Here is a 53,977-nt window from a genome sequence, read left to right as displayed (position 1 = left end):
GTATGTTCCCCATCTGAAAAAATGGTATCTCCATCTCTTTGACGTGACCCAGGCAGATTTAAACTGGGAGAATTCCCAGGTGCGGGAAGAGTTGAAGCAGGTGATTCGGTTCTGGAAGGATAAGGGAGTTAAAGGTTTCCGGTTTGACGTGGTAAATTTAATCTCCAAGCCGGAGCTGTTCGAGGATGACGACAGAGGCGACGGACGTCGTTTCTACACCGACGGTCCCCACGTCCACGAGTACTTAAAGGAGCTGGTGAGAGACACGGGAATTGGGGAAATGGTGACGGTGGGGGAGATGTCCTCCACCTCCCTGGAAAACTGCATCCGCTACACCAGGCCGGAGGAACACGAGTTTTCCATGTGCTTTAATTTTCACCATCTGAAGGTGGATTACAAGGACGGCAATAAATGGGAGCCGAAGGAGCCGGACCACGAGGAACTGAAACGTCTTCTGATGCAGTGGCAGGAGGGAATGCAGGCGGAGCAGGGCTGGAATGCCATGTTCTGGTGCAACCACGACCAGCCAAGGGCGGTGTCACGGTTTGGGGACGATAAAAAGTACTGGAAGGAGTCGGCGAAGATGCTGGCCACCTCCATCCATCTGCTTCGCGGAACGCCCTACATTTTCCAGGGGGAAGAGCTGGGGATGACCAACGCCGGTTTTAAGGATATCAGTGAGTACCGGGATGTGGAGAGTATCAACTACTATGAAATCATGCAGTCGGAAGGCAAGACGCGAAAGGAAGCCCTCGATATTCTGGCCGCCCGCTCCCGTGATAACGGAAGAACGCCCATGCAGTGGGACGGCACGGAGCAGGCAGGATTTACGGACAGCGTTCCGTGGATTGGCATTCCGGCCAATCATGTGACGATCAATGCGGAGGCGGAGATGGCCGATGAGGATTCCATCTGGAACTATCACAGGAAGCTGATTGCCCTGCGAAAAGAATATGAGGTGATTGCGGACGGAGGGATTGAATTCCTGTTCCAGTCGGTGCCGGATTTGTTTGCATACAGCCGGTTTGGAGCGGGGGAGGAGATTCTGGTATTCAACAATTTAAGCGGCCGGGAACTGGTATTGCCGGAGGCTGTGAGTCTGCGGGGGTGCAGCAGGCTGATTGGGAATTATGAAGATGGGCACGGGGAGAGCCTTGTGGCTCTGTGGCCCTATGAGAGTGTGGCGTATAGAGTTATTAAACGGAAATAGAAAATGAATGACAAAAGGGAATGTTTGGTGCTGCTGCGGCACTAACATTCCTTTTTATAATGACTAAATAATGAAATTGACATGAATATACCCGTGTAGTAGACTGAAACCAATAACTAATGGGGAAATATCATGGGGGACTTATGAGACAGTTTATGAGGAAAATGCCAATTAACATGAAGATGATATTGGTCATTGGCACGCTGTTTGTGGTATCGACTATTTCCAGCGGTACGCTATATCAGAGAATACTAAAGGATTCTTATACGAAGGAGGCCGGCCAGCTTTCCGAACAGGTTTTAAATTCCATACACAAAGGAATTGATAATCAGCTGGGCTCCATAAAATCGTATGCAAAGCTTCGTATGCTGGATGAAAACACGCAAAAGATGCTGAATCAACAAAATGAAGCCTATACATTGGAGCGGGAGCTTGAGATCGAGCGGATACTGTATAGTTTCGTAGAATTGGCATCCCATGTGAGGACGGTATATTACTACGATGAAAATGGGCGCTTTTATGGGATAGACAGAACCGGGGCGGGAATTAGGAAAAAATATGAGATTCAGGAACAGTCATGGTACCGTGAGGCGGTTTTGGCAAACGGGCGGCATATCATCACCACAAATGTGATGGATAGAGAAGATGGGGAAATCGCCATGGTTTTCTGCATTAATGATATCATGACCCAGAAAAAAATCGGAATGCTGGTAATTAATATGAGTTCCGGGGAATTGCTTAAATCCATGCAGGAAACCCAGGAAAAATATCAAACTGATTTAGAGATTACGGATGCCGAGGGAGTACCAATCTATCGTTTTGTTTCAAAAGAAAATAAGAATTTAATGGAAGAGGCCAAAAAGAGTGGAAAGGGGATGCAGGTAAAAGAAAAAGAATTATATCTTGTATCCAGTTTGTCTATGGAAATGCCAGGAACTGTCTGGAATTATACCAGTGTAACCCCCATGACCACATTGACGCTGGAAAACAAACGGATGCAGAAATCCGCATTAATTGTACTGGCTGCAAATAGCGCTGTTCTTTTATTGGGAACTTTTTTTATTATGAGAGGATTTACAGCGCCGGTCAAGGAACTTGTCAGGGCGATGAAAGAGCATGAAAAGGGCAGCAAAAGTCATTTACAGCTCAACACGAACACAAAAGAGATGTTAATGCTCCAGGATGCATTTAACGATATGACAGAACGGATCAATGTCCTGTTTGACGGAATTGTGGAAAAACATAAAGTGGTGAGAAAAATGGAACTGAACATCTTACAGGCGCAGATCAAACCCCATTTTTTGTATAATACCTTAAATGATATCAGCGCCCTGGTACTTTCAGACAGAAAGCGGGAAGCCTATGAGGTGCTGAAAGCATTCAGCTCTTATTATAGAAAAGTTTTGGGGAAAGGGGAGGAATTTGTCACTTTGGCGGAGGAGATTGATTTGGTATCAAAATATCTGTTGATTCAAAATGTCAGGTTTTCAAATATATTTCACGTGCAGTATGAAATTGATGAGAGTCTGTGTTCTGTAAAGGTTCCAAAATTGGTTTTGCAGCCACTGGTGGAAAATGCTATTTATCATGGAATCAGACCTTTGAAACGGGAGGGAATGATTGTTTTGTCGGTACAGCGGGGAGAGGATGGGAATGTCCTGCTTGGTGTTAGAGACGATGGCGTTGGTATGACGGAGGAACAGATCGAGACACTGTTAGGTAACAGAACGATAAAAGAGTCAGAAAATGGTTTTGGTCTGGCCGGAACCATCGAGAGGATACGGCTTTATTATGATAATGAACAGGCGGTGTCCATTCAATCAGAGCCGGGGCAGGGAACCAGTATTATAATTTCGGTGCCTATCAGGGAGGTGCGGAATGAAGGATAAAATATTGAAAATGATCATTGTGGATGACGAGCCGTTGGCACGGGATATGGTGAAATATTGTTTGGATTGGGAGAAGTCCGGTATTGTGATTTCAGGGGAAGCAGACAGCGCGGATGAGGCAATGCGATTAATGGACTTAGAGCCTGCCGATATTGTGATTACAGATATTGAAATGCCGGACGTCAATGGCCTTGCGCTCAGTGAGCATCTGAAGGCCCGCTATCCGGAGACGGAAATTATAATTGTAACAGGTTATGATGAATTTGAATATGCAAGAAGAAGCATTAAACTGGGAATCGCCGATTTTTTGTTAAAACCCATTGATGATGTAGAGTTGAAGAAAATTGTAGAGAAAATCAAGGAAAAGATTTGTGAAAGAGGCAGAAAAGAAGCAGAGCTGGAACGCATTAAGCGGCATGTGGAAGAAACATTTCCATTTCTTTGGGAACAGTTTATAGGAGGCGGGGACGAAAAACAGGAGGGTGGGGAGAAAGAACTGTTTGCCCTTATGAAACTCTATATCAAAGAACATTATTACGAACAGGCTTTAAGCTTGTCGGTGATTGCGGAAGAATTTCACCTCAATGCCAGCTATTTGAGCCGAATATTTAAAAAGGGAATGGGAAAAAACTTCTCAGAGTATTTATTAGAGATTCGAATGAGAAAGGCGCTGCAGCTTTTGCAGGAAAAAGATTATTTAGCTTATGAGCTTTCTGAATTGGTTGGATTTTCCGACCCGGACTATTTCGGAAGGTGTTTTAAGAAATTTACGGGAGTTTCGTTCAGCGAATATAAAAAGTAAAAAAATTCAGGATACGGGTAATATTTCTCCGTTCCGTTCCGATCGCGGTTAGAGTATACTCAGTGTATCAAATTACGGAGGAGGAATCAGAATGAAACGCTTGATGGGGATGGTATTGATTGGTGCAATGGTGTGTTCACTGTTGGGGTGCAGTGGAGCCGGGACATCGGAAGGTACCAAGGTTTCCGGCACTGATGGGGCACAGGAGAAAACCGAACTTTCAGAAACAGGTGAGAAAGCGGCGGGAGAAACTTCAGGGGCCGGTGAGGAACAGATTACATTAAATATGTGGCACATTCAAACCAATGTGAATGATCCAACGGCCATCGCACTGTTTGATGCAATTGAGCAGTATGAAAAAGAGCATCCGAATGTAAAAATCAATCAGGATGCGACTCAGGGAGAGCAGTATAAAGTAAAAATAAGGACGGCTGTTGCCGCGGATGAGTTGCCTGATATTTTTATGGCATGGGGATATACCTTTGCCGAACCTTTTGTCGAGTCCGGTAAGGTACTGAATCTGGAACCATATCTGGGAGATGGAACAAAGGAGAAAATCAAACCGGGCGTGTTAAATGTACTCAGCTATGACGACCAGGTTTACGGTCTTCCGGTAGATTTCACAGGAATGCTGATGTTCTACAATAAGGAGTTGTTCGAGCAGAATGGATTGGAAATTCCGGAGACTTATCAGGAACTGGTAACGGTTATGGATGCATTTCAGAGCAAGGGCATCGAGCCGATGATTATAGGCGGTAAGGCAATGTGGCCGTTGACAGCTCTCTACGAGGCCATGGCAATCAGGACAGCAGGTGTGGACAGTAACAGAAAGGTAGTGGCAGGTGAGGAATCCATGAATCAGGAAGGATATCGGAAGGCCGCCGAATATTTTCAGAATCTGACAAACAGAGGGGGCTTCACCGCCGACAGTATGAATTTGATTCCACCCGATGCTAACACAAAATTTGCCGCGGGAGGAATTCCGATGACATTTAACGGAACATGGTCCGTGGGAGTATTTGATAAAGAGGATTCCGCGGTAAAAGGGAAATTGGTGGCAGCGCCCTTCCCGGTGATTGAGGGGGAAATGAATAAAGAAGGGGAGTATCTTGGGGCTTCCTTGTCAGGATACATGGTTTCCAACAATTCAAAACATAAAGAAGTGGCAGTTGATGCATTGAAATTCATTACAGAGCAGACGGCGAAGAACTTATATCAGTCCGGAGCGGGATTCCCGGCGTGGAATGTGTCCGTTGATGAATCTACGATGAGCCCATTCTTGATTGAATTGAATGAGATGTACGGAGGCTTATCGGAAGGAATACCAAACTGGGATACGACGTTAGCCGCGGACGTGGTGGAAGATTATAAAAATACTACAACCATGCTCAGCTTGGGAGAAATCACACCAGAACAATATATTGAGATGATGGAAGAATATTTGAAATAGCTGATTGTGAAGCTGCCTGGTGATAAATAAATATCAGGCAGCTTTTTAAATGGAGGATTAATATGAATAGAATGCTCAGTAATAAGAAATCCATCGCTATTTTTTTACTTCCGGCGCTGGTGGTGTTTACCGTAGTGGTTATCGTAACCGTGGGTGCATCCGTCTGGTTCAGTCTGCTCGACTGGGATGGCATTGGAGAGGCATCATTTATTGGACTTGATAATTATAAGAACATATTAACAGATAAAATATTCCTGAAATCAATCAGGAATTCTCTGGTATTGCTTGCAGCCAATATCGGTCTTCAGCTTCCTGTGGCTGTTTTTCTTGCATTGCTTATTTCAAGCGGCATGCGGGGAGAAAAAATATACAGAACCATTTACTTTATACCGGTGATTATCATGACTGCCGTTACGGGACAGCTTTGGATTAAATTGTATGACCCGGTAAATGGGCTGATTAATCAGCTTTTGGGAGTTCTCGGCATGGAAACGCTGCAGAGGAACTGGCTGGTAGATAAAAAGACGGTAATGATGGCGGTTGCAATTCCGGGGGTTTGGCAGTGGATGGGATACCATATGCTGATTGTCTATTCCGCGGTGAAATCTCTGCCAAGGGATATCTACGAATCGGCCCAGATAGACGGCGCCAATAAGTTCCGTATTGCGTGGAATATTACACTGCCCAATATTATTCCCATGATCAAGGTCAGCGTCACCTTCATGGTGGTGGGGTCTATGAAAGCATTTGATTTAATCTATATTCTGACGGAGGGCGGACCGGTTCACGCGTCGGAGGTGCCGACTATCACCATGTATAAGACAATATTTTCAAAGTATCGTTACGGGGAGGGCAGCGCTATGGCAATCGTAATTGTGGTGATCTGTCTGATCTATGCATTGTCGGTCGATAAACTGTTTCAAAAAGCAGAAGACAGAGTGGGGTAGAGGAGGAGCAGAACATGGATATAAAGAAACGTTTGATTTTAGCAGTGAGAAATGTGATACTTGCTTTTTTTGTAGTGATACAGATTGCCCCTTTGATCTGGCTGTTTCTGTTTGCTTTTAAGGACAACCATCAGATATTTAACAATCCTGCCTTTGCCCTGCCTTCGCCAGTGATATGGGAAAATTTTAAGATCGTGTTTCAGGGACTGAAAATCCAGACCTTTTTAATAAACAGTGTGCTTGTTACCGTGGCAACGGTGGCGGTAACCTTATTGTTTTCCTCAATGGCCGCATATGCCTGTGTCAGAATGCGCTGGAAATACGGAAAATGGATGATTATGCTGTTTCTGGCCGGGATTATGATTCCGGTTCATGCTTCACTGCTGCCACTTTTTATTTTGTTTAAGAAGATGGGGATATTAAACAGCCTCTGGTCTTTGATCATACCTTACACGGCCTTTGCTTTGCCAACAGCCATGTTTATTTTCACGGGATTTTTGAAAAATCTTCCGCTGGAACTGGAAGAGGCCGCATGTATGGATGGCTGTAATGTCTATCAGCTGTTTTTTAGGATTATTCTGCCGTTGATGAAAATCCCCATGTCGGTGGTTTCGATATTTACGTTTCTAAATGCCTGGAACGAATTGATGTTTGCGCTCACATTTACTACGGATATGACAAAAAAGACACTGCCTGTGGCAGTTATGTCCTTTCAGGGGATTTTTGTAACGGACTGGGGTCCTATTGGCGCGGCTATGCTGGTGGCCACGGCGCCTACTTTTATCATATATCTTTGCCTCAGTGAACAAATGCAAAAAAGTATGCTGCAGGGGGCGGTGAAGGGATAATGGAGAGAGGGCAGATTAAAAATATCATCAGTCGTATGAATTTAAAGGAAAAAATCAGCCAGTTATGTTCGATTCCATCGATTGAAGTCAGGATGGATGGAAGCAAGGTGGAGATAGAGAATCTGGAGGAGAAGATTGCCTGGGGAATTGGTTCCTTTCAGCTGCCTGCCAGGAATTTTCCTCCGGAAATAAGCGCCAGGATTAACAATGAAATCCAGCGCAGAGTCATGGAGAAAAGCCGGTTTCATATTCCGGCCCTGATTCAGGAAGAATGTTTAAGCGGGCAGGTGGCAAAGGGAGCTTCCATGTTTCCCAAGCCCATAGGACTGGCCTGCACCTTTCACACAGAGCTGGTGAAGCAGATTTATGAGGCGGTGGGAAGGGAGACAAGAGCAAGAGGGGGACATCAGGCTTTTACGCCTGTTCTGGATTTGGGGCGGGACCCCCGGTTTGGCAGATTGGAAGAAACCTTTGGGGAGGATACGTTTCTCACGTCCCAGATGGGTTGTGCCGCTGTGAAAGGGCTGCAAAAAAATGTGGTTTCCACGGTTAAACATTTTGCCGGTTATGGGCAATGCAGCGGTGGGAGAAATTTTGCTCCCTCTTTTGTGGGGAGAAGAGAATTGCTGGATGAAATCCTGCCTCCGTTCCGGGCAGCAGTCGTGGAAGGCGGGGCCATGGGGGTGATGCCTTCCCACTGTGATGTGGATGGGATACCCTGCCATCAGAACCGAGAGTTATTGGACGATATCTTGAGAAAACAGTGGGGATTTAAAGGGATTGTAGTGTCTGATTATTATGATATTGGAAGATTGGAGCATCTGCATGGAACCGCCGAAAGTCCTTTAGAGGCGGCTATGCTGGCCCTCAAGGCGGGGGTGGACATGGATATTCCGGACGGAAAAACCTATCAGTCCCTGGAAAACCAGCTGCTTTCACCGGATATGATGGATTGTATTGACCGCGCGGTGGAGAGGGTCCTGTGTATAAAAAATGAGCTGGGATTATTTGAACAGCCCTTTGTGGAACCGGCGCAGGCAAAGCTGACTGTCAGGTGTGAGAGTCATTGTGATTTGGCGCTGGAAGCGGCAGAGGAGAGTCTGGTATTATTGGAAAATGATGGCATTCTGCCGCTTGTAAGTGAGCGGAAATCCTTGTCCATAGCGGTGATTGGTCCCTGCGCTCATCCTGTTCATTTCAGCTATTACAGTTCGGCTCCCCATATTGGTGTTAGTATCTTGGAAGGGATAAGAGAAAGATGGGAAGGGAATCAGGAGATCTATTATGAAGAGGGCTGCGGACTGACCAAGGAAGCGTTTACCATGGAGACTGAGGTGGATGCCACTATGATGAGAGAGCCGGAGCTGTGTTCTCTAAAAGAGGACCGGAAGATGATTAGGAAGGCGGCTGACTGTGCAAAAACAGCTGATTTGGTAGTGTTATGCTTAGGCGGTTCTGCGGCTACCAGCAGAGAGGCGATCTATGCCAATAACAGTTCCGGGGACAATGACAATCTCAATCTGCCGGGACACCAGGAAGAACTGTTTAAGAAAATACGGAAGGTTAATCCCAATATTGTCACGGTGATTGTCAGTGGGAAGCCCTACTCAAACGAGAGGATATACCGGGAATCCAGAGCTGTCATCCAGTGCTTTTATGCCGGGCAGGAGACAGGAAGGGCCGTGGCTGCACTGCTTGGAGGAGATTACAATCCTTCAGGAAAGCTGTGTGTGTCTGTGGCGAGGAATGTGGGGCAGCTGCCGGTCTATTATAGCCAGAAGAGAACGGGACAGTTCAAGCATTACCTGTTTTCTGAATATGGGCCGCTCTATCCTTTCGGTTTTGGAAGAAGCTATACTACGTATACTTATGAAAATCTTGTCATAGAGAAGAGAGCGGGAACTGTTTTGGCCTCTGTGGATGTAAAAAATACCGGTCATATGGCAGGTGAGGAGATTGTCCAGCTATACGTATCTGATATTCATGCATCTGTGGTGAGACCGGCGAAGGAGTTGAAAGGATTTCGGAGAGTGCATTTGGAACCGGGAGAGAAAAAATGTGTTTCCTTTTCCTTGAGGGAAGAGGATGTGTCATTTACAGGAATGGATGGGAAGTTTGGATTTGAACCGGGGGAATTTGAGATTTTGATGGGGCCTGACAGCAGCAGAGGCTTAACGGACCGGTTTATCTGGGAAAAGGAAGTGGAGGAGACTTATGAACGATAACTATAATATTGTATTGATTATGGCTGACCAGTTGACACCTTTTATGATGGGGGCTTATGGGAATACGCAGGTCATCACTCCGAACCTTGACAGGCTGGCCAGTGAAGGCGTGCTTTTTGAAGCCGCGTATTCGCCCTGCCCTCTATGTACCCCGGCAAGAGCGGCGATGATGACAGGGAAGTATGTGGGCCGGCTGAACTGTTTTGACAATGTATCGGCATTTCCAAGCGAAGAACCCACGTTTGCCCATTATCTAACGAATGCAGGGTATGAAACGGTGCTTTGTGGGAAAATGCATTTTGTGGGAGCGGACCAGCTTCACGGGTTTACCACCCGGCTGACTACGGACATCTACCCGTCTGATTACAGCTGGCTGCCCCAATTTATTGACAAGGAAAAGCACATCATGCAGCCGGACAGCTGGGGCAATGCCATTCATTATAACCGTCAATCCGCCAAGCCGAAGGAATGGAACGACGGTCTTCAATATGATGAGGAGGTGCAGGTAAAAGCCAGGGAATACCTGTATAAAAAAGGGATGGAGAAGGAAAAAACTCCGTTTTGCCTTTGCGTTTCCTACCATCATCCCCACGACCCTTTTCAGCCGCCGGAGAAATATTGGAATATGTACGAGGGCAAAGACATTGCAATACCGGATTTGAGTCATGTAAAACTCAAAGGCGACACTCTGCTGGATTGCTGGCTGAACACGGGGTTTCATCGGACGGATGTCTTTGATGTGACGAAAGCTGAGGATTTATATGCGGTTCGCCGGGCATACAGCGGGCTGGTTACTTATATTGATGATAAGGTGGGGCAGCTTTTGGATGATCTGGAGCAATGTGGTCTCCGGGAAAATACGGTTGTTATATTTACCAGTGACCATGGAGATATGTTGGGAGAGCGTGGAATGGTGCAGAAACGCTGTTTTTATGAGTGGTCCTCCAGAATTCCATTGATCATTTCCACACCGGGTGGTAAGGTGAAGGGGAAAAAGGTGGCGGCTCCGGTGTCATTGGTGGATATTGCGCCGACTGTGATGAGTTTGGCCGGCTGTGAAGATACGCTCCGGGAGATGGATGGGGTGTCGCTGTTTTCAGTCATGGAACAGGGCAGAGAACCTGTTTTTTCGGAATCTCACGGAGAAGGTATTTTGTGGCCCTGCTATATGGTACGGGAGAATCATTGGAAGTATACTTTGATTTATGGCCGGGAAGCACAGCTGTTTCTTATGGACTCGGACCCTGATGAAAAAAATAATGTCAGTGGCCAGGAAGAATATGCAAAAGTGGAATCACATTTGAAAAATCTGATTTTGGAACGCTTTGAGCCGGAGGCTGTCATTTCCTATATGGAATCAGTGATACCCCAAAAAAGGGTGGTGAGAGAAGCGATGAAACGGACGGGGGCGTCCTGGGATTTCATTCCGTTTGTCGATGAAAGTAAACGGTATTCCAGAAATTAAAGATGGAGGAAAACTATGAAACAGCTGGTGGAAAGATATCCTCAATTGGAGTCATGCCAAAGGGATATGGAGATGGCATTTTCTATTATGAAGGACAGTTTTCAGAGCGGGGGAAAGCTGTTGGTGTGCGGGAATGGGGGAAGCGCGGCGGATTGCAGCCACATAGCAGGTGAATTGTTGAAGGGATTTTTGAAAAAGCGAAGGCTGGCAGAAGAGGTGAGAGACACGTGGACGCTGGCGGTTCCCGATGGCAGATTTCTTCATGAGAATCTGCAGGGGGCGCTTCCTGTGATCAGTCTTCCGGAGCAGCTTTCTTTTTCCACAGCATTTGCTAATGATGTGAGAGGTGATTTGAACTATGCCCAGTTGGTTTATGCTTATGGAAGAGAAGGGGATGTGCTGTTGGCTCTCAGCACATCCGGAAATTCAGAAAATATAAAGTATGCGCTGGAAACGGCAAAAGTATTGGGGTTGAAAAATATAGGACTTTCAGGTATGGGGAATGGAAAAATCAAAGAATTTTGTGATGTTTATGTCCAGGCGCCGTCTTTGTGCACGCCGGAGATTCAGGAATACCATTTGGCGGTCTATCACACACTCTGCCGGTGGCTGGAGGAGGAATTCTTTTTATGAAAATGATAGCGGGAATTGATATTGGCGGAACAAAATGTGCGGTATCCCTGGGATGCGCGGACGAAACGGGAACGATAACGGTATTGGAAAGAAGAGCATTTCCTACTATGGCGGAGCAGCCGTACATGGTTTTAAAGGATTTAGCCGGGATGTTGAAGGAGATGCTTTTAGAAAAATCGGATTCTGCAATATCTCTGGATGCAATAGGTATCAGCTGCGGCGGGCCTTTGGATACGAAAAAAGGGCTGGTATTAAGCCCTCCCAATCTGCCTGGATGGGATGAGATACCGGTGGTTTCTTATTTTGAAGAGGTGTTTGGCATACCGGTGAAACTTCAGAATGATGCCAATGCCTGTGCATTGGCAGAGTGGAGGTGGGGAGCTGGAAAGGGGTGCGAGCATATGATTTTTCTCACCTTTGGAACTGGCATGGGCGCCGGACTGATTTTAAATGGGAGACTATATTCCGGAGCCAATGATATGGCGGGCGAGGTGGGACATATCCGCATGGAAAGCAAGGGGCCTTCCGGCTATGGAAAAGAAGGTTCTTTTGAGGGCTTTTGCAGCGGGGGCGGTATTGCCCGCCTGGGTGTTAGGATGCATGAGATGTGGATAACGCAGGGAAAACAAACATCGATTCAGACGTTTGACGCCAAGGGGATTGCGGAGGCGGCAGAGAATATGGATGAACTGGCGTTATGTATCTATAGCAAAGTGGGAACTTATCTGGGAAGAGGAATTGCTGTGTTAATAGATATTTTAAATCCGGAATGTGTTGTGATAGGCAGCATTTATAGCAGGCAGGAAGCGCTTTTGAGAGATTATGTGCTGAAAGAGATAAAAAAGGAGGCGCTGGAATTAAATCAAAGTGTGTGCCGGATTGTTCCGGCTGGGCTGGGGGAATCCGTAGGTGATTTTGCTGCTTTGGCGGTAGGGATGGATGGGTTGAATATCTTTGGATATTGAAAGGGGAAGGGGCCTGGCTGCGGATGCAGCCAGGCCCCCCATGATGAAATACAGAAACAATCAGCAATCCCCGGCGTAGTATGACACAATGTTCATATAATCGGTTGAGTTTGGAATATCCAGTGAGAGATGCAGGGAGTTTTTGTTCTCTCTGTACTCGTTTAATAAGTCGTGCTGGATGGCGTACTGCTTGTTGATATCTTTTCTGCTTCCGTCACAGGATATCATGGTTACGCATCCATCGCAGGTGTTAACCACCTGCAAGAAGTTCTTCATATTAAGGATATTGAGTCGAATCACCGTATCACCTCCCAGTCATGAATGCCTCCTGTCTTTGTAATATCATTATAGTGCAAACATGGCTGGGAAAATATATTATTTCTGCCCTTTTATAGTATTATTCTGCCATAAATGGCGGTATTCTGATGGCGTACAGCCAAACTGGCTGTGGAAGACCTTTCCGAAGTAGCTGCTGCTTCCCAAACCGCAGGTCCGGCCGATGGCCGTGATGGATTCCGGGGAACCGGCCAGCATCTGGCAGGCCATCTGGAGGCGGTAGGTCTTGATGTATTCCACCGGTGTCATGTGAAGACTGTTCTGAAACGCCCGGTAGCATTCCCGCTCGCTGGTGAACGCGGCGGCGGCCACCTCCGAGATGGACAGTTTCTCCCCGTAATGCTCGTGAATATAGACCATCATGGATTTGATCTTGTCATTGGCCTTGTCGTAGCTTCCTTTCTCCTCCATGAGAGGGCGGGCCAGCTCAAAGATGCGAAGCCAGATATCGGACAGGGCGTTTCGCAGCCTGATTTCGTAGCCGAAGTCCTCCTCGGAGAGTTCAAAGGTTTTTCGAATGTCGGCCAGAATCCTGGCCTGCTCCGGCTCCTCCGGCGACAGGGAAATGACTTCCAGCTGGGGCGCCGCGATTAAGGGGGTGATATATCGCTGTTCAATCCGCCCGCCCTGCTGTCCCGCCAGAAAATCCGTGTCGAAGATGTGGTTCAGCTGGATATTTTCCTCCGTCTCACTCATGGGCCTTGTCATGTGAAGCACATGGGAATTGATGAGCCCGCCGGAGCCGGCCGGGAACAGCGTCTTCCCCTTGGGCGTGCTGTATTCCACCGCACCGCTTTCCATATAGAACAATTCCACCGATTTATGCCAGTGCCAGGGCACAAACCGCTCCATATACTTGTCCAGCTGGCAGCAGGAGGCGATGTAGGGGAATTCGGTGGTGTAGTTCGGCAGCAGTTCTTCCTTGGTTCCGGTGTGGAACTGGATGTTTGAGATATTTTTCAACGGTATGTTCATCCTCTCGGGCAAAGTCTTTCAGGTGGCATCAATGTTTGTCCAGACCCCGCAGAACCAGTTTGGGCTCCAGATTAATGGTTTTCACAAAATGATCGGCATGTTCATCCTGCCAGTCCCTGATGATGTCAATGGCGGAGCTGGCCATCTGCTCAAAGGGAAGCTGAATGCTGCTGATGGGAGGGGACAGCAGGGAAGAGTAGGTGTCATCGTGTCCCATAACCTCGACGTCATCCGGCACCCGGACCCCTTTGTCGTATAAATATTGCAGTATCCCGATGGCATATCCGTCATACCATGCCTGCACGCCCGTATAACCGGGAAGTTCCCGCTCGGCTTCCTCCATAGCCCGGTATGCTTCGTCCGGGATTGGCGTGGAGCAGATTTTCACCAGATATTCCGGCGGATTCTCGGCGGTGTGAATGGCCTGCATAAAGCCGTTAAAGCGCCGGCTTCCACTGTCGGTATCCAGATAACCGCGCCCGATATAGACAATCTTTTTATGTCCCCGGTCAATCAAATGCTTGGCGCCCAGATAACCTCCCAGGAAATTATCCACACATATCTGATTAAATCCCTGGCTGTCAGCCAGCCGCTCCACAAACACAACCGGCACCCCGCAGCCGAGAAGAAAGGCTCTCACTTCCGGCTCCAGCCGGCTCTCCTCGAAGCCGCTGATGATAATGCCGCAGACATTGCAGGCGAGAAGTTTTTCTGCCTGCTCGTTTACGACGGCATTGTTGACATGGTCACAAAACATGGTGATGGCCCTCATGTTTTCTTTTTCGGCGGCTTCCAGCAGTGAGCGGTTCAGCGACTCGAAAAACATGTTTACGGGGAGTTTCTTTAATATAATTCCCACCAGTTTTTCCTTGGAAGCGGGCTTTGGCTCATTCCGGAGTTCGTAGCCGGTCTCCTGTATCGCCTGATGAACGGTCTTTCTGATTTCATCGGATACGTAACCGCTGCTGTTGACCACTCTGGAAACGGTGGCAACCGATACACCGGCCTTCGCTGCAACGTCTGCTAATTTTACTTTTTTCTGTCTTTTTCATCTCTTTACCTCATGTTTCATGGTCTTGTCTTGTATTATACTTATTTTTTTCTTTCTTTTCCAGTGGCAAATGTGAAAAAATTACACACAATTATTTGTGAAAAAATTACACATTTTAGAAAAAGATTTTCATATAAAACCAAAAGAAAATAGGAGCGTGCACCTGTCATATTGTACATTTCAAATCATCGGTTTTTGTGACATTTGTATAAAATATGCATGAAAAATGTTTTTGAGTTGACACTTTATAGTACATGTGCTATGATTCACATACAATGATTTTTCTAAAGAATGGACGCCTCATCAATGTGATAAATTTTCACATCACAAGCTAAAAACCTTAGAAAAATGGAATAAAGTGGAAAAATTACATACAAAAAAGGAGAAAGAACTATGAAAATGAGAAAATTATTTGCAGTAATCCTTGCTGCTTCACTGACAACGGTCTGTGCGGCTGGCTGTGGTTCCAAAACGGCGGAGGGGTCAGCAGCCACGGCGGGTACGGAGACAACAGGAGCCGTGAAGGAATCCACGGTCAAAGAAAGCGAAATGACAACCTCGAAGGAAGCTGATGGGGAAGCTGCCACAGAGGGGAAGACTACCACGGATTATTCTCATATTGAAAAAGTAAAGATTGCGTTGATTGGCGGCGCTTCCGGCGGCAATTTCTGGGGGAATATTGAAACCGGATTTAATACGGAGATAGCTTCCCGGGGATGGGAAGGCGTGTATTGGGCTCCATCAACCACGGGCGGCGGCGATGCGGCGGTCCTGGACCTGGCCGAGACCGCTCTGATTCAGGGCTACAATGTAATCTGCCCGGTGATCAATGACGTATCGATTTTTGAGGATTTCCTGACTCGGGCTTCCGAGGATGGGGTGCTGGTGATTGCGTTTAACTCCAACCCCGGTGAGGACAGCGTCATAGCCCAGGTTGGAATAGATTCCGCAGAATCCGGAAAACAGCAGGGTGGCCAGATTGCAGATTTTGCCAAGAAACTGGGAATTGAGGAAATTAAGTACATTAATATGTGTTCTGCCTTGAGCAACACGAACCAGCAGGCCACCAAGGGCGGAGTGCTGGAAGGTCTTGCGGAGAACTTTGGCGGTACGGTAACAGAACTTGGGGAAGGGGAATCCGAGGATAATGCGGCAACGGCGCAGGATGCGATTGGTTCTCTGTTTATAGCAAACCCGGATATCAATACGATTTTCTGTATTGACCAGTACAGTGCGGTGGGAGCTGCTTCCTACATAGAGGAAAATGGACTTCAGGGCAAGGTTATCGCATGTGGACTTTCCCTTGATTCAGATGCATTGCAGCGTGTCAAAGACGGCGCTCTCAACGCCACATCTTCCGTGGACTCTGTCTATATGGGCGGCGAGCAGCTTTGCTCGGTTGCGGAAGCGATTATCTCAGGTGCGGAATTTGAGTACAAGAATTTCCCGCCGAAAATCTGGGTATTGCCGGAGGATGTGGATGCTTACGCGGCCGAGCACGGCATTACCTTAAATTAAACTCCAATTACACTTTAGCGAAAAGGAAGATGTGAACATGAAGAACGCAAAATTTTCTTTAAAAGATATGATGAAAGTCAAAGAACTGGGCGCCCTGCTGCCGTTGATTCTTCTGGTGGTCATTGCGTCGGCGGTGAACCCGGCTTTCTTAAGCACGAATAACCTGTTTGATATTTTGAGAACGACAAGCTACACCACCATTCTTGCGGTTCCGCTGACCATGTTGATGTCTTCCGGACGTATGGACATGTCAATTGCGGCCACAACGGCTCTGGGCGGCATCATCGCCGCCATGGCCGAGACGAGCGGTGTTCCGCTGCCATTTGCGATTCTGCTGGGCGTGCTGGCAGGGGCGCTGATCGGTCTGTGCAACGCGGTGCTGGTGGATTATTTCGGGCTTCCCGGATTTATTGCCACGCTGGCTGTCTCCAATGTGGTGGAGGGAATCTCTGCCGTGATTACCAACAATAACCCGATTCCCGGCATTTCCAGCTCCTTTAAGGCCATCGCCCAGACAAGACTGGGCGGCCGGCTGACGATTACGGTGATCTATGCGCTGATTCTGGCGGCGATTGGATATGTTGTGATGAACCGCATGAAAATCGGGCGTATGATTCTGGCGGTTGGCGGCAACTCGGAGGCGGCCAACCTGGCAGGAATTGATGTCAAGAAGATCCATACGGGACTTTTCGTTCTGGTTGGCATTTTTGGAGCGCTGTCAGGAGTGCTTTACTGCTCCCGTTTCTCAAGCGCCCAGCTGACCGCAGGCGCGGGGACGTCTCTCACCATCATGTCATCGGTTATCATCGGAGGTACCGCCATGCGCGGCGGTTCCGGCACCATTGTCGGCTCCGTGCTTGGATGTATGCTGTTTGCGGTCATTACCAATGCACTGGTGGTAATGGGGATTTCTACGAACTGGCAGAATGTGGTGTACGGTCTGATTCTCGTGGCAGCACTGTTGATTGACTATTTCCGTCAAAAGAGCGCCCGCAGAGCATAAGGAGGAGATGGATATGAACGATGTTCTTCTGGAAATGCGGCATGTCACCAAAAAGTTTCCGGGTGTGATTGCATTAAATGATGTGTCCATTGATCTTCGAAAAGGGGAAATCCTGGGAATCGTCGGGGAAAATGGAGCCGGCAAGTCGACGTTAATGAAGGTGCTCAGTGGAACTTATACAAGCAGGGAGTACGAGGGCGAGGTCTGGCTGGACGGGAAAAAACAGGAATTCAATTCCGTGGCCGACGGTCGGGAAACCGGAATCGCCATGATTTACCAGGAGGTCAATGCCTTCATGGATTCCTCGATTGCGGAAAATATTTACGTGGGAAACCAGCCGGGAAAGCTGTTTGTGGATTACCGGACCATGTATGAGGAGACGCAGCGGCTGCTGGATATGGTGGGCATTGAGGCGACTCCCAAGACCATTGTGCGCAAGTTAAACAGCGGGCAGATGCAGATGCTGGCTATTTTACGGGGGCTGGCCACCAATCCCAAGATTCTGGTGTTGGATGAGCCGACCACCGCCCTTACGGACAAAGAAGTGGATGTTCTCATGGATTTCCTGACCAATCTGAAAAAACAGGGAGTTTCCTGCATTTATATCTCCCATAAAATGGAGGAAATCTATCGGATATGTGACCGCGTTACAGTGATTCGGGATGGAAATGTGATTGAAACCAGAGATACCTTGGACTGGAGCAATCAGAACGAATTAATCCAGGCCATGATTGGGCGTAACATTGAAAATATGTATGCCAAGACTCCCCGCACGCCGGGGGAACCGGTGCTGGAGGTGAGAGATCTTACGGTCCCGCATCCCACGATTAAGAACCGGAATATTGTCAACCATGTCAGCTTTACGCTGCGAAAAGGGGAAATTCTTGGCATCGGCGGACTGGTAGGAGCCGGAAGAAGTGAGATTCTGGAAGCCATATTTGGGAGGCTGACGGAGGGAGTCAGCAAGACGGTTCTCATCAATGGAAAAGAAGTCAACATCAACTCCCCGAAGGCGGCGATAGCAAACGGTCTTGGATTTGTGACGGAGGAGCGGAAGCTGACCGGTTTCGTGGATACGATGTCCATTCTTCATAATACGAGTCTGCCCTCTCTGGCTTATCTGCCCGGTAAGCTGTTTATCAACACGAAGGCGGAAAAAGAGCAGGCGATGAAGCAGTTTGACGATATGCGCATCAAAGCGCCGTCCATCAATTCCATGGTCAGCAATTTATCCGGCGGCAACCAGCAGAAAGTGATTCTGGGGAAATGGCTGATGAAAAATCCAAGTATCTTGTTTGTGGATGAGCCGACGAAGGGAATTGACGTGGGAACAAAGGCGGATTTTTACAAAATACTCGATAATCTGGCAAATGCCGGTATTTCTATTATTATGGTATCTTCCGACATGCCGGAGCTGGTGTCGGTCAGCGACCGTGTTCTGGTGATGAGCAACGGAAACCTGACAGGAGAACTGAGCGGCGAGGAAATCAGCCAGGCGAATGTTATGCAGCTCGCAATTGCAGGAGAATAAGGAAAATGAAATCCTATTATACACAGAAACGAATTTCACCGACTATGATACGGATTGATTCCCAAAATGAATCTTCTTATCTGGTGGAAGGAAAGGAGCAGGCGGCCCTCATAGACTCCTGCGCGGGGGCCGGGAATCTTGGGGATTATGTGAGGAGCCTCACTTCGCTGCCGGTATCGCTTATTCTGACTCACGGTCATGTGGACCATATCGGCGGGGCCATGAATTATGACAGAAGGTATTTAAGTCCTGAAGATTTTGCGCTTGCCGGGGAGCATGGAAGCTATGAGGCCCGCAGGAACTATCTATTATCCAGGTCGGAGGACGGAGTGGGGGAAGAGGACATTATGCGGGCGCAGGTGGAAGGTTTTTCGCCGTTGGTGGACGGGCAGGAGTTTGACCTTGGCGGGGTACATCTGAAGGCGATTGCATTTCCAGGGCATACACGGGGGAGCATGGCCGTGTTACATATGGAAGAGCGGAGAGTGATTCTGGGAGATGCGTGCAATCCCCTTACGTTTCTGTTTTTTCCGGGGATGCCGGGCGTTGGAGAATATTACCGGACACTTCGCGGCTTTATCAATCGCTGGTATTCCAGCTTTGATGAGGTTCTGTTCTCCCACTTTGAGCGGGCGGAGAAGGAGTTCCTCTTTGAAATGCTCCGGGTCTGCGAGGATATTCTGAATGGGAAGGCGGATAACCAGCCTTTTCTGGTTCCAAGATTTACCCGGAACGGGGAGAAACCTCTGATTGCCAGGAAGGTAACCGGACATCCCCGTGAGAGAAGGCGGGCGGATGGTCTGGTTGGCAACATTGTGTATTCGGCGGACAATATTTTGTGATTGTCTGGAAAGGAGGAAGCGCGTGAGCCGTAAGAGACCTCATATTATCATTTTTAATCCTGACCAGATGCGTGGTGACGCACTGGGGCATCTGGGGAATCCGGCTGCGGTCACACCGAATCTGGATGGCTTTGTGATGGAGGATGCGGTTTCGTTTTCCAACGCCTTTTGCCAGAATCCGGTGTGTGTGCCGTCCAGGTGCAGTTTTTTTACCGGCTTGTATCCTCATGTTTTAGGGCATCGGACCATGTCTTATCTACTGCATCCGGGGGAGGAAAGTCTGTTCAGTGAGCTGAGGCGGTCCGGGTATTATGTCTGGATGAATGACAGAAATGATTTGACAGCCGGGCAGATTCCTGGCTGGACGGAATCCCATGCGGATGAAATCTATTACAGCGGTCAGGCAAAACGGGCGCCGGGGCCGGTTTTGAATCTCCGGGGGGAACCGGGCGGTAAATACTATTATTCCCACTATGAAGGGGAACTGGGGCTGGATGAGTCCGGGAAAAACTACAATGGGGATGATGAAATTGTGGATGCGGCCATCGAGCGGCTGAAAAATCCGGTGGACGAGCGGCCGATGTGCGTGTTTCTGGGACTCTTTTACCCTCATACGCCGTATCAGATCGAGGAACCCTATTTCTCTTCTGTCAATCGTGAGAAGCTGTCTCCCCGTATTTCTTCTAAGGAATGCAGTGGAAAATCAAAAATATTGGATAAAATCAGAGCGTACCAATCCATGGATTCGTTTACGGAAGAAGACTGGAGGGAACTGCGGGCCGTCTATCTCGGGATGTGCGGGAAGGTGGACGACTTGTTTGGCCGTCTGCTCCGAGCGTTGAAAGAGATGGGTATCTATGACGACTGCGCCATTTTTTTCCTCAGTGACCACGGCGATTATACGGGGGATTATGATATGGTGGAGAAATGTCAGAACAGTTTTGAGGACTGTCTGACAAGGGTTCCGCTGCTGGTGAAACCTCCAAAAGGGATTCCCTGCCGGCCGGGTATCTCTCCGGCGTTGACGGAATTGATTGATTTCTATGCGACGGTCATGGATTTTGCGGATACGAAACCGAGTCACACCCATTTTGGGAAAAGCCTGCGTCCTCTGCTTGCCAATCCGGACCTTTCTCACAGAAGTTATGTGTTTTGTGAGGGCGGGCGGATGCCTGGGGAGCGCCACTGTGATGAGTTTCACGAATATGGGGAGTCGGGGGCGGCCCCTTCCTCTGTGTACTGGCCCAAAATGATGGCCCAGACGGATGATGAAGCCCATGGCAAGGGAATTATGATTCGAAATGAACACTATAAATACATCAGCCGGACTCACGGGGATGATGAGTTTTATCATCTGGATTTGGACCCCATGGAAACGAAGAACTGCATGGGCGATAGCCGGTATGAACCTGTGATAACGGAGCTGAGACTCCGGATGCTCAAATGGCTTCAGGCGACGGATGACATTGTTCCACTGCAATATGATAAGCGGTTTACACCGGAAATGATATGGGCCAGAGTGCGCAATCAGGTGACGGAGGAGATGGAGCCCTTGATCAGAGAAATGATTGCGGAAGGAAAAAGTCTTCCTGAAATCATGCAGTTTTGCAGAGAGTATCATGAGAATAGAAAAGCTAAAGGAGAATAAACATGAAATCTGTTGCCTGTAACCCTTATTTACCGCTATATGAATATGTTCCGGACGGCGAGCCGCGTGTGTTTGACGGGCGTCTCTATATCTACGGTTCCCATGACACCTCTGGCGGGGACTGGTTCTGCCTGGAGGATTATGTGGTATGGTCCGCGCCGGTTGACGATTTGAGCCAGTGGCGCTGCGAGGGCATTTCCTATCGGAGGGAGCAGGACCCCCACAATGTGGACGGGAAATGGGAGTTGTTTGCGCCGGATGTGGTAAAGGGGCCGGATGGAAGGTATTATCTCTTTTACTGTCTGCGCATGCAGCAGGAGTTTGGAGTGGCGGTCAGCGAAAACCCGGCGGGGCCGTTTGCATTTTACGGACATATTCATTATCCGGACGGAAGCATTTTCCGGGAAAATATGCCCTATGACCCGGCGGTGCTGGTGGATGATGACGGGAGAATTTATCTGTATTACGGGTATACGTCGGAGGTGATTGCCGCGAAACTGGGAGCCACGGTGAGTCCCGGTTGTATGGTGGTGGAATTGAAACCGGATATGGTGACGGTGGCGGGGGCTTCGAATATCTGTCTGCCGAGGGATATTCATACGGAGGGAACCGGGTTTGAGAATCATGGTTACTATGAGGGGCCTTCGATTCGGAAAATGAATGGGCGCTATTATCTGGTGTTTTCCAGTGAAGTTTGTCATGAATTGTGTTATGCTGTCAGTGACAGGCCGAGGGATGGGTTTGTGTATGGGGGCGTGATTGTCTCCAACGGGGATATTGGGATGCATGGGCGGCAGTATCCGGTCTGTCTGCCGGGGAATAACCATGGGGGGCTGGTGTGTATCAAGGGGCAGTATTATATGTTCTATCAGCGTCATACCCAGTGTACCCAGTTTTCCAGGCAGGGGTGTGCGGAGCTGGTTTCCATACTTCCCGACGGAAGCATTCCACAGGTGGAAATGACCTCCAGCGGGTTAAACGGCGGGCCGCTGCCGGCGAAGGGAGTGTGGCCGGCGGCTTATGCCTGTCATCTGACTCATGCGGACGGAGAGAAAATGCTGCGTTACCGGGAGGCGGACCCGGCGGTTCTTCCTTTTATAAGGGAGGAGGCCGCGGCGGCGGGGGAGGAAGCTGGGAATTCTTATATTCACAATATTACGGATGGGACGACGATTGGATTTAAGTATTTTCAGGCGGATTCGGTCGGCAGGATTGCACTGGTGCTGCGGGGGACGTGTTCGGGACGCTTTGTGTTATATTCGGATGAGGTGGCGGAGGAGCGGATACTCGCTGCGGTTTCTGTGGAAGCGGAGTCAATGGAGTGGCAGAAGGTGAGTGTACCGGTAACGTGGGATGGGGTGCATGCGCTTTACCTCCGGTATCAGGGGGAGGGCAGTGTGGATTTGAAGGAATTGGAGTTTGGTGAGCAGGAAAAATAAGGAAGTCAGCCTGCAGATAGAAAGCCAGGATTATATTTTGGAGATGGAGGAGACAATGTGATGTTGAAAGAGCGGCCATTTACCTTTCCGCTGGACAAGCAGATTCGTGTGATTTGTGATACGGATGCCTGTAATGAAGCGGATGACCAGTATTGTATCGCGCACATGCTTATGACACCGCGGTTTGATGTGAGGGCGCTGGTTGCGGCCCACTATGGCACGGCGAAAGATGTGTGTTCGGAGCAGCGCAGCTACGAGGAGATTCACCGGGTGGTGGAACTGATGGGACTGGGCGGGGAGGTGACGGTCCTGCACGGAGCGCCATCCTGCATGAAGGAACCCAATGTTCTCATTGAGAACGAAGGGGCGCGTTTTATCGTGGAGGAGGCGATGAAGGAGGATTCGCGGCCGCTGTTTGTCTGCTGCATTGGAGCCATCACCAACCTGGCCTGTGCTTATCTGATGAATCCGGAGATTGCAGAGAAGCTGACGGTGATATGGATTGGAGGGGATGCTTACCCGGAGGGCGGGTTTGAATATAATCTGCACAATGATGTTCTGGCGGCAAATGTTGTGTTTCAGTCCGAACTGGAACTGTGGCAGGTTCCAAAACCGGTTTACATCACTATGAAGGTCAGTTTCTTCGAACTTCTCAACCATGTCTATCCCTGCGGCGATATTGGCAGGTACCTGGTTGAAAATACGATGCGGGTTGCCAAATATGAGGCGGAGATGATGAAGGACACTTCCACGCCGCTTGGCAGCCGCTATCTGACCATGTCGCGTGCGGCCGCCGCAACCAGCTTCGCCGGAGAACTCTGGTCCCTTGGCGATTCCCCAGTCGTCGGCCTGATGCTCAACCACACAGTCGGCCATTTCCACATGATCGACGCGCCATGCGGCATCCGTGATGATTACACCTACGATTTTTCCAAACCTGGGAACCGGAAGATTCGCGTTTATGATGATATTGATAACCACTTTATTATAAAGGACTTTTTTGAGAAGATGGAGTTTTATTTTGGAGGGAGTGGTAGGTAGCGGGTGGCGAAGTGAAGGGAGAAGATGTATTGCTCAGTTACAACTCCTTGCAGGAGCAGGCTGCATAGTGTAAAATAATTATGCAGTCTGCTCTTGTGGTAGCTGTATAGGGGGAAGTGGCGTAATAACTTTGCCAGTGAACGCCACCTCCCTTACTTTTTTGCTATTTCATGCTGTCTTTTCTTCATTGTCAAGAAATAGGTCACTGGCGCCGGTGAATACCTCAATCATCATCAGAACGCCTACTTTATATCCACGGATAAATCTATCCATTTCGTAGATACGGCTTTCATCTGACTGCGCATCGCAGTACTGCTCAAATAGTTTTTTTTCCTCGTCATCCAGTTTCTCGTTGAGGGTTTCTGCACTATTGTACTTAACCTTTAATGCTTTTCTGTATTCGGAATTTCCACGGTATGTTGCGGGATCGTTAGACAGGTTGTCTTCTGCAAATGCTTCTAAAATTTTGCTCATGATTGCTCCGTCCTTTCCATATGATTTCCTGGTTTTACACAATTTCTTGCAAGAACGGACTGCACAGTGTATAATATTTATGCGGTGTGCCCTTGCGGTAACCGTGTAGAGGAAGTGGTGGAATACGTTTGCCAACAACGCACCACTTCCTTTTAATTTTTCGTGAGAGCTTTTATCCCATCGCGCAATCCCTGCGGCCGGGTAACGCCTTTTTGCTGGCAGTAGTCGTCCAGCATTTTCAATTCTTCCGCTGTTAAACGGACATCTACACGCAGACTCTTGGGATTGTCAGAAACAGGACGCCCTCGGTGTTTTTGCGGCATATTCACCTCCTTGCCTGCCAACAATTATATTATAATTTAATACCGCCAGAAAATCAAGCATTAAAATACCGCCAAAAAATATTAAAAATGAACAGAATTAAAAAAGCCCGCTGGTAACGTTAAAATGTCGTTGCCGGGGGCTTTTGTTTTTTCGCTGTTTAGCGGGAATGAAGTGTTCTGATAATCGGTTTGCTCCGTCGGGAAGACGGCGGCTGGGATTGCTGCTGGTGATTTGGAGCCGCTTCTTTTGGTGGAGCTGTTTTGGAAACCGGTACTGTCTTTATGAGTGACGTGGCTTTTTTGGGAGCCGATGATTTTTTTTGATTCGAAGCATTTGGGGAAGAAGCTGCCTTCTGCGGGGAAGCGTTCTTCCGGGGGAACGTATTCTTCTGAGAGGAATTAGTCTTCTGTGGGGAAGCACTTTTCTGTGTGGAATTGCTCTTCTGTGTGGAAGCGCTTTTCTTGGTGGAAGTATCCTTTCGGGAGGAAGCAGCCTTCTGTGAGGAAGATGCTTTTTTTGAGTTTCCTGCTTTGGGGGATGATGCGTCCTTTTTTGCATTGCCGGCTCTTCGGGAGGAAGAGGTTCTTCCGGAGGAAGTTTCCTCCTTGGGAGCAATCTCAAAAACGCTCATGGGGTAAGGGTGATCCTCAATTACGGGGATGGTCTTACCAATCAGCTTTTCAATATCTCTCACGTAGTCTTTTTCTTCAATAGCGCAAAATGACAGCGCCCGTCCACCCAGTCCGGCCCGGCCGGTACGGCCGATACGGTGGACATAGGTTTCGGAAATATTGGGCAGGTCAAAGTTAATCACGCAGGATAGTTCCTCGATGTCAATGCCTCTGGCGGCGATATCAGTGGCAACCAGAACACGGAGTTTGCCGGACTTGAAGTTGTTTAGCGCGGTCTGTCTGGCCCCCTGGGATTTGTCACCATGGATGGCCGCCGCGTTGATGCCGGCTTTTGTCAGATATTTGGACACCTGGTCGGCGCCGTGCTTGGTACGGGTAAAGACCAGTGTGGAGGTAATGTCCTCATGTTTCAGTAAATACTCCAGAAGCTTCCGTTTATTCGCCTTGTCCACATAATACAAGGAGGTCTCAATCATATCAACGGTGGAGGAGACCGGTGTCACTTCCACTTTCACAGGATTATGCAGAAGCTTTGAGGCAAGCGACTGGATTTCACCCGGCATGGTTGCAGAGAACAGCAGAGTCTGCCGCTTTTTCGGTAGCAGGGCAATCACTTTCTTTACATCATGGATGAAACCCATGTCCAGCATTCTGTCCGCCTCGTCCAGCACAAAGATTTCTACATAACTTAAGTCAATTTCCCGCTGACCAATCAGGTCGTTCAAACGTCCCGGGGTCGCCACCAGGATGTCCACGCCTTTTCTCAAGTCCTGAATCTGGGGAACAGCGGACACTCCGCCGAAGATGACGGTCCCTTTGACCGGAGTATATTCACCATATTCTTTGATATTATCCGCAATCTGTAACGCAAGTTCCCTGGTCGGTGTCAGAATTAATGCACGGATTGGTTTTTTCTGCTGGCGTTTCCTGGGACACTCCATTAAATTCTGGATGATTGGCAGAGCGAAAGCGGCCGTTTTTCCGGTACCTGTCTGGGCACAGCCTAATAAATCGCGTTTCTCCAGTACATAGGGAATCGCCTGCTCCTGGATGGGGGATGGCTGTGAATATCCCTTTTTCTCCAACGCTTTTAATAATAATGGTGATAAATTTAATTCTTTAAATTCCATATATGATATATTCTTTCTTTGAAATAATGATATGGTGACCCCTAATCATAACATATATTCATGTGGAATGAAATAAAAACTTTTCGGATTTTCAGAAAGAGTATCTTAATAGTTGATTTTAATAACTAAAAGTTAACAAATGCTCCGTTGCGGCAATCCCATGCCTCCTTTATAATGGAGAAAAGACCAAGGAGGTAACGGAATGAGAGAGATTCCGATTGATAGAATCATTGTAAATCTGAGGAAGGCGCGGGGGATTACGCAGGGGGAACTGGCGGGAGTTATGGGAGTGTCAAAGGCGTCGGTTTCCAAGTGGGAAACTGGGAGCAGTTATCCGGATATTTTACTGCTTCCGCGGCTGGCTTCTTATTTTCAGGTCAGTATTGACGAGCTGATGGGGTATTCGCCGCAGATGACGGAGGAGGAAATGCGGGAGACATTTGCGAAGCTGGCAGATGAGTTCTCGGAGGGGAATATTGTGCCGGTGCTGGAGGAATGCAGGAGGCTGGCGCGGGATTATGCGGCCTGTTTTCCGGTTCTGCTGCGGTTGGCTTTGTTTTATGTAAACTGCTTGCAGGGAGCGGGGGAGGAATACCAGGAGGAAATGCTGAAGGAGGCGCTGGAACTTTGCCTGCGCATCCGGGAGCAATGTGATGAGGTGACGATTCGAAAACAGGCCGCCGGGCTGGAGGGGGCCTGCCTGTTATTGCTGGGCCGGCCGGAGGAGACGCTTAAGCTGCTGGGCAGGGATGCGGCAATTCTGCCCAGAGATGAGTGTACCATATCCCTGGCTTACCGGAGCATGGGGGAGAAGAAAAAGGCCGGAACGGTGCTTCAGGTGAGCATTTATCAGCATATGATGGCGGTGGTGGATGATTTGATATCGTATCTGTATCTGAATGGGGATGACAGAGCTGTCTTTGAGGAGACATGGAGACGGCTGCAGGAGATGTTTGAGACCTTTCATATGAAAAAACTGAAGCCGGCGGCTGTGCTCCAGGCTTATATGGTGGCGGCCGGCATTTTCAGCAAAAACGGGGAAGAAGAAAGGGCTATGGAGCTGCTGGAGGATTATCTGGAGCTGTATCACTCTTGCGGTGATGTGTCAGAACTTCACGGAGATACGTTCTTTGATGAGGTGGAAGGATGGCTGGAAGAGACGGTGATGAGCTCCGGTTTGATGAGGAGTCAGCGGGCGGTGCAGAAGAACGCGGTAAACGGGATGCTGGAGGAGCCGGAGTTTGACAGCTTGAGAGAACTTCCGGGATTTCAGGAAATCCTGAGACAGTTGAAATCCTGAGATAGTTGAAATCCTGAGGTAGATGAAATCTTGAGATAGTTGAAATCGGAGACGAAGAGTGCCGGAAAGAGGAAACGTACTAGAAAGAAAGGGTTTGGGAAGACGGATATTCAAAAGGAGGACAACGGATGGAGATAGATGTGCGAAGGAATGTAAGAAAAATGGGCGCTCTTCTGGTGGCGATTGTTTTATATTATGTGGTTCATGAGGGCGCCCATCTGCTCTATGCGCTGAAGCTGGGCGTGTTTCGGCGGGTGGCATTTACGGGGCTGGGGGTTCAGATTGTAACTTATAGAGAGCAGATGAGCGATGTGCAGACAACTGTTTTCTGTGTGCTGGGGGCGGCGGCCACGTTTGTGGCGGGATGGCTGCTGGTTCTTCTGATGCCGCGGATTCTAAAAAGCCGTCACCTCTTTTTCCGGGCGGCGGCATTTTACACTACGATTGTATTTCTATTAAATGATTTCGTCTATCTGTCCGTGCTTTACCCTTACGTGGGCGGGGGAGATATGAATGGGATAAAACTGATTGTGCCGGAGGGAGCCGCAAGAATCCTGGCTGGCGTCATTCTTGCGGTCCATCTGGTGGTCATTGCCAGGTATGTGTATCCTGTATACAGGGACAGGTTTGTCAGCGGGTGATCTGCCCGAATGCCTGCTTCAATTCTCTTGCCGCGGCCTCGATATCAGGTTTTGATAAGATGGCGGATACTACGGCCAGTCCATCGACGTGGGCGGCGTGGAACTGTGGTGCGTTGGCAGGGGTGATGCCGCCGATGGCTACGATGGGGAGGGAAACGGCGGAGCGGATGCTGCGGAGCTCTTCCATAGAAACGATAGAGGCGTCCGGTTTGGTTCTTGTGGGAAACATGGCGCCGACGCCAAGGTAGTCGGCGCCCTCGGCCTGGGCTTTCAGGGCTTGGGCGGTGGTGGTGACGGAGATGCCCAGGAGCATATTGGGGCCGATGATGCGGCGGGCGGCGGCCGTGGGAATGTCGTTCTGCCCCAGGTGGACGCCCGCCGCCCGGATTGCCAGGGCGATGTCAATCCGGTTGTTGATGATAAGCGGAATGTGATGGCGGTCTGTGACCGCCTTGATGTCCACCGCCAGCTGGTAAAATTCCAGGGCGGAGGTCTCCGCTTCCCGCAGCTGGACCATGGTGCAGCCGCCTGCGATGGCCTGCTCCACGGCCTCCGCCAGTGTCCGTGTGCTCATGGCGCGTCGGTCTGTGACGAGATACAAGATGTAATCCGGTTTCATGAGAAATCACCTTCTCTCTCAAATTCCGGAAGCCCATGGCGGTAAAGATCGTAAAAATGATGGGTGGGCCCATTTCCTTTTCCAAGAGGCAGGGCGTGGCGGATGGCGGTTGTGACATAAGCCTTGGCTCTGGCCGTGGCCTCCGGAACGGCAGCGCCGAGGGCCAGCTGGGCGGCGATGGCGGAGGAGAAGGTGCAGCCGGTGCCGTGGGTATTTTTGGTATGGATTCGCTCGGTCTCAAAATGCTGAATCTCTGTGCCGTCAAACAGGACGTCCAGGGCATTTCCTGACGAGTGCCCTCCTTTGACGATGACGGCCCGGCAGCCCATCCTGCTGATCCGCCTGGCGGCAGCTTCCATGTCGGCTACGCTGGAGATGGTCATGCCGGTGATTTCCTCCGCTTCGGGGATGTTGGGTGTCAGTACGTCAGCCAGAGGGAGAATGGTGGTGATAAGGGACGATACGGCGTCCGACTCCATCAGGGGACAGCCGTTTTTGGCGTACATGACCGGGTCGATGACCACGTGGGGCGGCCGGTACTGTTTTAACTTGTCGGCAACGGCTGTCATACAGGCAGGGGTGGAAAGCATGCCCACCTTGACGGCGTCAACGCCGATATCCTCAAATACCGCGTCAATCTGGCTGGCAATCATGGCCGGGGTGATGTCCTGAATATCAATCACCCGGCTGGTGTTTTCCGCCACCACCGCCACGATCACACTCATTCCAAATACCCCGTGTGCCGAAAATGTTTTCAAATCTGCCTGAATTCCGGCCCCGCCGCTGCAGTCGGAGCCGGCAATTGTCAATACCCGTTTCATCATGTCTCATCTCTCCTTTTCTGTCGTCCGATATGCCATATTCCAAAAATCAAGTTCCAGTAAACTGCCTTGCCGAAAGATAGCCTGCAGAGCCGATTTCTCCTCCTGGGACAGACCGGCGCATTTGGCGTCGGCAAACTGGCTCCAGCTGATGCAGGCGCGGTGATACCCGTCATCGGCATAGTCCGTGATAAAGTCGGAATACACGGGGCTGACAGGTTCGGACCCGGAAACCAGCGCCCGGAACAGATAACTGTAACTGAGCATGCAGGGGAGAACAGCCATCAGAATCTCGTTGATATTTCCCCGGCTGGCAGTTTCCATCATGAAGTCAATATAATTCTGGTTTTCCGGAAGCGGCGGACAGTCCTCGATATCGTCATCCGTCAGCCCGGCGTCGCTCAGATAACGGAGTCTCACCGCCGACTCAGATTCGGTGAGAAAGCTGAGCATGGAATAAAAAACCTGGATATCCCGAAGGGACGCCGCGTGGTAGATGGCTTTTCCGTAAACACGGGCGTAGTGTTTTAAGTAAATGCTGTCCTGAATCATGTACAGCCGGAATTTCTCCTGTGGCAGTGTGCCCTCCTTCAGCTCCCGGATAAACGGGGAATTCAGACAGGCGTCCCAGACAGGCATTGACTGGGCGACGGTTTCCTTCATAAATGACATCTCATTTCCTCCTTAAAAATAAGTAAAATAAAAAGAGCCTTCCAAATAAATCAAATTCAGAAAGCTCTTTCAGACGCAAAAACGGCGTAAGAAATTGCTTCCCTACGCCGGTATTAGCCGACAGGTCCAGAGGTCAGGTCTTAACCTTTTTCAACTTTTCAGTTCCCTCGCAAACGTATTAAAATCGTTATCCTATTGTCCGATTCAGTATATCACACTGCCTGGGAAAAATCAATCAGGTGCGGGTTTGTTCCGCTATAAATGCAGAAAGATGGAAACGCTGAACATTTCCTCGCCCGTCTCAAAATCAGCCCGGCCGCCGTACTTTTTGGCGATGGCCTGGACGGAAGCGGTTCCGATTCCTCTGGCCGGCCGCTTGCTGGAGAGGAAACCGCCGGCGGTCCGGCGGATGGGGCCGTCATAACTGTTCTCAAATTTGACGGCAAAGACTCCGATGGCCTGGCCGGCGCTCACGTTGATATAGCGAGGGCCGGCGCTCTGCCTTTCGCAGGCTTCCATGGCATTTTCCAGACAGTTTCCGAAGACGACGCATAAATCCACATCGCTGATTGGCATGTCTTCACTGACCTGCACCGAAGCGGTGAACGTGACTCCGGCCTGCCTGGCGCGGGAAGCGTAGTGGCGGAGAATGGCGTCGACGGCGGCATTTTCACAGAAGATTCCGGTGAATCGTGTGGGAATCCGCTCCTCTATCTGGGAGAAATAATGTTTCAGGGCGTCTAAGTCGTCCGCATCGGCAAACTCGTGGAGAATGGAGATGTGATGACGCAGGTCGTGGCGGAAGGTCCGCTCCTCGGCGATGGCATCCATCATGTCCCGGTGCTGTTCCCGCTGCATGGACAGGTTCTGGCGGGTCAGGCGGACGGTTTCGGTGAGCACCAGGCTGGTGACGGAGCGGAGGTAGATTTCCCGCAGGATGACCGCCCCAATCAGCAGAACCAGACACAGGCTGGATAGTTCAAGGAACCATCCGGAATAGATGGGCTCGTAGAGAGGCAGCAGCCGGTCCATAACGAGGGTGCAGTCGAAAATCACCACTCCGCAGAGCAGGATTCTGGCGGGCAGCGCGGTCTCGTCGTTCCGCCTGAGAATCAGCAGCATACTGACGGTCAAAAGAAGGGCGCCAAGCCATTTGTACACGGTTATCAGCATGGAGTAGGAGAGCATGGTGTTCAGGGTCGCCCGGGGCAGAATCATATGGTAAATGACGCAGACGAGACAGACAAGTCCGCCAAAGGCAATGCCGAAGGTATTGACCGTGTGCTTGAACGAGAAGAGCTTTCGTAGCAGGATAAATACCATGAGTATCATTCCACAGAAGGACAGGTTTTCCACCAGATACAGACCGTTGAAGGATGGGAAAAATGTCTTTGCCACCGGATAGCAGGTGTACCCGAGAAACAGCAGGCAGAACAGGGCGTACAGGGCTGGCAGAGGATTGCTTCTGTCGGCCAGTCCGATCAGCAGGGCGATGATGCCAATCAGCAGGGTCAGGGTGAGCAGGGCCGTGCGCAGATTGAGTCTGACGGCAGTCATGGTCTGGATGGAATCGGGGGTGCCGAGGGCGGGAGGGAAGGTGAGTCCTCCGTAGGTGTTGGAGAAATTGGACACGGCGAGCAGCAGTTCTACCTGGCCGGACGCCTCAAAGGGGATGATTTTCTCGGCGGTGCCGGAACGGTAGTCTGCGGGGGACGGCTGGCCCAGTTGGAGGTATTTCGTACCGTTTATGTAGAGATTGCAGGAAGAAAATAGTTCGGGCAGATAGAGGGCGTAGGTCCGGGAACCGGCCGGCAGCTGGATCGTGAGGCGGTAGCTGGCGCTGCCGTATGGGTGGCCGGTTACGGACTCAAAACCGCCAAGCTGGCCCGCGTAGACATAGCGGTCGGGGGTGGGGCGCTCGGTGAGAAGGTCCTGGGGCGTGAGGAGGACTCCGCCGTAAAGTTCCCAGCCGTCCACCAGCCAGACGGGGGACTGTTCGGTCAGGCCGGTGCTGCTTAAGTCCATCTGGCCGTAGGAGGCGCCTGGGTTGGGGGCGGTGTATTTGTTATCGTGTTGATAGAGAAAGAAGCAGAGCGCCGATGTGACGGCGCAGAGCAGCAGAAGCAGCAGGTGGAAGCGGCCGTGGCTCTGCCTGGAAGGTAATGTGGTATCCAGTTTGTTACTCATCGGTTTTTCCTCCGTTTCTTTCGGTATACGGTACATGTGGTTATGCCGCCTGCGGATAGGAACACAAGGGCAGGCAGGGCCAGCTCCGGGATGGGAGATGACGGGGAGGCGGCGGGCAGAATGCTGCCGGTCTCCAGGGCCTCCAGGGCTCCGTTATCGGTGTCCGTGGACGGTGATGTGGAATCCGTGGGTGAGGATTCGGCGTCAGTTTCCGGCTGAACGGGTTCCGGTGAACCGGAATAGCCGGGGGATTGCTCCGAAGTTTTCTGCGATCGAGGCGTTATATCGTCCCTCTGGGCTGAAGACCCGGCCGGGCGGGAGGAGGATGGCTTTCCGGGGGCTGCTGTTTCAGCTTCAGAATTTGCCATTGCGTTTGTCTCAGGTGACGTTTCTGTTTCAACGGCCGGTAATTTATTTGCCCCAGGGTAAGGAAATGTATCTGCATCGGTTTCATGAGAGGTTTCTGCTCCCGGACCATGGGATGTTCCTGAACTGGCTCCATGGGAGGGGCCTGGACCATTCGCATTTCCAGAACCAGTCCCAGACCCTGGCGTTGTCTCTGTCTCTGGCTTCGTGATTGTTTCGGACGAGCCACCGGTACTTTCGCCGGAGGAATCACCGTCGGATGAGCCGTCGGTACTTCCGCCTGAGGAATCACCGTCGGGTGGGCCGCCAGTGTTTCCGCCGGAGGAATCTCCATCGGGTGAGCCACCAGAACCTCCGCTGGAAGAATCTCCATCCGGAGAGTCACCGCTGTCACCACTTCCGCCTCCATGCACCCCGCCGTCGCCGCCTGGCTGTTCTTCCCGGTCGCCGCCATCCCGGTCGCCGCCGGTGCCGACATGAATGGCTCCCTGTTCACCGGGAGTGAGCGTCACAATATTGGACCAGCCTTTTTTCGTTTCCAGTGCGAGAGAAACTGGTTTGGTGATTTTGTCAGCTTCTATCTCAAACAGGTAATATCGATAGGAGGTGTTCCAGGTGACAGCCTCCCATTTGCTGATGTCTATCCTAGGTTTTTTCGTTATCTTCAGAACACCAGAGGATGGTTCCGGGCTTGTACTTTGCATTGTCCCAGGAGAAGAAACGTAAAGTGTTCTCTTCCTGATTCATAGATTTGATGACCGGAAGGTCAGGATCGCGGACCCATACCCGGATGGAGAAATCAGAACCACCCTCCAGTCCAAATCCCTGAAACGTGTCGGGAAGGGTAATGGGGAAATCAACAGAACCCAGGGTGCTGGTATCCAGGGATGATAATCCGTCCTTGTTGTGCAGCAGGCTGACATCCAGATATCGTCCGCCGGTTAGCAGGAAACGGGTTGGCTCGTAGAAACACACGGCGTCTGCCACATCGGAAACATCGGCATACTGCTGAATCTGTGGCTCGATTCCGATGGGACGTTCAATTGTCCTATAAATAACTTCAATATTTTCCGGCTCAGGAGAAAGACAGCAGGTGTCCAAAACGATGCTATCTCCGGATGCAGCGGCAGCACCATCTCCCTGTGCTGACAGACGGCAGAGAAAGAAATCTGCCCCGTTTACGGAAGTGACGGCGCGGGAGTTATCCCCGTCTACGTCAATATTCAGACAATAGGTTTCTAACGGCGTGTCAGCAGCCAGCGCAAGTCCTACAGCGTGGCGTCCATAGGAGTGGATTTGGCCCCGGCTTTCAAAAGAGGCGGTAGAACGGCGATAATGACTGTCCGAGCTGATTTGAACGGCAGTGCCGCCAATGCCATCCCGTCCCAAAGCCGTCACATCCATGAAGGAAAGAACCATATTCCAGTCAAGAGGGGGAAGCCAGCCAAAACCGTTCCCGGTATTTCTGATTTCCAGCACCGGTATGTCAACACCTTCCCCCGTCAGAAACAGGTCGCAGTAGTCTATGTAGCCGCCATCATAAATCAGCCCAAAGGAACCGGTATCAATAGATAAGGGCCCGGTATAATTGTAAGATGGAGAGATGGTTTCTTTAATCGTAATCGTATCCCCAAGAACCACCTCACCACCATAACCATCCAGATTTTCCAGCCATAGATGCAAGTCTTCAAAGTTGGAAACGATGTCAGTCTCCTCAGGAATATCCGTCTCAACAGCGTTTAAGGCAGTGGCTGTCTTAATCTCAGCTTCAGTCTCAGTCGCCTCTGCCTCAGTCGCCTCTGCCTCAGCCGTCTCTGCCTCAGCCGCCTCCGCCTCAGCCGCCTCCGCCTCAGCCGGCGTCGCCGCCAGCACAAAAGAAAGAGCTTCCTGATTCTGCGGGAACCTCTCATTGTCATTTGATTCAGCGGCAAGAGCGGACGTTCCACACATCAGAAGCCCTAATAAAAGTAACAGGGAGACCCTGGTTCGCATCGTTAATGTCCTCCTTCGGACACCTGGTCAGCTCCGCGGGTGTCTCGTATTTTTTTAATTGCAAAATTCTCGTAGGTCTGAACCACCTGCTTGCGGATATATTTGGAGATGGGAACCGATGCCCCCGTATCCAGCAGAAAATAATCGTTCCTCAGCGCCATAATCCAATTCATATTAACCAGATAGCTTCGATGGCAGCGTAGGAAATCCGAGTGGGCATCCACCTCGCGGATTTTGGTCTCCAAATTTTTCAGCGGTATCCGCACCGGAATGGTCTCGCCGTCCAGATGTATCACGCAGGTATTGTCAAACACTTCAATATATAATATCTCGGCAAGGCGGACCTTGCGCAGTTTCTTTTCCGTCGGAAGCAAAAGAAAAGCGGCCTGCTTTTCATGGAGTTTTTCGCATCGGCTGAGTGCATCAGCCAGCTTCTCGTACACCAGAGGCTTCGTCAGATAGTGGACGGCATTGACCTCAAAAGCCTCCACCGCATGGTCCGTGCTGCGGGTGAAAAACACGACGGGACAATCCTTGTCCGTCTTTCGCAGCTCCCGGATGACCTGCATCCCGTCCTCCTGCTCCAGATAAATATCCATAAAAACCATATCATAGCTTCCCGGAACACAGTGCTCCAGAAAGGTAAGTCCGTTGGGAAACACGTCCATTTCATAAGGCGGCGTTCCAGTCTCACAGCAGTACCGGAAACACAACTCCCGCAGCAGCGCGGCATCTTTTTCACAATCCTCGCACACGGCAATTCTGATATTCATATGAGTCCGCCTCTCTTTCTTCTAGTAGTATCTGTTCCTCTATTATTTTAAGCGTTGCCAATCATGCTTGTCAACTTGCCGGACCCGTATTCCCAGTCATTTCCAGTTCTATTCACCACAGGAAAAACGCTATTCGCCACAAAACAGGCAGAAAAGGCGATTTTATGCTAGTATTTAGTTGAAAAAATGCTGGCAGCGCGGTTGGCGCTGTCCTGACTTATTATAAGGAGGAATCAGCTATGAAATCGATACAGACCAAGTTTATCATTCTGATTTTAGGCTGTATTCTGGTGTGCTCCACGGTGATTGGCGGAGCCGGTATCCTGAGTGCGCAACGGGTGGTGGATGAGGATGCCGCCCAGTTGATGAATCTGCGGTGCAGTGAGTCGGCTGAACAGATTGACGCTCTGCTCTCAAGGATTGAGCAGTCGGTGAAGACGCTGACGGTCTACACGGATGAACATCTGGAGAGCGTGGAGAGGCTGAAACACGATGACGTTTACCTGGAAGAATTTACGGAGCAGCTGGAGTCCGTGGCCGTCAACGCGGCGAACAATACGGAGGGGGCCGTGGCGGTGTACGTCCGCTACAACCCGGAGTTCACTCCGCCTACGTCGGGCCTGTTCTGGAGCAAAACCGATTTAAACGGCAGCTTCCAGCGGCTGACGCCCACCGATTTCTCCAAGTACAATCCGTCGGATACGGAGCGGGTGGGCTGGTATTACATCCCGGTAAAAAACGGAAAGGCCACCTGGATTGCGCCATATAATAATGAAAACATTAACCTGCGGATGATTTCTTATGTGATTCCCATCTACAAGGGAAATGAGACCATAGGCGTCGTTGGAATGGATATTGATTTCACTATCATCGAGGATTTGGTCAGCAGTCTGCGAATTTATGAGAGCGGCTACGCGTTCCTGACCGATGACAAGGGAAATGTGATGTACCACAACAGTTATCCCTTCGGTATCCCCGTCTCCAATGTGGATGAGAGCCTGTATCCCCTGGTGGTGGAATTGGAAAATGGCACCAGCGGCAGCAATCTGTTTTCCTACCTCAACAAGGGCACGGAGAAAAAGATGGCATTCCGCACGCTGCGCAACGGGATGCGGCTGGCGGTGACGGCTCCGGTGACGGAGATTGACAAGAGCAAGAATCTGCTGCTGATGCAGATTCTGATATCCCTGCTGGTCATCATCCCGCTGGCCCTGATGGTGACAGTGATGATTACCAGACGGATGATAAAGCCGCTGAAGGAGCTTAACATGGCGGCGAAGAAAATCGCCGAGGGTGACTTGAGCATTTCCCTGACCACACAGACGAAAGATGAGGTAGGGACCCTGGCGGACAGTCTTCAGCAGACAGTCAATCATTTGCAGAAATACATCAATTACATCAACAGTCTGGCCTACCGGGACGCCCTGACCGGGGTGAAGAACAAGGCGGCTTTTCAGGAGGCGGAGCGGCGGCTGGAGGAGCAGATGCGGCGGGGACGGCCGGAGTTTGCGATTGTGGTGCTGGACATCAACAACCTGAAATTCGTCAACGACCATTTCGGCCACGATTTCGGGGATATGCTGATTATGGATGCCTGCAAGATTATCTGCAAAAGCTTCACCCACAGCCCGGTTTACCGCGTGGGCGGCGATGAGTTCGCGGTGATTCTGGAGGGAGCCGATTATGCCAACTATGTGCAGCTGCTTGAAAATTTCCAGCAGGCCATCGTAGAATACAATGAGAACAACAAGGGCAATACACTGACCATCGCAAGGGGAATCGCCATCTACGACAGCGGCACCGATTTAGTATTTTCCAACGTCTTCAAACGTGCCGACGACGCTATGTATCAGAACAAGGCAGATATGAAGCGGAAGGAGCTTGAGGCGAAAGAGAAGCGTGAATAATAGGGATCAGACAAACGGCATGTGCGTGGTGGGTTGCGCACATGCCGCTTTTTGTGTTAGAATAAGACTTTCCGAAAAAAGACCAGGAGGTAAGAAAATGAATCGTATGGAGAAAATCTGGGTCTGTGGCGCCAGTGGGCGCGTGGGGCGGAAGATGATTGGGGAGCTTGAGAAGACCGGGGCGGAGATTCTGCTGACGGATATGGACTCGGTGGATGTGACCAACAGCAAAGACGTGATGGATTACGCGGGGATTAACAGACCCCACTACATTATTAACTGCGCAGGGATGACGGACGTGGCAGCCTGCGAGGAACAGGTGGAGCTGGCCTACCGGGTCAATGCCCTGGGTGCCAGAAACTTGAGCGTGGCAGCCAGGAAGATCAAGGCCAGAATGGTGCAGCTGTCCACGGACGACGTGTTTGACGGCAGCAGCAAGGTGCCGTACACGGAGTTTGACACGCCGAACCCGCAGACCGTTTACGGGAAATCGAAGTTGGCGGGGGAGAATTTTGTCCGGGAATTCTGTAACCGGCATATTATTGTGAGAAGCTCCTGGATATTTGGGGACGGAAACAGTTATATGCAGAAGATTCTCAGTATGGCGAAAGAGGGAAAAGAGATTTCTGCCGCCAGAGACCAGATGGCGTCGCCGACCGGGGCCATGGAGCTGGCGGGCAAGGTGATTGAGCTGATGGAGCATGCGGACGATGGACTGTACCATGTGACCGGCCAGGGATGCTGCAGCAGATATGAGTTTGCGAAGGAGGTCATCCGCCTGTCCGGTTATGACGCGGAAGTGCGGCCGGTGGACGCGGACGAGGATAAGCTGACGCTGATGCGGCCATCCTATTCGGTGCTGGACAATTTCATGTTCCGGATATCCGATATTGAACTGCTTCCATCCTGGAAGGACATGCTGGAGCGCTATATGGCGGGACGGCGGGAGCGGTAGGACGGTACATTTGGTATACCGCCTGACGATGAGACGAAATACAGAGTAGAAGGGATGTTTTACATGAATGTAAAAAAGAAGAAATTAGGGCTGACGACAGCTATTTTTATTGCGCTGCTGGCCGGTGCGGTGACCGGTATTTTACTGCACTATGTGGTGCCGGCGGGATTTGTGAGAGATGAAGTGGTGATCGGCGGCATTTTCTATGTGATTGGAAATGGGTTTGTGCGGTTGATGCAGATGCTGGTGGTGCCGCTGGTGTTCTGCTCCCTGGTGTGCGGAAGTATGGCCATGGGAGACACGAAGAAGCTGGGGAAGATTGGGGTGAAGACCCTGGGCTTTTATCTGGTGACCACGGCACTTGCCATCTCGGCGGCGATTCTGGTGGCGAAGGTGATCAACCCGGGGCTGGGGCTTGACATGTCCTCCATCGAGGCGGCGGATATCGCCATCGCGGAGAAGATGAGTCTGGCAGATACGATTCTGAATATCATTCCCACCAACCCGCTGGAGGCTCTTGCCAATGGGGAAATGCTGCCGATTATTCTGTTTGCGCTGATTGTGGGAATTCTGCTGGCGAAGATGGGGGAGAGTGTGGAGACGGTGGGAAACTTCTTCAGCCAGTTTAATGATATTATGATGCAGATGACGGTGCTGGTGATGAAAATGGCGCCTTACGGGGTGTTCTGCCTGATTGCGAAGACATTTTCGGGAATTGGGTTTGACGCCTTTGTGCCGCTGCTCAAGTATATGGCGGCAGTGCTGCTGGCGCTGGCGGTGCAGTGTCTGGTGGTGTATATGACGATGCTGAAGGGATTTACGGGGCTGAGTCCGGTGGTATTTTTGAAGAAGTTTCTGCCGGTGATGGGATTTGCCTTCTCGACGGCCACCTCCAACGCTACCATTCCGCTGTCGGTGGATACGCTTCATAAGAAGATGGGCGTGTCCAAGAGGATATCGTCGTTCACCATTCCGCTGGGAGCCACCATCAATATGGATGGGACGGCCATCATGCAGGGAGTGGCGGTAGTGTTCGCGGCCCAGGCGTTTGGGATTGCGCTGACCGGGGCGGACTATATGACGGTGATTCTGACCGCCACCCTGGCGTCGATTGGAACAGCAGGAGTGCCTGGTGTGGGATTGATCACGCTGTCCATGGTGTTTGCGTCGGTGGGACTTCCAGTGGAGGCAATCGCGCTGATTATGGGTATCGACAGAATTCTGGACATGTGCCGGACCGCGGTGAATATCACCGGGGATGCGGTCTGCACCACGATTGTAGCCTGCCAGGACGGCGCCATGAAGCGGGAAGTATTCCTGGACCCAGGCGCTGGGGTGATGGCGGCGGAATAAGCAGCGTGGCAAGGGGGCCCACCCGGCGCAGCATCCGGGGCAGTGCGGGATTCCGTTCGGCTCCTGGTATCAGTACCCGTAGCGGAGCGGGATTTGACCAGGCATAATTCCGGCTCCTGGCATCAGGAGCCGATGCTGGAAGTATTCCGCCACGCGGTAGGGGTCATGCCCTTGTACTTTTTAAAGCAGCGGCTGAAATAATTAAAATCGCTAAACCCAACATAGAAGGCAATGTTCTGTATGGACATGCCGGAAAACGTCAAAAGCTCGGAAGCCTTGTCTATCCGGGCTTTTGTGATGTAATTGGAGATGGAATCCCCCATCTCCGCATTGAATTGCCGTGACAGATAGGAGGAGCTGACCTTGATGCCTTCCGCCACCTTCGCCAGTGTCAGCCGGTCCGCCAGATGAAGGCGGATGTAGGTGACGGCCTTCTGGATCAGCGGTGAATAGTTGTCCAGCCTCAGCTTCTGCACATACCGGCAGTAGGCGCTTATCATCTGAAACTGAAATTCCTTCAACTCGTTTAGATTGTTGGAGTTCTCAATCAGCATGGCGAAGTTGGAGGAGATGATATCCAGATACACGGGATGGATGCCGGTGGTCTCCACAGATTTCCGGAGCATGGTGTTCAGGGAGAAACTTAAATTCTTGAAGGTGCGGACCGGGTCCTCCGTGCGGACGATGGACTGGCTGTATGAGGAGAACTGCCTGTAATATTTGAGGGCCATATCCTGATTGCCCTGGGCCACCTCCTGGAGCATCAGCTTCTCAAAATAGTAACGCTGCTCCAGCATCTCCCTGGCGGCCTCGTCCACCCCCTCCGGGGAGAGATTGGATATCTCCCGGTTATGACTGGCCTGCGGCTGGTAGTGGCGGTAGGCGGCATCCAAAGTGTAGCCGGTGACCGTCTTCAAAGCCGTGCGCGCGGCTTCAATCATCTGGGAGTTGGTGATGACAGGCAGCGTCAGACAGTACTGCTTGAAGGGCACCAGAAAAGAGTAGTTCTTTCCATTCTCCTGCAGGGTCTTCTCGCAGAACGCGTCGTCCGGCTGGTGGGTTAGATACGGCCCCGTGAGAAAAACCCTGCTCCGCCCTTCATATAGAAAGAGTATAAAATGAAAATTCAGGAAATCCGTGATATGGTACAGAACCTGGGGCTCAAAGGATTTCACCATGGGCTCCGTGATAAAGAAGGGGACGCTGTTCTTTAAAAATTCCGGCAGATACGTCCTAAGACATATCTCAATCTCCTTCAACCGGTTCGGACACACGCTGACCGGAACCTGTAACAGGGTCTCGATAAACTGTCCGGAGATGACCGCCTTCTCTCTCTCGTCCATAACATCCTCCTTCCAGGCCACTGTACAAACTGCACAAATAAACTCGATAAAAATAGGAAAAACCGCCAAATAGATAAAACAAAATATTGCTAATTAGTATTATATATTCCTAACACCAAAAATGCAAGTGTGATAGAATAAGGCTACAAACAAAGCCGGCGCTTACTTTTAACCATGATTGTCAGGAAAGAGGATAGGAATATGAAACAGGTAGAAGCAAAGCAGTATAACAATGCCAAAATGTGGCAGATAGGATTTTTCTCACTGAATAACTGCGCGACCAACATCGCCATGTTTTTGATGATGCAGTACTCATATTTTACCCAGAACGTGCTGGGGCTGGCGGCGGCCATCATCGGTATCATCGCCACGGGAACCAGGATTTTTGACGCCATCACGGACCCATTGGTGGGCTTTCTGGTGGACAGGACCAACGGAAGATTTGGGAAATTCCGCCCCTACATGTTGATTGGAAATATCATCATCTGGTCCAGCCTGATTGTGATTTTCAACACGCCGACGGACTGGAGCACCAGCCAGAAATATGTGATGACCACCGTGTTTTACATCATCTACATTTTGGGATATACCTGCCAGACCGTGGTGACAAAAGCGGGGCAGGCGGTGCTGACCAACAACCCGAAGCAGAGACCGGTGTTCGCCGGATTTGACAGTGTGCTGACCCAGATGGCCAGCGCGCTGGTACCCATGCTGATTACCACGATTCTGGCGGAGAAATATTCGATCGGCCGGTACCTGGGGGAAGGCGGAAAAGAGCTGGGAATCATCAACCCGGATATGTGGAAAGAGGCGGTGCTGATTCTGGCGTTCATCTCCTTTACGTTTACTATCCTCGCCATGATTGGCATCAGCCAGAAGGACCGGCCGGAGTTTTTCGGTCAGGCAGGAAGCCAGCCCAAGGTGAAGTTCCGGGACTACAAGGATATCGTGGTACATAACCGGCCGATTCAGATGCTGATTATCTCGGCGGCCACCGATAAGCTGGGTCAGCTGTTGATGAGCGGAACCATGACCTATGTGTTTGCCAATATGCTGTTGAACACAAAGCTGCAGGGTGTCTTCTCCAGCGTGCTGATTGTGCCGCTGGTAGCCATCTCCATCGGGGGCGTGTTTGTGTCTGGAAAATTCGGGCTGAAGCGGACGTTCCTTCTGGGAACCTGGGGTTCCATGCTCATGCTGGCGGTGATGTTCGTGGTGAGACCGAATCCGTCCATGCCGGTGATCTTCCTGGGGATGCTGCTGGTGCAGAAATGTCTGGCCAGCATGGGAAATTCCGGGATTATCCCCATGATTGCGGACTGTACGGATTATGAGACCTACCGCAGCGGCCGGTTTGTGCCGGGAATGATGGGAACCATGTTCTCCTTTATCGACAAGATTGTGTCCTCATTCTCCGCCATGATTCAGGGATTTGCGCTGACGCTGGCCGGAGTGGGCAACGTGGTGATAACGCCAAACGAACTGGTGAACGGCACCTTCAACACGGCGATTATGGTCTGCTTCTGCATCATCCCCATCCTGGGGCATGTGGCCACGATTATCGCCATGAAGTGGTACCATCTGGACAAGGAAAAGATGGCGGAGATTCAGGAGACGCTGGAGGCAAGAAAAGCGGCGTAGCGCAGAAATGATGGAAAGGAAAGACGAATCATGAAAAAAGCAACTTCCAATATTCGATATTATAAAAATGAAAATGGTCCGGTAGTCGGTGTGACAGTGAAGCCGGTGATCGAGGAGGATGGCCTGTATTTCCGGGATTTGGACGGTGACGGGGTCTTGAGCCCCTGCAAGGACTGGCGGAAACCGGCGGGGGAGCGGGCCGTGGATTTGGCGGGGCGCCTCTCCGTGGAGGAGAAGCTGGGAATGCTGTTTGTGAATTCCTGGAAAATGGGATTGGGCCAGAAAGACAGGACAAAGGTGGACGAGAGCGGCCTTCTCAATGAGGAGATTGTGGAGCGGGACGAATCCATTTTCAATGTGGAGAAGACCTATGGGACCACGTACACACTGAAGGAGATGAACATCCGCCACCTGATTCTGCGGGAAAACCCAAAGCCGGAGGAGCTGGTGGACTGGATAAACCAGTTAAACCAGGTGGCGGAGGGATGCGGCCACGCTATCCCCGTGATGGTGATATCCAACTCCCGCAACGAAAACGGCGAGGTGGTGTTCGGCATGAACGACGCGGCCGGAGTCTTTGCGGCATGGCCGGGAACCCTTGGCATCGCGGCGGCCGTGAAGGGCAGCGGCCTGGACCTGGTGGACGATTTCGCGGAATGCATCCGGCAGGAGTGGGACGCCACAGGCATGAAGAAGGGCTACATGTACATGGCGGATGTCATGACGGACCCCAGATGGCAGCGCAGCTATGGCACCTTCGGCGAGGACACGAAGCTGGTGACAGACATGATGAACCGGCTGATACCGGGGATTCAGGGAAGCGATGACGGGGTGACGACAGACGGCGTGGCTGTGACCATCAAGCATTTCCCAGGAGGAGGAGCCCGGGAAAATGGTTTCGACCCTCACTATGTGCAGGGCCAGTGGAATGTATACCAGACAAAGGACAGTCTCAGAAAATACCATCTCCCGGCGTTCCAGGCGGCCATCGACAAGAAAGCGTCGTCCATGATGCCCTACTATGCCAAGCCAGCGCTGGAGAAAAGCCAGCCCCAGCACGAGCCCGGCGGGCGGGAAATCCCCATGGAACCGGTGGGATTCGCCTTCAACCGCTACTTTATCCAGGAGCTTCTGCGGGAGGAAATGGGATTCGAGGGCTATGTGAACAGCGATTCCGGCATCACCAACAAGATGGCTTGGGGCGTGGAGGAGCTGGATGTGCCGTCCAGAATTGCGCTGGCGGTGAACAACGGCGTGGATATCATCAGCGGCTCCCTGGATGTGTTCTCCGCCAGGGAAGCCTACGACCGGGGAAAGAACGGGTATTACACCACCCAGGGGCATACGGTGCCGGCGGGATATACGCCGGAGCAGCTGACGCTGTCGGATGAAGCTCTCACCAGGGCTGTGACCAGGACGCTGGAGGAGAAGTTTAAACTGGGCCTGTTTGACAACCCCTACCGGGAGCCGGAGCATGCCGCGAAGGTGGTGGCGGAGAAGTCCCACTGGGAGCATGCCTACGATGTCCACCGGAAATCGGTGGTGCTGTTAAAGAATCATCAGCAGACACTGCCGCTGACGGCAGAGAAGCTGGACGGCAGAAAGGTCTATGCGGAATGCTTCCGGAACCATGACGAGTCCGCCGCGAAGGAGACGGAGCACGTGAGAGAGACGCTGAGGAAAAAATGGGGCGTCAACGTGGTGGAGCGGCATGAGGAGGCCGACTGCGCGATTTTGTTTGTGACGCCGTCGTCCGGGGAGTATTTCCATGCGACCAAGGGATATCTGGAACTGGATATCTGCGAGAACAAGCAGGTGCCTGATGTGGATGATGCCGGATGTCCGGCAGAGACTTATCACGAGGAGACCACGCTGCGGGGGGCGGGTAAGCTGCGGGAGATTTATGAGTCTGTTCACGGGCGGGGCGGAAGGGTTATCACCAACATCAATTTCACCCTGGCCTGGGAGGTGGGCAATGTGGAGCCATATGCGGACGCGCTGCTGGCGGGATTTGACACCTATGTGGATGCCACGCTGGATGTGATATTCGGGGCATACGGCCCAACCGGGAAAATGCCAATCACTCTGCCGAGAGATGATTCGGTGCTGGCGGTCGATGAGAACGGCGTCTGCATTTCCCACAACGATGTGCCGGGGTATGACAAGGATTTGTATCTGCCGGAGGAGATGAAGGACGAGAACGGGAAAGCCTACGCTTACCGGGACGCGGACGGGAATTACTATGAGCTGGATTTTGGACTTGGATATTAAGCAATAAAAAAACTGCCGGGAGAGTTATCTCTTCCGGCAGTCGTGCATTTTTTTCCGCCGCCATATGGGCGTTTAAGTAGTCCCACAGCTCATCCGCCGTGACATCCGCCTGCTCGCCCGGCAGCAGAAATGCCTGGCGGGGGGAGACGTAGAGGTAGATGCAGTCTGCCGCCCGGTAGGCCGCAAAGGAATCCTTCCAGTGAAACTGTGCCGTCTGGCCCTCGCCGGAGGCGCTTGTCACATGGATGCCGTCGTCCCTGCCGCTCAGCTCCACGGTGTAAACCAACCGGGCCGCGTTCAGTTTCATGGCCTTTGCCTGGTTGTCCAGAGAGTAGAAAAACATGCCGAAATAGACGGCAGGCAGCCCCAGGGCGATGGCGGTCAGCACACTCCCAAGCAGGACGGCCTGGTCCGCCCTGGAGTTCATGGCGAAGCAGACGATGGCGGAGGCCATCAGAATTGCGGCAAAGATGGCCGGCGATTTCCAGCGCTTCTGCCGTTTTAACGTGTCGAAGATGGCAAAGCTGCGGAATGTGGCGGCGTCCAGTCTCACCGGTATGGTAATCGTATCGATATTGGTATTCATAGCGTCATTCTCCCTTGATTTCCTAGTTCTAATAGTACCGTAAAGTTGGAAAAACGACAAGCATTATCTGTATTAAATTTCAGGGGCTGGCTGCATGGCAGACCGTTTCCTGACTACCCAGGAGCTGGTTAGCAGCAGTATGATATTTAAGGGAACCCCGATAAAGACTCCTTCCGTGGGAAATGCGGGAAAGAGGTCCATGGCAGCGGTCAGCACGGCGACGGTTATCATACAGGGAGCGACCACCTTCTTTTCCGGTGGATACTTCATAATGTTGGCCAGCAGGACGGGCGGAAATACGGATGCCCCATACATGCCGGTAAACAGCAGCATTACCACGCAGACGCTCTGGAAATACAACCCCAAAATAATAGCCAGGATACCGATAACCAGCACAAGAAAACGGTTGATAAACAGCCCCTCCCGCTCCGTCCGTGTTCGATGGAACCGTGGGAGGATATCGTTGGAAATGATGGCGGTCTCCGTCAGCAGAAGCGCATCTCCTGTAGTGAGCAGAAGACTGACAAAAGCTGCAATACCAATGCCGCGCAGCACAGGCGGAAGATATGTTTTCATGGCGATGGGAAGAAAAGCAACCATCTGTCCCTCCGGAAATAAGATGGGCTTTGTCAATGCCGCGGTCCACATGGGAATCGTAAAGAGAAATCCAAGGATACTGGCAGTCATGGAACTGCGCACAGCCGTTTTGGCATCCCTGGACGCGAAAATCTTGTGGGCCAGTGTCGGTTCACAGCAGTAGGAGAGAACCAGGGCGAGAAAGGTGCCAAGCCCGTAGCCCAATGGCGCTCCGTGAACCAGGCTGAGCTTCTCCGGCTCTGTCGCCGCGAACACGGCGCCGATTCCTCCGGCTTTGGTAAAAACGATGACTGGCACTACAATGACACACATTACGGTGATAAAAATCTGCTGGATACTGTCGGTAACCGCGATTCCGGCCAGTCCGCCGCTGACGGTCAGCAAAATGATGATGATGCCTCCGGCAATGATTCCGGTTTGAAAGGAACAGATTCCCAGCAGCTGTGCAATCGTACCACAGGCGACAAATTGTCCGGCAATCTGTCCGATTAAATAGACCATGCTGATGGAGGAGGAAGCCACACGTGCATCGTCCCCCGCCAGACAGCGTATGTATTCCGGATAAGTGAGAGCTCCGGAGTTGCGCATATTTTTCGCCATCAATGACATGATGAACCAGCCCACATTGGAGCTAAACAGGATGGTGATAGCTGTCAGGCCGAACATCCCAACCATCTCCATGGCGCCAGACCCAGAAAATGCGCCAAAAAAGGTGGCGAGAAAGGATGAGATTAAGACCAGAGGAGTCAGAGACTGCCCCGCGGTGGAAAAATCTTTTGCATTTTTTACCTTTCGTGATGCGAAAAAGCCGATAGAAATAATAATCAGGATATACAATATAAATACCAGTGCATCCGTCACACCAAGAACCTCAATAAACGTATTCATAGGACCCCTCCTAATTTAACGAATTATAGTGCTAAACTAAACATGCTTAAATAATATCAGAATAATAATTGAACGTCAAGAATAAAAAGAACCGATTATCTATTGATTTTATTTGTACGACCCATTATAATCAATACTATTGAATCCGGTTGGAAACGGGAGTCAGTCTGATAGAAAGTTGAGGAGAACGATGCGGTTTAAACAGTGTGAAGAAATAGAAAATACAAAACAGTCCAATCTCGATACGCCGGCGGCCCAGAGTATCTTAAGCGCGGCCAGGGAGTGCTTTCTAGAAAAAGAATATGGCAAAGTTACGTTCCGCCAGATTGCCGAGCGGGCCGGGGTGACATCCGGTTTGATTGCCTATTATTTTGAGTCGAAAGACCGCCTTGCGGCGAGGATTACGGCAGAGTATCTGGAGGAGGGGATTCAGAAGATGGATTTGTCCGCCATGAGCGGGCTGGACAGCGCGGAGCGCTTCTATACCGTCGTGTTTCTGGACTGGCTGATTATCGATGAAAATCCTGATTTTGCCAGGTTTTATTACAGTTACAACCGAAGTACTCCGGGTCTCTACTGGGAAAACGGAAACACCTATACCCGGCTGGTCCGTGAGTTCCTTGATGAGTATCGGCTGGATGTGAGTGAAAGGCAGAACGAGATTTATCTGATTGCCTGCCGGGGGAGTACCAGGGAGCTGCTGCTTCACCGCCACGAGCATCCCCATCTCATTACCAGGGAGACGGTCATGGATATCACCACCTCCAATTATTTTTATAATCTTGGAATGAGTGATAAGGTCATCTACCGGGTGATTCAAAACAGTAAGACTTTTTTTGAGAAAGCATTATCCCCATGCGTTTCAGGAGGAGTCATGAGGGGGCGGAATAAAATAGAATATCAAATAGGCGGATAACCTGGATTTTGAGTGGAAATAAAAATTTCTGCTTGACAATTCAGGTTATTCCTTTAAACTAGTATTAAGCATGCTTAATAAAATTGATTGAACGTATTTACAAAAGGAGGTCTTTCATGAAAAAGCTGGGCAATCGAATCTGGCCGTTAATCTTTTTTTCTCTTGCGGCCAATGTGGGAAATATCATCTTTTTTCCGGTTATGTTTTATTCGTCTTTTCAAACGGTGTTTGATTTAACCAACGCACAGATGGGGAATTTGACAGCGGCATATGCAAGCCTTGCTGTTCCCGGCTATCTGATCAGTGGATGGGTAGCCGATAAGTTTAATTCAAAAAAACTGATGCTGATTGCGGTGTTCAGTACGGATGCGGTTGTGTTTATTATGGCGACCATTCCCAGCTATCCGGTTCTGCTGGTGCTGTTTTTCTGTATGTCGATTACACTTGGATTACTGTTCTGGTCCGCGATGGAGAAGCTGATTCGAATGTTTGGGGAAGCCGGGGAGCAGGGAACGATCCGCGGCGTGTACCAGGGGGTTGACGGTATCATGTCCCTTGGCCTGATGGTGGGTCTGGCGGCCCTGTTAGGGGAGCGTCTGTCCACTCCGTCTGGAATGAGAATTCTGCTGCTGGTATTTGGAGTGATCTACCTGCTGTCGGGAATCGGATTTCTTGTCACCTTTAAATATGATGATTTTGCAAGCGAATACCTGGTTGATACCGGGGAACCGGTGAAACTGAAAAACTATGTGGTGGCGGCGAAAATGCCAGCCATGTGGATTGTGTCGATTATGAGCTTTGGCGTCTATATCACGTCGACGGCATTTAACTATGTCAATCCTTACATGGTTAATATGTATGCGATGCCGGCGGCGCTTGCGGCTATCTACGGCATTTTGCTCCGCTACGGAATCAAGATTGTGGCGGCTCCGGTAGGCGGCGTGATTCGTGATAAGATTGGCAATACCACCAGGATGGTAATCTACACGGCGCTGCCAAGCCTGTTGCTGGTTCTCGTGTTCATGTTTATTCCAAAGAGCGCGAACTGGACGCTGGCGGCGGTAGCGGTATCGTTAATCTTCACATTTATCTACCGGATGGGCAACAACCTCTGCTCCGTGCCGTTTGCAGAGCTGGATGTGCCGGTGAACTATCTGGGTACGGCTATCGGAATGTCCATTTTCCTGGGGTACTGCTCCGACTGGTTCCTACCTTCTATGATAGGAAGATGGATGGATAATCTGGGCGGAAATGCTTATTACTATGTCTTTGGCGTTGCGGTGGTTGGACTTTCGATTTTTATGTTTGGCTCCTGGCTGTTGAAGGTGGAGTTAAAGAAGCAGAGAGAAAGAAGTCATCAATAAGAGATAGGAACTAGGAGTTATAAATACATATCAAAAACACAGGAGGAGAAAGGTATGATTTTAGAAAATTGTAAACTGGTTGCGGAACTTTGTGACGCCGGTGTTCCACAGATGGCGGACGTGGTGATTGACGGGAACAAAATCACAGCGATTGTTCCCTGCGGGACTCCGGTTGAGGGGGAGCATGAGAGGATGGACATTCACGGCGCCACCCTGCTGCCGGGACTGATTGACGCCCATGTGCATCTGTTTATGGGCAAGGCGACGGCTGGCGACAGGGACCGCATCACCGTGCCGGCCCAGTGGGCGTTTGACTGCTATAACTATGCCAGATTTTTCCTGGACAACGGTTATACTACCATCCGCGATGTGGGCGACGAGCTTCATTACAGTGGACTTGCCACGAGAAATGCTATCAACGAGGGTATCATGCAGGGACCGAGAATCTATGGCTCCGGCGTGACGATTGTGCCGGTGACGGCGGGATTTGACGCTTATGAATATTTCTGCGGCCTGTACAGCACGAAGGAGGATGTGCGACGGATGGCGAGAGACCAGTTTAACCACGGAGCGGATTTCCTGAAACTCTATGGGACAGGTTCCATGCTGGTGGACGACAGTCTTCCGGGAAAACGGATTATGCTGGAGGATGAGATTGCGGAGGCCGTCACCATGGCCAAGAGCAAAGGTTCCTACTGCGCCTGCCACTGTCACGGGGCCGAGGCCATCGGCGTTATGATTGAGCAGGGAGTGCGCACCATCGAGCATGCCAGCTTTATCACGGATGAGTCCTGCAAGAAGCTGGACGGAAGAAAAGATATGGGAATTGTGCCGACGATTGCGTGCAGCTGTCCGGAGGCCCTGGGCATCACGGAGGACGCCGGAGCGGCCTATGAAAAATTCTCCCGCGTCAGCGCGGAGCGGGATGCCTGTATTCGAAATGCCTACGAGAATTACGATATCCTGATGGGCTGGGGAACCGATATGGACCTGGGCTCCATGCAGGCCAACCCATACATGGAATGGCAGACCAGGAAAAACCGCCTGGGTATCAGCAATCTGGATTTGTTAAAGCAGGCAACCATCAACAGCGCGGTTCTGATGGGAGTGGACAACAAGATTGGTACGGTCTCCGTTGGAAAACTGGCCGACTTCATTGTCGTGGATGGGGACCCGATAGCGGACATCACCGCCATGTACAAGAAACCGGTTCACGTTATCAAAGATGGCGAAGTGATTCGGTAATATATCACAATTTATGTTCCCCCGGCCGTAAAATGGCCGGGGGATTTTTTGTATAACAGGAAAGTGCGTCCTGTTACACAAAAAGCCCTCCGGGCAGGATCGCACTGTGGCGGCAGGGAATTATGTCGCTGAAGCGACCCGCCACAGGCGGAGAATCCCGCAAGCGGGATTCTTTTTCACGTCTGAGAGAAAGCCAGGAGAAATCTGGGAATGAGGGACATTGTAGAATTTTTAACTGGCATACTAGTTGACTAATATTTGGCCGGGGATTATAATAGAAGCAGTAAGTAAAAAACAAGTTTATACCAATTTATTTCAGGTTCTAAAAGGAGGGTCTACACAATGAAAATGACATTTCGATGGTTTGGTGAGAACAGTGATTCGGTGAAGCTCAGCCAGATTAAACAGATTCCGGGGATGACCGGGCTGATGGGTTTTCTGGATTACAAGGCGGCCGGGGAAGTATGGACGGAGGAGGAGATTAAATCCTACATTGACGGGGTTCATGCGGCCGGTCTGGAGTGTGAAGTGATTGAGAGTGTGAATGTCCATGAGGATATCAAGATGGGCCTTCCAAGCCGTGACGAATACATTGCCAACTACAACACCACCATCCGCCATCTGGCAAAGTACGGCGTGAAGGTGATTGTCTACAACTTTATGCCGGTATTTGACTGGCTGCGCACCGACTTGGCCCGCCCCATTGCGGAGGATGGCTCCAACAGCCTGTATTTCGACGAGAAGGATTTGGGAACCATGGGACCCCTCGATTTGGTGAGAAAGACGGCGGAGAGCTGTAACGGATTCTCCCTTCCCGGCTGGGAGCCGGAGCGTCTGGCGGAGCTTGAGACTACCTTGAAGCAGTACGAGGGCATGACCCCGGACAAGCTGCGGGAGAATTACAAATACTTCCTGGACGCGGTGATTCCGGTCTGCGAGGAAGTGGGCATCAAGATGGCCTGTCACCCGGATGACCCGGCGTGGCCGATCTTTGGGCTGCCGAGAATCGCCCACAGCCAGGAGGACTTTGATAAGATTGTGGCCCTTCACGACTCACCGGCCAACGCCCTGTGCCTGTGTACCGGCTCCCTGGGCTCCAACCCGGAGAACGATATCCCGGCTGTGATCCGTCATTTCGGTGAGATGGACCGGATTGCCTGCCTGCATATCCGCAATGTGAAATACCTGGGCTACCGCAACTTCCGTGAGGCCAGCCATCTGTCCTACGACGGCGATCTGGATATGTTTGCCATCATGAAGGCGGTGTATGACACCTGTCCGAAGGATGTCTATGTGCGTCCGGACCACGGAAGAATGATATGGGATGAGGTTGGACGTCCGGGCTACGGCTTGTATGACAGAGCTTTGGGAGCAACCTATTTAAACGGTCTGTGGGAAGCCATTGACAAGATGTCGAAATAATTGTGTCGCAGATAAAGGAGATGGAACGATGAAATTAAGTTATGAAGGATTGGCGGAGAGAGAGCAGTGGCTGGCAACGGGAACGGCGCTGCCGGAGTATGACTGGAAGACTATGTGTCAGGCGACGGAGGAAGCTCCGGTCTGGGTGCATTTCGGTGCGGGCAACATTTTCCGGGGATTTATCGCGGGGCTTTCCCAGCGGCTGTTGAACAAGGGACTGTCGGAGAGCGGAATTGTGGCGGCGGAGACCTTTGACTACGATATCATTGACAAGATTTACGCGCCCCATGACAGCATGACGCTGATGGTCAGCTTAAAGCCGGACGGAAGCACGGAGAAAGAGGTGATCGCTTCCATTGCCAAGGGCGTGAAGGCGGACAGCTCCGACGCGTCCCAGTGGGATGTCCTGAAGGGGATTTTTGAGAATCCGAAACTTCAGATGGCCAGCTTTACCATCACCGAGAAGGGGTATGCCCTGGAGGATATGCAGGGGAACCTGATGGGCGTGGTGAAGGCGGATATGGAGGAAGGCCCGGCGAAGGCCCGCCATGCCATGAGTGTGGTGGCGGCGCTGATGCTTGCCAGATTCCAGGCGGGTGCCGCGCCAGTGGCCCTGGTCAGCATGGACAACTGCAGCCATAACGGGGAGAAACTGAGAAACAGCGTGCTGGCAATCGCCAAAGCCTGGTGTGAGAACGGACATGCGCCGGCGGAATTTTTGGGCTACCTGGAGGATGAGAGCAGAGCCTCCTTCCCGTGGAGCATGATTGACAAGATTACGCCAAGACCGGCGGAGGTGATAGAGAAGCAGCTGGAGGAGCTGGGCATTGAGGATATGGCACCGGTGATTACCAGTAAAAAGACTTACATCGCTCCTTTTGTCAATGCGGAGATTCCCCAGTATCTGGTGGTGGAGGACCGTTTCCCCAATGGACGTCCGAAGCTGGAGGAAGCCGGCGTTTACATGACTACCAGGGAGACCGTGAACATGACGGAGCGGATGAAGGTGACCACCTGTCTGAACCCGCTTCACACGGCGCTGGCGGTTTACGGCTGCATGCTGGGCTATGAGAGCATTGCATCGGAGATGAAGGATGGGGATTTGAAGGCGCTGGTGGAACACATCGGATACGACGAGGGAATGCCGGTGGTGACGGACCCGGGCATCTTAAGTCCTATGGATTTTATCCACGAGGTGGTGGACCAGAGACTTCCAAACCCGTTTATCCCGGATATGCCCCAGCGTATCGCCACGGATACCAGCCAGAAGATTCCGATTCGTTTCGGAGAGACCATCAAGTCCTACATGGCGGATGACGCGCTGGACGCTGGAAGCCTGACGTATATTCCGCTGGCATTGGCCGGATGGCTGCGCTATCTGCTGGCCGTGGACGATGAGGGCAAGGAGATGGCGGTCAGCCCGGATCCGATGCTGGAGATGCTGCAGACGGCCCTGGCCGATGTGAAGTTTGGCGAGCCGGAGAGCGGGCGCGGGAAGCTGCACGACATTTTGTCCAATCCGGTATTATTCGGCGTCAATCTGTACGAGGCCGGACTTGGTGACAAGGTGGAAGACATGTTCTGCCAGATGCTGGCCGGACCTGGCGCGGTGCGGGGGACACTTAGAAAATATCTGTAAGTACAGGCAGCAGGATGACAGCGAAGGAGGAAGCCCCTATGTATATCACAGAGCAGCACCCACGGGAAAATGGACGCGATTACGCCATTCGGATTCTGAAG

The 53,977-nt window shown here is 51.0% G+C and carries 45 protein-coding genes and 2 pseudogenes; 30 read left to right on the top strand and 17 right to left on the bottom strand.

Going from position 1 to position 53,977, the window contains the following annotated elements:
• The 10 genes from HMPREF9473_RS20190 to HMPREF9473_RS20145 form a co-directional block, all read left to right on the top strand.
• Positions 1-1,210: alpha-amylase family glycosyl hydrolase (locus tag HMPREF9473_RS20190; protein ID WP_006782069.1), on the top strand; the 1,210-nt coding region annotated here is incomplete at its 5' end.
• Positions 1,211-1,353: 143 nt separating this feature from the next.
• Positions 1,354-3,099, top strand: a complete 1,746-nt coding sequence (locus HMPREF9473_RS26505; RefSeq protein WP_006782068.1) for a sensor histidine kinase — start codon at positions 1,354-1,356, stop codon at positions 3,097-3,099.
• A complete protein-coding gene (locus HMPREF9473_RS20180; protein WP_006782067.1) occupies positions 3,089-3,901 on the top strand; it encodes a response regulator transcription factor in 813 nt (270 codons plus the stop codon). The genes HMPREF9473_RS26505 and HMPREF9473_RS20180 overlap by 11 nt, the downstream gene beginning before the upstream one ends.
• Before the next feature lie 91 nt (positions 3,902-3,992).
• On the top strand, positions 3,993-5,351 hold the full coding sequence (locus tag HMPREF9473_RS20175; protein ID WP_006782066.1) for an extracellular solute-binding protein: 1,359 nt from the start codon (positions 3,993-3,995) through the stop codon (positions 5,349-5,351).
• Between the two features lie 62 nt (positions 5,352-5,413).
• On the top strand, positions 5,414-6,298 hold the full coding sequence (locus HMPREF9473_RS20170; protein ID WP_006782065.1) for a carbohydrate ABC transporter permease: 885 nt from the start codon (positions 5,414-5,416) through the stop codon (positions 6,296-6,298).
• 14 nt (positions 6,299-6,312) lie between these two features.
• Positions 6,313-7,146: a carbohydrate ABC transporter permease gene (locus tag HMPREF9473_RS20165; RefSeq protein WP_006782064.1), complete on the top strand. Its 834-nt coding sequence runs from the start codon at positions 6,313-6,315 to the stop codon at positions 7,144-7,146.
• A gap of 35 nt (positions 7,147-7,181) precedes the next feature.
• Positions 7,182-9,371, top strand: coding sequence for a glycoside hydrolase family 3 N-terminal domain-containing protein (locus HMPREF9473_RS20160; RefSeq protein ID WP_187388722.1), 2,190 nt, complete (start codon positions 7,182-7,184; stop codon positions 9,369-9,371).
• Entirely contained in the window at positions 9,361-10,836 is a 1,476-nt protein-coding gene (gene betC, locus HMPREF9473_RS20155) for a choline-sulfatase (protein ID WP_006782062.1), read from the top strand. Before HMPREF9473_RS20160 ends, betC begins: the two co-directional genes overlap by 11 nt.
• 15 nt (positions 10,837-10,851) lie before the next feature.
• Positions 10,852-11,469, top strand: coding sequence for a D-sedoheptulose-7-phosphate isomerase (locus tag HMPREF9473_RS20150; protein WP_006782061.1), 618 nt, complete (start codon positions 10,852-10,854; stop codon positions 11,467-11,469).
• Positions 11,466-12,434, top strand: coding sequence for an ROK family protein (locus HMPREF9473_RS20145; protein WP_006782060.1), 969 nt, complete (start codon positions 11,466-11,468; stop codon positions 12,432-12,434). Before HMPREF9473_RS20150 ends, HMPREF9473_RS20145 begins: the two co-directional genes overlap by 4 nt.
• Positions 12,435-12,494: 60 nt before the next feature.
• On the opposite strand, the gene HMPREF9473_RS20140 is transcribed toward HMPREF9473_RS20145, so the two are convergent.
• The 4 genes and pseudogenes from HMPREF9473_RS20140 to HMPREF9473_RS28435 all read right to left on the bottom strand — a co-directional run.
• Complete coding sequence (locus tag HMPREF9473_RS20140; protein ID WP_006782059.1) at positions 12,495-12,734, bottom strand: hypothetical protein; 240 nt, start codon at positions 12,732-12,734, stop codon at positions 12,495-12,497.
• A gap of 75 nt (positions 12,735-12,809) precedes the next feature.
• Positions 12,810-13,733 (bottom strand): AraC family transcriptional regulator, encoded by a 924-nt coding sequence (locus HMPREF9473_RS20135; protein WP_006782058.1) that lies wholly within the window; start codon positions 13,731-13,733, stop codon positions 12,810-12,812.
• A gap of 40 nt (positions 13,734-13,773) precedes the next feature.
• Positions 13,774-14,604 carry a LacI family DNA-binding transcriptional regulator gene (locus tag HMPREF9473_RS20130; RefSeq protein WP_278245541.1) on the bottom strand — a complete coding sequence of 277 codons (831 nt, stop codon included), beginning with the start codon at positions 14,602-14,604 and terminating at the stop codon, positions 13,774-13,776.
• A 54-nt stretch (positions 14,605-14,658) separates the two neighbouring features.
• Positions 14,659-14,760: pseudogene (locus tag HMPREF9473_RS28435) on the bottom strand (LacI family DNA-binding transcriptional regulator); the annotation flags it as partial.
• 429 nt (positions 14,761-15,189) lie between these two features.
• Here HMPREF9473_RS28435 and HMPREF9473_RS20125 point away from each other — a divergent pair.
• The 7 genes from HMPREF9473_RS20125 to HMPREF9473_RS20095 are packed head-to-tail and all read left to right on the top strand — an operon-like array spanning position 15,190 to position 23,818.
• Complete coding sequence (locus HMPREF9473_RS20125; protein ID WP_006782056.1) at positions 15,190-16,314, top strand: sugar ABC transporter substrate-binding protein; 1,125 nt, start codon at positions 15,190-15,192, stop codon at positions 16,312-16,314.
• A 37-nt stretch (positions 16,315-16,351) separates the two neighbouring features.
• Positions 16,352-17,317 carry an ABC transporter permease gene (locus tag HMPREF9473_RS20120; RefSeq protein WP_006782055.1) on the top strand — a complete coding sequence of 322 codons (966 nt, stop codon included), beginning with the start codon at positions 16,352-16,354 and terminating at the stop codon, positions 17,315-17,317.
• 13 nt (positions 17,318-17,330) lie between these two features.
• Complete coding sequence (locus HMPREF9473_RS20115) at positions 17,331-18,848, top strand: sugar ABC transporter ATP-binding protein (protein ID WP_006782054.1); 1,518 nt, start codon at positions 17,331-17,333, stop codon at positions 18,846-18,848.
• Between the two features lie 5 nt (positions 18,849-18,853).
• Positions 18,854-19,690 carry an MBL fold metallo-hydrolase gene (locus tag HMPREF9473_RS26500; RefSeq protein ID WP_006782053.1) on the top strand — a complete coding sequence of 279 codons (837 nt, stop codon included), beginning with the start codon at positions 18,854-18,856 and terminating at the stop codon, positions 19,688-19,690.
• A gap of 22 nt (positions 19,691-19,712) precedes the next feature.
• On the top strand, positions 19,713-21,338 hold the full coding sequence (locus tag HMPREF9473_RS20105) for a sulfatase-like hydrolase/transferase (RefSeq protein WP_006782052.1): 1,626 nt from the start codon (positions 19,713-19,715) through the stop codon (positions 21,336-21,338).
• A 2-nt stretch (positions 21,339-21,340) separates the two neighbouring features.
• Positions 21,341-22,777, top strand: coding sequence for a family 43 glycosylhydrolase (locus tag HMPREF9473_RS20100; protein WP_006782051.1), 1,437 nt, complete (start codon positions 21,341-21,343; stop codon positions 22,775-22,777).
• A 60-nt stretch (positions 22,778-22,837) separates the two neighbouring features.
• On the top strand, positions 22,838-23,818 hold the full coding sequence (locus HMPREF9473_RS20095) for a nucleoside hydrolase (protein ID WP_006782050.1): 981 nt from the start codon (positions 22,838-22,840) through the stop codon (positions 23,816-23,818).
• 168 nt (positions 23,819-23,986) lie between these two features.
• Here the strand turns inward: HMPREF9473_RS20095 and HMPREF9473_RS20090 are convergent, their stop codons facing one another.
• The 3 genes from HMPREF9473_RS20090 to HMPREF9473_RS20085 form a co-directional block, all read right to left on the bottom strand.
• The gene (locus HMPREF9473_RS20090) at positions 23,987-24,292 is read right to left on the bottom strand and encodes a DUF6809 family protein (RefSeq protein WP_006782049.1); all 306 of its coding nucleotides are present in this window, start codon (positions 24,290-24,292) and stop codon (positions 23,987-23,989) included.
• A 152-nt stretch (positions 24,293-24,444) separates the two neighbouring features.
• Positions 24,445-24,615 (bottom strand): hypothetical protein, encoded by a 171-nt coding sequence (locus tag HMPREF9473_RS27845; RefSeq protein ID WP_006782048.1) that lies wholly within the window; start codon positions 24,613-24,615, stop codon positions 24,445-24,447.
• 158 nt (positions 24,616-24,773) lie between these two features.
• Complete coding sequence (locus HMPREF9473_RS20085; RefSeq protein WP_006782047.1) at positions 24,774-26,378, bottom strand: DEAD/DEAH box helicase; 1,605 nt, start codon at positions 26,376-26,378, stop codon at positions 24,774-24,776.
• Between the two features lie 202 nt (positions 26,379-26,580).
• On the opposite strand from HMPREF9473_RS20085, the gene HMPREF9473_RS20080 reads away from it, so the two are divergent.
• Together HMPREF9473_RS20080 and HMPREF9473_RS20075 are read left to right on the top strand one after the other, a co-directional pair.
• Positions 26,581-27,678, top strand: a complete 1,098-nt coding sequence (locus HMPREF9473_RS20080) for a helix-turn-helix domain-containing protein (protein WP_006782046.1) — start codon at positions 26,581-26,583, stop codon at positions 27,676-27,678.
• Positions 27,679-27,806: 128 nt separating this feature from the next.
• On the top strand, positions 27,807-28,319 hold the full coding sequence (locus HMPREF9473_RS20075; RefSeq protein ID WP_006782045.1) for a hypothetical protein: 513 nt from the start codon (positions 27,807-27,809) through the stop codon (positions 28,317-28,319).
• Here HMPREF9473_RS20075 and thiE read toward each other — a convergent pair.
• The 4 genes from thiE to HMPREF9473_RS20055 form a co-directional block, all read right to left on the bottom strand.
• Positions 28,309-28,938, bottom strand: a complete 630-nt coding sequence (gene thiE, locus HMPREF9473_RS20070) for a thiamine phosphate synthase (protein WP_006782044.1) — start codon at positions 28,936-28,938, stop codon at positions 28,309-28,311. The genes HMPREF9473_RS20075 and thiE overlap by 11 nt on opposite strands.
• Positions 28,935-29,762 carry a bifunctional hydroxymethylpyrimidine kinase/phosphomethylpyrimidine kinase gene (gene thiD, locus HMPREF9473_RS20065; RefSeq protein WP_006782043.1) on the bottom strand — a complete coding sequence of 276 codons (828 nt, stop codon included), beginning with the start codon at positions 29,760-29,762 and terminating at the stop codon, positions 28,935-28,937. Before thiD ends, thiE begins: the two co-directional genes overlap by 4 nt.
• A 3-nt stretch (positions 29,763-29,765) precedes the next feature.
• The gene (locus HMPREF9473_RS20060; protein WP_006782042.1) at positions 29,766-30,431 is read right to left on the bottom strand and encodes a TenA family protein; all 666 of its coding nucleotides are present in this window, start codon (positions 30,429-30,431) and stop codon (positions 29,766-29,768) included.
• A 255-nt stretch (positions 30,432-30,686) separates the two neighbouring features.
• On the bottom strand, positions 30,687-32,618 hold the full coding sequence (locus HMPREF9473_RS20055) for a sensor histidine kinase (RefSeq protein ID WP_006782041.1): 1,932 nt from the start codon (positions 32,616-32,618) through the stop codon (positions 30,687-30,689).
• 90 nt (positions 32,619-32,708) lie between these two features.
• Here HMPREF9473_RS20055 and HMPREF9473_RS28430 point away from each other — a divergent pair, with 90 nt between their 5' ends.
• Positions 32,709-32,837 (top strand): hypothetical protein, encoded by a 129-nt coding sequence (locus HMPREF9473_RS28430; protein WP_278245538.1) that lies wholly within the window; start codon positions 32,709-32,711, stop codon positions 32,835-32,837.
• A 61-nt stretch (positions 32,838-32,898) separates the two neighbouring features.
• On the opposite strand, the gene HMPREF9473_RS20050 is transcribed toward HMPREF9473_RS28430, so the two are convergent.
• From HMPREF9473_RS20050 to HMPREF9473_RS20040, 3 genes are all read right to left on the bottom strand, one after another.
• Positions 32,899-33,480 carry a hypothetical protein gene (locus HMPREF9473_RS20050; protein ID WP_187388721.1) on the bottom strand — a complete coding sequence of 194 codons (582 nt, stop codon included), beginning with the start codon at positions 33,478-33,480 and terminating at the stop codon, positions 32,899-32,901.
• A 149-nt stretch (positions 33,481-33,629) separates the two neighbouring features.
• A complete protein-coding gene (locus HMPREF9473_RS27840; RefSeq protein ID WP_006782039.1) occupies positions 33,630-34,976 on the bottom strand; it encodes a hypothetical protein in 1,347 nt (448 codons plus the stop codon).
• A gap of 2 nt (positions 34,977-34,978) precedes the next feature.
• Complete coding sequence (locus HMPREF9473_RS20040; RefSeq protein ID WP_006782038.1) at positions 34,979-35,749, bottom strand: LytR/AlgR family response regulator transcription factor; 771 nt, start codon at positions 35,747-35,749, stop codon at positions 34,979-34,981.
• A 239-nt stretch (positions 35,750-35,988) separates the two neighbouring features.
• Here HMPREF9473_RS20040 and HMPREF9473_RS20035 point away from each other — a divergent pair, with 239 nt between their 5' ends.
• The 3 genes from HMPREF9473_RS20035 to HMPREF9473_RS20025 all read left to right on the top strand — a co-directional run bounded on the left by HMPREF9473_RS20035 (position 35,989) and on the right by HMPREF9473_RS20025 (position 39,964).
• Positions 35,989-37,656, top strand: a complete 1,668-nt coding sequence (locus HMPREF9473_RS20035) for a sensor domain-containing diguanylate cyclase (RefSeq protein WP_006782037.1) — start codon at positions 35,989-35,991, stop codon at positions 37,654-37,656.
• A gap of 106 nt (positions 37,657-37,762) precedes the next feature.
• On the top strand, positions 37,763-38,611 hold the full coding sequence (gene rfbD / locus HMPREF9473_RS20030; protein ID WP_034859872.1) for a dTDP-4-dehydrorhamnose reductase: 849 nt from the start codon (positions 37,763-37,765) through the stop codon (positions 38,609-38,611).
• Positions 38,612-38,674: 63 nt separating this feature from the next.
• A complete protein-coding gene (locus HMPREF9473_RS20025; protein ID WP_006782035.1) occupies positions 38,675-39,964 on the top strand; it encodes a dicarboxylate/amino acid:cation symporter in 1,290 nt (429 codons plus the stop codon).
• 122 nt (positions 39,965-40,086) lie between these two features.
• On the opposite strand, the gene HMPREF9473_RS20020 is transcribed toward HMPREF9473_RS20025, so the two are convergent.
• Positions 40,087-41,307, bottom strand: coding sequence for an AraC family transcriptional regulator (locus HMPREF9473_RS20020; protein WP_006782034.1), 1,221 nt, complete (start codon positions 41,305-41,307; stop codon positions 40,087-40,089).
• Positions 41,308-41,508: 201 nt separating this feature from the next.
• Between HMPREF9473_RS20020 and HMPREF9473_RS20015 the strand changes: the two genes are divergently transcribed.
• On the top strand, positions 41,509-42,948 hold the full coding sequence (locus HMPREF9473_RS20015) for an MFS transporter (RefSeq protein WP_006782033.1): 1,440 nt from the start codon (positions 41,509-41,511) through the stop codon (positions 42,946-42,948).
• Between the two features lie 30 nt (positions 42,949-42,978).
• Positions 42,979-45,219: a glycoside hydrolase family 3 protein gene (locus tag HMPREF9473_RS20010; protein ID WP_006782032.1), complete on the top strand. Its 2,241-nt coding sequence runs from the start codon at positions 42,979-42,981 to the stop codon at positions 45,217-45,219.
• A gap of 124 nt (positions 45,220-45,343) precedes the next feature.
• On the opposite strand, the pseudogene HMPREF9473_RS28620 reads toward HMPREF9473_RS20010, so the two are convergent.
• Together HMPREF9473_RS28620 and HMPREF9473_RS20000 are read right to left on the bottom strand one after the other, a co-directional pair.
• Positions 45,344-45,526: pseudogene (locus tag HMPREF9473_RS28620) on the bottom strand (YcxB family protein); the annotation flags it as partial.
• A gap of 351 nt (positions 45,527-45,877) precedes the next feature.
• Positions 45,878-47,290: a sodium:solute symporter family protein gene (locus HMPREF9473_RS20000; protein ID WP_006782030.1), complete on the bottom strand. Its 1,413-nt coding sequence runs from the start codon at positions 47,288-47,290 to the stop codon at positions 45,878-45,880.
• Positions 47,291-47,480: 190 nt separating this feature from the next.
• Between HMPREF9473_RS20000 and HMPREF9473_RS19995 the strand changes: the two genes are divergently transcribed.
• From HMPREF9473_RS19995 to HMPREF9473_RS19975, 5 genes are all read left to right on the top strand, one after another.
• Entirely contained in the window at positions 47,481-48,206 is a 726-nt protein-coding gene (locus HMPREF9473_RS19995) for a TetR/AcrR family transcriptional regulator (RefSeq protein WP_006782029.1), read from the top strand.
• A gap of 116 nt (positions 48,207-48,322) precedes the next feature.
• Complete coding sequence (locus tag HMPREF9473_RS19990) at positions 48,323-49,570, top strand: MFS transporter (RefSeq protein WP_006782028.1); 1,248 nt, start codon at positions 48,323-48,325, stop codon at positions 49,568-49,570.
• Positions 49,571-49,624: 54 nt separating this feature from the next.
• A complete protein-coding gene (locus HMPREF9473_RS19985) occupies positions 49,625-50,815 on the top strand; it encodes an amidohydrolase family protein (RefSeq protein ID WP_006782027.1) in 1,191 nt (396 codons plus the stop codon).
• 342 nt (positions 50,816-51,157) lie between these two features.
• Positions 51,158-52,237 carry a mannonate dehydratase gene (gene uxuA / locus HMPREF9473_RS19980; RefSeq protein WP_006782026.1) on the top strand — a complete coding sequence of 360 codons (1,080 nt, stop codon included), beginning with the start codon at positions 51,158-51,160 and terminating at the stop codon, positions 52,235-52,237.
• 28 nt (positions 52,238-52,265) lie between these two features.
• The gene (locus HMPREF9473_RS19975; protein WP_006782025.1) at positions 52,266-53,876 is read left to right on the top strand and encodes a mannitol dehydrogenase family protein; all 1,611 of its coding nucleotides are present in this window, start codon (positions 52,266-52,268) and stop codon (positions 53,874-53,876) included.
• Positions 53,877-53,977: the final 101 nt, after the last annotated feature.

This window comes from Hungatella hathewayi WAL-18680, from assembly GCF_000235505.1.
GTDB lineage: Bacteria > Bacillota > Clostridia > Lachnospirales > Lachnospiraceae > Hungatella_A > Hungatella_A hathewayi_A.
This window is presented reverse-complemented; position numbering and strand designations above follow the sequence as displayed.

Coding starts and splice junctions, on each gene's coding strand:
- HMPREF9473_RS26505 (WP_006782068.1), top strand. CDS start 1,354: ATGAGACAGTTTATGAGGAAAATGCCAATTAACATGAAGATGATATTG.
- HMPREF9473_RS20180 (WP_006782067.1), top strand. CDS start 3,089: ATGAAGGATAAAATATTGAAAATGATCATTGTGGATGACGAGCCGTTG.
- HMPREF9473_RS20175 (WP_006782066.1), top strand. CDS start 3,993: ATGAAACGCTTGATGGGGATGGTATTGATTGGTGCAATGGTGTGTTCA.
- HMPREF9473_RS20170 (WP_006782065.1), top strand. CDS start 5,414: ATGAATAGAATGCTCAGTAATAAGAAATCCATCGCTATTTTTTTACTT.
- HMPREF9473_RS20165 (WP_006782064.1), top strand. CDS start 6,313: ATGGATATAAAGAAACGTTTGATTTTAGCAGTGAGAAATGTGATACTT.
- HMPREF9473_RS20160 (WP_187388722.1), top strand. CDS start 7,182: ATGAATTTAAAGGAAAAAATCAGCCAGTTATGTTCGATTCCATCGATT.
- betC (WP_006782062.1), top strand. CDS start 9,361: ATGAACGATAACTATAATATTGTATTGATTATGGCTGACCAGTTGACA.
- HMPREF9473_RS20150 (WP_006782061.1), top strand. CDS start 10,852: ATGAAACAGCTGGTGGAAAGATATCCTCAATTGGAGTCATGCCAAAGG.
- HMPREF9473_RS20145 (WP_006782060.1), top strand. CDS start 11,466: ATGAAAATGATAGCGGGAATTGATATTGGCGGAACAAAATGTGCGGTA.
- HMPREF9473_RS20125 (WP_006782056.1), top strand. CDS start 15,190: ATGAAAATGAGAAAATTATTTGCAGTAATCCTTGCTGCTTCACTGACA.
- HMPREF9473_RS20120 (WP_006782055.1), top strand. CDS start 16,352: ATGAAGAACGCAAAATTTTCTTTAAAAGATATGATGAAAGTCAAAGAA.
- HMPREF9473_RS20115 (WP_006782054.1), top strand. CDS start 17,331: ATGAACGATGTTCTTCTGGAAATGCGGCATGTCACCAAAAAGTTTCCG.
- HMPREF9473_RS26500 (WP_006782053.1), top strand. CDS start 18,854: ATGAAATCCTATTATACACAGAAACGAATTTCACCGACTATGATACGG.
- HMPREF9473_RS20100 (WP_006782051.1), top strand. CDS start 21,341: ATGAAATCTGTTGCCTGTAACCCTTATTTACCGCTATATGAATATGTT.
- HMPREF9473_RS20095 (WP_006782050.1), top strand. CDS start 22,838: ATGTTGAAAGAGCGGCCATTTACCTTTCCGCTGGACAAGCAGATTCGT.
- HMPREF9473_RS20090 (WP_006782049.1), bottom strand. CDS start 24,292: ATGAGCAAAATTTTAGAAGCATTTGCAGAAGACAACCTGTCTAACGAT.
- HMPREF9473_RS27845 (WP_006782048.1), bottom strand. CDS start 24,615: ATGCCGCAAAAACACCGAGGGCGTCCTGTTTCTGACAATCCCAAGAGT.
- HMPREF9473_RS20085 (WP_006782047.1), bottom strand. CDS start 26,378: ATGGAATTTAAAGAATTAAATTTATCACCATTATTATTAAAAGCGTTG.
- HMPREF9473_RS20080 (WP_006782046.1), top strand. CDS start 26,581: ATGAGAGAGATTCCGATTGATAGAATCATTGTAAATCTGAGGAAGGCG.
- HMPREF9473_RS20075 (WP_006782045.1), top strand. CDS start 27,807: ATGGAGATAGATGTGCGAAGGAATGTAAGAAAAATGGGCGCTCTTCTG.
- thiE (WP_006782044.1), bottom strand. CDS start 28,938: ATGAAACCGGATTACATCTTGTATCTCGTCACAGACCGACGCGCCATG.
- thiD (WP_006782043.1), bottom strand. CDS start 29,762: ATGATGAAACGGGTATTGACAATTGCCGGCTCCGACTGCAGCGGCGGG.
- HMPREF9473_RS20060 (WP_006782042.1), bottom strand. CDS start 30,431: ATGTCATTTATGAAGGAAACCGTCGCCCAGTCAATGCCTGTCTGGGAC.
- HMPREF9473_RS20055 (WP_006782041.1), bottom strand. CDS start 32,618: ATGAGTAACAAACTGGATACCACATTACCTTCCAGGCAGAGCCACGGC.
- HMPREF9473_RS28430 (WP_278245538.1), top strand. CDS start 32,709: ATGGGAGATGACGGGGAGGCGGCGGGCAGAATGCTGCCGGTCTCCAGG.
- HMPREF9473_RS27840 (WP_006782039.1), bottom strand. CDS start 34,976: ATGCGAACCAGGGTCTCCCTGTTACTTTTATTAGGGCTTCTGATGTGT.
- HMPREF9473_RS20040 (WP_006782038.1), bottom strand. CDS start 35,749: ATGAATATCAGAATTGCCGTGTGCGAGGATTGTGAAAAAGATGCCGCG.
- HMPREF9473_RS20035 (WP_006782037.1), top strand. CDS start 35,989: ATGAAATCGATACAGACCAAGTTTATCATTCTGATTTTAGGCTGTATT.
- rfbD (WP_034859872.1), top strand. CDS start 37,763: ATGGAGAAAATCTGGGTCTGTGGCGCCAGTGGGCGCGTGGGGCGGAAG.
- HMPREF9473_RS20025 (WP_006782035.1), top strand. CDS start 38,675: ATGAATGTAAAAAAGAAGAAATTAGGGCTGACGACAGCTATTTTTATT.
- HMPREF9473_RS20020 (WP_006782034.1), bottom strand. CDS start 41,307: ATGGACGAGAGAGAGAAGGCGGTCATCTCCGGACAGTTTATCGAGACC.
- HMPREF9473_RS20015 (WP_006782033.1), top strand. CDS start 41,509: ATGAAACAGGTAGAAGCAAAGCAGTATAACAATGCCAAAATGTGGCAG.
- HMPREF9473_RS20010 (WP_006782032.1), top strand. CDS start 42,979: ATGAAAAAAGCAACTTCCAATATTCGATATTATAAAAATGAAAATGGT.
- HMPREF9473_RS20000 (WP_006782030.1), bottom strand. CDS start 47,290: ATGAATACGTTTATTGAGGTTCTTGGTGTGACGGATGCACTGGTATTT.
- HMPREF9473_RS19995 (WP_006782029.1), top strand. CDS start 47,481: ATGCGGTTTAAACAGTGTGAAGAAATAGAAAATACAAAACAGTCCAAT.
- HMPREF9473_RS19990 (WP_006782028.1), top strand. CDS start 48,323: ATGAAAAAGCTGGGCAATCGAATCTGGCCGTTAATCTTTTTTTCTCTT.
- HMPREF9473_RS19985 (WP_006782027.1), top strand. CDS start 49,625: ATGATTTTAGAAAATTGTAAACTGGTTGCGGAACTTTGTGACGCCGGT.
- uxuA (WP_006782026.1), top strand. CDS start 51,158: ATGAAAATGACATTTCGATGGTTTGGTGAGAACAGTGATTCGGTGAAG.
- HMPREF9473_RS19975 (WP_006782025.1), top strand. CDS start 52,266: ATGAAATTAAGTTATGAAGGATTGGCGGAGAGAGAGCAGTGGCTGGCA.